The organism is Legionella sp. 39-23 (genome assembly GCF_001897665.1).
GTDB lineage: Bacteria > Pseudomonadota > Gammaproteobacteria > Legionellales > Legionellaceae > Legionella > Legionella steelei.
The window spans coordinates 1-47,994 of record NZ_MKTO01000039.1 but is presented as its reverse complement, the minus strand read 5'-3'; the positions used below and the strand labels follow the sequence as shown (position 1 = coordinate 47,994).

The window sequence follows — 47,994 nt, the reverse complement described above, 5'->3', positions numbered from 1 at the left end:
ATTACAAAAATGTTGATATCCCACATGACTACCCCCCATAAGCCAAAGAGTAGAATGTATAAAGCTAAGAAAATGATTAATCCTAACGATTGAAATTTAATAAACAGCAATTTCTCCAGTGCATCGTTATCAGAGATAGTGCCGTATTTTTCTATAAGTGATGAAGGATTGCATTCCGCACAAATTTCAAACCCACCCATAAATAGGTTTAATGTTCCCTTATATATCGGACTATGTGGATCAGCAGGTAAGTCTGCCTTTTGATGGTGTAATCTATGGATGGCAACCCATTCAGCTCTGTTTAGGCCCGTGGCAAACCAGAGCCAAAAACGACTAAAATATCTTATTGCAGGGACAAGCTCAATTGACCGATGTGTTTCGCTTCGATGTAAATAAATACTGAACACAACAATGGTGATATGGTAAATAATAATACAAAATATTACTTTTCCTTCCCAACCTATATTCAATATCCCATGAAGAAGAATTTGATTGTTGAAAATCAGGCCAAAAAGCCAGTAAATAAAAAGAAAAGACACCACTAATAAAACGTCTTTAGATAAAATTCTATGATTTCGAATCATCATTATACCTCTTCTATAAACTCATTCTTATACGTTTACATTGAACAAGTTCTATTTAGCATTTATCTTATTAAAGCGATTTCCGCTCAAAGAGTTCGTTCCACCATTGTTTTTTCTTAACTCCTGTGGAACTCGATTAAGATCATGAACAACTTTAATTTTCTCTAAAAAACATAATAAATAATAAGTAATGTCTATTTGCCACCAACGAAATCCCTGGCTTGTTGACCTTTGATAATAATGATGATTATTGTGCCATCCTTCACCCATGGTAATTAAAGCCAGGAGAAAATTGTTACGACTTTCATCTCCTGTCTCAAATGTTTTTTTGCCCCATACATGGCAAAGTGAATTGATAGAAAAAGTAGCATGGAAAAGAACCGTGGTTGAAATAACCCCCCAAATAACTAACTGCATGCCGGTAGTATGTAATTTAGGATAATAATTTGCTAAAAAACTTCCTGCCAAATAAAGCATGAAAAAAACACCAATAGGTACCACCGTATCAAAACGATTCAACAAGCGTAATTCCGGATATTTTGCAAAATCCTGTATTGCGTTGTAGTCTGTTTTAAAATTGTTTGAATAAAAAATCCAGCCGACATGACTCCACAATAGACCATGTCGAACGGGAGAATGAGGATCTTCTGATTGCTCTGTATATCGATGATGAATACGGTGATGACTTGCCCACCAAAGTGGCCCTCTTTGTAAGGCAGAATTACCCAATGCAGCAAAAACAAATTGCCAAAACCGATTTGTTTTAAAAGTCTTATGTGAAAAATAACGATGATAAAAACCAGTTATAGCAAACATTCTCACGAAATAAAGTAAAAGAGCAGTAAAAACTGCGGTAATACTCCATCCAACCCAGATCACGCCCAAACAAGATAAATGAAATAATATAAAAATAACAAGGCGAGTCCAATGTATCGTGTCTTGTTTTAAATTACGCTCTTTTAATCCAGTATCAAACCATCCATGCATGAGGGACATTAGCGATTTGAATTTCATTTTTTTACCATCACAAATGAAAATGAAATCAGTGAGAGTTTTGATATCTTCGCTGAAAATCAAGCATACACATCAGCTTGTTGCTCGGAACATCATATGAAAATACAACTCATACACCACCATAAACTCAGCGTCCTGTCTGCATTACAGCCAGAATACTATAATTTTTTAAGTGTAGCAGATACTAGAAATTTAGTGGCAAATATTTGTCAATATGACAAAAAATTACCAAAACTTAACTAATTTTTTTATGCTGCATGATTATTTATAAGACAAAAACTAAGGATTGGGCTTGTCTTCTGTTCCAGCAATTACCTCACCAATTGACTTTTCATTGAATACTATATTAAAAAAGCCAACCCCCACTCCCGCAACCCAACGCCAGGTAGTTTCCAGATTTGACGGTGGAGAAATATTATCCAAGCGTTCGATTTCTTCTTGGCTAGGGTGCAATTCACGCAAAGAGTTCACGTAAGTAGCCATTGTTTCGGCGACTTTAGGCGTCATTTCAGTTTGTTCATATAAATAACTGAGAAATCGTTTTGCCATACTTAAGCGTGTGGCATAGAGCTCATCATCTTTTATCTTGATACGCTCTAAATGTAAAATATAATCATCAAGGAGATATCTAGGCCCAGTAACCACATTGATTTTGTTTAAAACCTCAAGCACTTCTTTTTTATCAGTACGGTCTACACTCTTATAAAACTTTGCTTGCATCTCATCTAATCGCTCTTTATAAGTAAACAAATTGAGCTTAGCAAGACGTTCTTGCATTAACTTCTCAACTGTAGCTTGCTTTATTTTTTCTTGTGGGGGCATTTTCATATCCAAGCCAGACGCATGAAAAACCATACAGATAAACAACGCATGGGTAATTGCTTTAAGCGCATAATCTAAATTTCCTTGTAAGGGCCTGGACTCCCCCTCAGATACAGCCTGTAAGATGGCTATTTTTTTTGCGTCTTCGTCTGAATAATCATTATTTAACCATTCAAAAATCAAAAAATTTATGGTGTCCTCTGCCCCCACCAGCGCATATTTCTGGGTAACAAAATCGATCCACTCCAAAAAAAGGAGATATTTTCCCTCGCGCAGAGCTTTAATGTATTCAGAACTTGATGCAAGCATGACGATCCTTGACTGCTTTTTTTGAATATTATCCTATACTTAAAAAACATAAACATGCAAATGGTGCACGCTATGAAAAAGAAGTGGTATGTAACTATTGCAGTATCTCTTTTACCCTTTAATTTAGCTCTCGCAAACTCTTCAAATTGCGATTTAACGCAATTTCGTTGGGAATGTGATTTGCCGGTGCAAGTTACTCCCAAGCCCGGAGCTACTTCACTCGTGTATTGTGGTGACTCTTATGGCTACATCACCAAACAGGAGTATGACATACTCGCTCGCTATCAACGCGCCAATGTGAATATGGTTTTAGATATTAATGGTGAGTACATAGACAGTCCTTGTATCGGCGCCCAAAGATAGTACAATAGCCTACAATTATGTCTCTCTTGTGGGACATATCGTAGTCTGGGTGTGCAGTAGAGCCTGGGCTTTCTGATTTTTTAGCATTCCCAGGGTTCGCAACGCCGCACCCAGGCTACAAGTAGATTAATGAGATGATCATTGAACTCGATGGTATTCCTATAGAAATATCAAGAAAAAAAATTAAAAACATGAACTTACGCATTTATCCACCAGATGGTGCTGTTAAGGTAAGTGTCCCTTTGCGTTTTAGTGAGCAACTTATAAGACAAAGTCTTGCATCTAAAAGTGCATGGATTCATCAACAAAGAGAGCGCATCCGTAGTCGCTCTGTTGCCGAAGAATGTACATTTGCCACCGGAACCACTGTACCATTCCAGGGGAAGAAATACTTATTAATCATTGAAGAGCATCATGGCCCAGCACAAATTAAACTCCATGATGAGCTGATGTACTGTTATACCCAACCGCACAGTTCTCCTGCGCAAATACAAACCATTATTGAGCGCTGGTATAAGCAACAAATGCAAATATTATTACCCAATCTCATTCAGCATTGGGAAACTATTATTGGCGTCAAAGTCGCCGACTGGGGAATAAGAAAAATGAAAACGCGCTGGGGTTCATGCAATACGAAAGCAGCACGTATTTGGTTAAATCTCAACCTCGCAAAAAAAACACCCATTTGTTTGGAGTATGTTCTTGTTCATGAATTGATTCATCTGCTAGAAGCAAGTCATAATAAACGCTTTTATGAACTAATGAGCAAATTCATGCCACAATGGCGTGAATATGAGTATCAACTTGAAGGTCGGATGCTTTGATTGATTCAGAACAACTTATTCATAACCTTTGTACCCAAGGGTTTTATATTATTGACGGCTTTCTTGAGCCAAGCCAATGCCAATCATTGCGTGCCACTGCCCAAGAGTTGTATGAATTAGGACTGTTTCGAGGGGCTAAAATCGGCCTTAAATTGGATTCACATAAAAATGATATCATCCGCGCTGATGAAATTCTTTGGCTGGATGAACATGAGACGAATCCATCGATACAAGTCTTTTTAAAACAAATGCAACATTTAGCACATCTCTTCAATCAGTCACTCTTTTTAGGTCTATATGAATTTGAAACCCATTTTGCAGCATATCAGCCGGGCACTTATTATAAAAAGCACGTAGATCAATTTGCAGCACAAAAGACACGAAAAATTTCATGCGTATATTATTTAAACAAAAACTGGAAGGCTGAATATGGTGGTGAGTTAAAGCTCTACACTACGGATGGTCAATTGATTGAGAATGTTTTGCCCCTCGAGAATCGGTTCATCTGTTTTAATAGTGAATTACCACATGAGGTTTGTGTAACTCATCAACCGCGATACAGTATTACTGGTTGGATGAAAACTCGTTCTCACTTTTTAGTGAACAAGCATGAGTTCTCCAATTCATAAATAGATTAGTAATTAAACAATCGTATCCCTGCTCGCGAAACAACCTGATTATTGTGTATAATGGCATTTTTATTTTCACTTAACCTCTATGCATGCCTTAGACATTAAACAGTTATATAAAACCTATGCGAATGGTGTACAAGCATTAAAGGGTATTGATTTAACTATAAACACAGGCGATTTTTTTGCTTTATTGGGCGCGAACGGCGCGGGAAAATCAACTACCATTGGTTTAATTACTACACTACTTAATAAGACATCCGGCAGTATTAGTATCCATGGATATGATTTAGAAAAAGAACCAGAGAAAGCCAAATCGTGTTTAGGACTTGTGCCCCAAGAAATAAATCTTAATATTTTTGAAACTTGTACACAAACTCTTCTAAATCAAGCGGGTTACTATGGGATTTCAAGAAAAAGTGCGCTGCCACGCGTTGAATCCCTCCTACAGCAGCTAGGCCTGTGGGAGAAAAGAAATTCTATAGCACGCCATTTATCTGGTGGGATGAAACGTCGATTGATGATCGCCAGAGCTTTAGTTCATCAACCTAAGGTATTGATTCTTGATGAGCCTACAGCTGGTGTCGACATAGAAATCCGACACAGTATGTGGGAGTTTCTTACCCGAACTAATGCGGAAGGAACGACCATTATTCTCACGACGCATTATCTGGAAGAAGCAGAACAGCTGTGTAAAAGCATCGCCATCATTGATAAAGGGGAAATTATAAAAAACACGTCCATGAAAGCCTTGCTACAAACACTGCATCATCAAACTTTTATTTTCAACACAGAAAACCGCATCGATACTTTACCCGATTTATACCCCTTTAAACCCTCTCTGGTTGATAGCAATACAATCGAACTCCGGGTAGATAACAATCTGAACTTAAACGATGCATTTGCGCTGCTCACCAAAAATGGAATAAAAATTCATAGCATGCGCAATAAAACCAATCGCTTGGAAGAACTCTTTTTGGATCTGATAAAAAATGGCCATTAAACAACAGATTATCGCACTATATACTTTAGTACGTCGCGAATTAGTGCGTATGTTTCGCATTGCGACTCAAGTTTTTTTACCGCCAGTAATTACAACGACCCTCTATTTTCTCATTTTCGGCAGTTTAATTGGCCCTCGTATCGGCTCAATTCAAGGAGTCAGCTATCCAACGTTCATTGCACCTGGATTGATTATGATGTCTGTCATCGTGAACTCCTATGGCAATGTCTCCTCCTCGCTTTATAGTGTTCGTTTTCAAAAAAGTATTGATGAAATGCTCGTCAGTCCAATGCATAACAGTCTCCTGCTTCTTGGTTACGTTTTAGGAGGCGTGTTTAGAGGGTTAATCGTTGCTGCATTAGTCTATATTATTGCTAGTTTTTTCTTAACTATTGAGTTAGGCCATTTGCCGATGACATTATTGGTTGTATTACTGGTATCCGCAGTGTTTTCTCTGGCAGGTTTTACCAATGCGATGGTTGCCAGAAACTTTGATGATATTATGATTATTCCAACCTTCATACTCACACCACTTACCTATTTAGGGGGAGTATTTTACAGTATCAATATGCTTCCTGAATTCTGGCAAAAGGTATCTTGGCTCAATCCCATTTTATACATGGTTAATGCGCTTAGAAGTGCCATGATTGGTCAAAGTGAGGTTAATACAACTTTAGCGATGGGAATTATCGTATTAATGCTGGCATTACTTACCTTCCTCAATATGATTTTATTAAAAAAAGGGGTAGGGTTTCGCGAATAACCACGTTTAAGACGCGCTGATACTTCATCGATAGTGTGACCTATGTGGCCCGTACTAGCGCAGCATAACGGGAATTTTGTCTTAATCCCGGATTACGACTGTGTCGAATCCGGGCTACACTTCTTAATCTGCATTGTCAAAAACGCTTAGACTGTCCCTGGAATCTGACAAATTATGGAAATATCGGCAATTGTAGCAGCTTGAGCCGCCTGTGTTGCCGTAGTGGTTGAGGTTCCGGTTACTTGAGCTGTAGCCACATAGGATACACTGTCAGCCCCGCCCCCAGCATCATTGGTAACCGTCTTCCCTGCTCCAGTTGTGACTGTTGTTACATCAACAACCGTTTTGACTTCTCCTTCTTTAGGGAATGGAGCGTTATCAATCCGATCTGCAGTAACACGAACACTTGCACCTGGTCGAAGATATTCATTTTTTGCTAAAACCAGACCATCAAGAACCTGAATATAGGTCATTTTAGGAGAGGCGACATAGACACGTACATCCGTTCCCAGTATCGCCAGTGATAAAATTGGCGTTTTAAGCGACTCTTTAATCTTTTCCGGAGTTTTGATTTCTACCTTACCTTTACTCAATTCTGCCTTAATTTGTACAGACTCCTTAGGAGCATAAGCCAGAATTTTATAGTTTGAATTTGAGCCTATATTAACGAGCGCACCATTGGAATATTGAAGGTTCGCTCCAGCATCATCACCAGTAATCACCTCATCACCAGGCTCCAAAGCAGAGCCTCGAGTAAGTGTACGCTCAGCCCCATTATGATGTGCTACCACCTTTTTTTGGGTGGATAAAACAGTAGCGGCAGATTGAGCGAATACCTGACCGGCTAACATAAGTAACCCTGTAACTATTATTTTTTTCATATATATTCCCGTACACTTTTTTCATTAAAAATAATTATGAGCACCTTGCATGTCATTTATGCTGGTGCATATAAACTCCATCCCAATGTTCAGGAGGAGGAGTTTCCATGAATGCTTTAATGCGTTCATGGTACATCTGATATAAATAAACATTAGGAAATTTGGTTTTTAGCGCAGTAAATTTTTTTTCTGCTGACGACCAATTCTGTGCAGAGTACTCATCCAAAGCCCTATGGTATTCTTCCAACTCAGTTAAAACCTCTTCCGAAACCTCACCAACCGCACCCAAAGGTTGGTAGATAATCAAACCGCTTTTTCTTCCTTTCACTGTAATTTTATCAATCACTCTCCAGACAAAGTGGTCTTGTCCTGCACGTGTTCCATCACTCACTAAAATAGTTACCTGATAAAATTTGGTTAAATCTTGCAATCGAGAAGCAAGATTCACTGTATCGCCAATAACAGTATACGCACGTCGAAACTCTGAGCCCATGTCGCCAACATTCATCATTCCTGTTGCTAACCCAATGCCAATATTCACTTTGGGTAAGTCTTTTTCCTGCATTGTTACATTAATTTCCGGTAATTGCTTTGCTATCGTTAATGCACAAACAATAGCATGAGATGCATGCTCTTCATCATGTATAGGTGCTCCCCAAAATGCAACAATCATATCGCCTACATATTTATCAATAGTTCCTCTAAAACTAAAAATGATTTCTGTAATCGGCGTAAAAAAGGTATTCAATAAACGTTTCACTGCGGATGCATCCAAAGTCTCGCTGACTCCGGTGAAATTACGTATGTCACTAAATAGAACCGTCATATTACGTTCTTGCCCTTCCATACTGTATTGATCAGGAGACTCAATGAGCTCTTTTACATAGTCCTCGGGAACGTATTGGCCAAACAACTGATTTATTTTCCTTTTTTGTCTTCTTTCAATAATAAATAAATAAGCATAATTCGTTATGGTGATGAGCACGATTAAGGTGAGCATTAATGCGATAGGAATATATACACTTTTTGCCACAAATAGATATATCGATAAAACTCGAATGGCGATGATACACATTACTGCAAAGATCAACATTCTGGAAACACTCAAGAAGGAGATTAAAAAAGTAAAAACCAATCCAAGCAGTACTAAATACACTCGTCCTGTATTAGTATTCCAATCAAATTCTGATACTAATTGCTGCCCAACAATGCCTTGAACCATATTCCCTACCATCTCCACGCCAGGAAACAATTGTGCAACAGGAGATTGGTGCAGGTCAGCTAAAAGAATGATTGTTGAACCAATAATAGCAATTGCGCCCTGTAATTCGTCCGCATTAATTTTGCCGCGTATAATATCCGTTGCAGAATAATAATTTTGTGCACCAATTTGTCCCCAAAATGGAATCAAAATTTGCCCATGCGAATTGGTAGGGATAAAGACATTCCCCATTTGAATGCCATACAATTGCTGTCCATGAGTTTTCAGTGAAATATGCTGCGCCATCAAATAATTCATGGCCGTTGCAAAGGCTAATGTTGGATATAACTTGTTATCGTAACTGGCTAACATAAGTCCATGTCGTATCGTTCCATCCAGATCGGGAACATTTGTCACGGCCCCTGCTTGGGTTGATGCATTCAAAAATAAGGGTAAACAGCCGTTGTATCCAGAAAATTGATAGAGAGGGAGATGGGCTCTGCATAACTGCTTGCCTTCAGGATTAGTTAGAGGCAAAGGTAACACTCCTTTCCTGATTTGCTTGTCATTATGAAACAAAAAACCTAACACCACATTATGATCCATCAATGCTTGAGCCAAAATACGATCATTATCCACTTTAGGAGCAATTTGCTCGAGTAGATTAGGTAACTGTTTTTGCTCCGGAGACAATTGCAAGATGAGTTTATTCAATTCATTTTTTAGGCCTATCGCGTAATTTACCTCTGCTTCAGCCATCACAATATCTGTTGCAATCGTAACAACTCCGTTTTGCTTTAGTTTATTAATTAAATCAGCCATCTTATCCCTGGGCCAAGGCCAGCGCCCTTCTTGTTGCACTGATTTATCATCAATATCAATAATAACAACTCGAGGAATTGTTTGATGAGGACGCCAATTTAATTGAACAACTTGATCATATGTTCGATAGTCCAATTGAGTAATAAATGAACTGAGAAGAGGAATTTGAATTACATCTGCCAAAAAAATAAGAGACACCCAGAAAAAACCTAAAAGGATTTGTGTCCATTTAGATTTCATTGCTTTCGGTGAAAAGTAATGTTCCTTCTTCACTAGATATCGTCCTTAAATACACTTAGCAACAACTCTGGATTAGCTCCTAGCTAAATTGATATTCTAACGCGGCCAAAGTTTGATAACTCTGGAAAACTCCACCAGCATTATAATATTTTTCTTCAATACGAATGGTTGCATTTTTATAGGTTAATGCGATACCTCCACCTACACGGAAACCACTTTTATCCATATTCAATTGAGGAAGAGAACCATTAATGTCACTTGCAGGATTTACAAGTGGTCGACTATTTGAAAACTGGGCTACCTGAATTAATCCGCCACTAAGAAAAGGCATCACCGTGGGCTTAATATAATAACCTAATTCAATATTTTCCAAAATTAAAGTTGCTTTATTCGTTAGTGGGTCAATCACTTGAAATGTATCAGAAGCTGGGAAAAAATAATTATATCGTCCTGTATCAATTTGGCTGTACAACACGCCAGCATTAGCTCGCATCTGCCACTGTTTCCAGGTTTTTCTATAAATCGCATTAAAGCTGACAAACCAGTTGTCATTATTATTCGTTGCTTGAGCAATTAATGGCGCAGGCTCTGTCGCAATTTCGGTTAAGGTAATAAACTTATTAAATCCATAGCCCGCGGACAAATCAGCATAAATCTCTGGGGTAAAAATTTTAAATAAATGACCAAAAATCGTATTGTTATGTATGGTCTGCTCTGAAGTCGTTACAACGCCTGGATTCAGTAAAAACTGGGAGTTAAGTTCGGTATCAATTCCAAAATAATAAATCCCTGCCATCATTGTCTGGCCTAAGGAAATATGATCTGCTCCTGCAGAATATAGATTTGAGTGTCCACGATATCGGTTAAAATTTGTACCTGAAGTCGAATCAAAATTAAAATCAGTATATCCATAAAGAAATTCTGGCGTTATTTTTCTAAGAAACTCTGAGCTATTTGCATGATTGATTGCGCCATCTTTTGATAAAGCATTTGCACTGAAACTGGATCCACTACATAGCAACAAAACCGATAACATTAAAGACTGAATTTTCATCACATCTAAATTCCTTTTTAGAGAAGGTATTAACTTTGGGGTTATAATCATAAACTTAAAACATAAAGTGACACAAGTACAGAGATATAGAGATATAAAGAGAAAAAAACATTATCTCTTTATTAGAAAAACCGTTATGGCTTACGATTAAATCCTAAAGCGCGTAAACGATCATCAATTGAAGGGTGTGTTCCAAAAGCACTGCTTAAAGACTTCACTGGATCAATGTCGGAAGGATCAAAAAGATAAGATGCCTGCCTTACTTGTTCATGAGGGGTATTACCGTATTCTTGCGTGTAATGTTCCGCATTTTGATTATGATCCGCACTAATTTTGAGTAGCGCCCGCGCTAAAGGCTCATTGTCACGCATTAACTCCACACAGCCAGCATCAGCCATATATTCACGTGTTCGGCTTAAGAATAAAGTTAACAGAACAGTAACTAAAGGCAAGACATAGCGAAGAACGACAATAACCATTAACAAACGGTTATCTTCACGTCTGTCATTTCGTTTAAATAGTGCAGAATAGAACAGAATATCCACTACAATCAAAAGAATATTACTTAAAACCGCCACCATTAATGTTAATTTAATATCATAATGACGGATGTGGCTTAATTCATGAGCCATCACAGCTTGCAATTCTGCCCTGTCTAGCTTTTCCATTAAACCTCGAGTAATTGCGACCATTGCTGATTTTTCGCTGTACCCACTTGCAAAAGCATTCATATAATCTGCTTCGATAATAAAAACTTTGGGCATATACTGCAAACCCGAGGCGACCTTCATTTCCTCTACTACGTTATATAATTGTTGCTCTTGTAAATTCTGGGCTGTTTTGGGGGTAATCTCATGATATTCCGTGCCTAATAACATAATTCGATCGTACAATGCATACGTTATCAATAACGACACCACCGCAAAGCCAATCATAAGAATGGTCGCATAAGGAACAACTTTCAGCTGAATCAAAGCGAGGAAGCATTGCCCAAGTGTAATTTGCGGATAAGTCGCATGCAAAATAAATACATCGGCAACGAGGCCTACAGCAAAATAAATCGCAATAAAGAAAGCAATGACTGCTTGCGTCTTGCGTTTATTTAGCTGTATTTGCTCGCGCCAATTACCGACGCTGCCGTGATACGCATCAAGCCCCATATTCTAAACTCAAAATTTTACGGTATAATCTTCTTTTGCTTGAATTTGCTCTTCAGGAAGTCCCCAATAAACAAAATCTTTATCTAAAGCCGAAGCAAATAAAGATACCACCATAGATTCAAAGAACGATTTCTTTTTGGCATTATAACGCTCGATACCATCGTTATAAGCTTGCTTAGAATACGCTAATTTATTTTCGGTATTGACAATTTCTTCCTGCAATTGCATCACATTTTGACTTGCTTTCAAATCAGGGTATCGTTCAAACACCACATTAAGTCCAGATGCAATCTGAGAAATTTGATTCTCTGCAGCAATACGCGCTTCTTCATTTCCCGCAGCTTTAGCTGCTTGAGCCTGGTTACGTAACGCGACTACATCTTTTAATGTAGTTTGCTCGTAATCCATATATTTTTTTACAGCTTCAATCAACGATTCAAATACTTTAAAACGACGATCCAATTGAATATCGATTTGTTTTTTGTCGTTATTAATCGCTTCAATTAAATGAATTAAGGTATTGTAAATACCAATAGCCCATAAAAATACAAGGACTACTATAATGAGAAGAACAATAAAAAAAGTACCCATTTTTTTTCCTATGCAAAATTTCCTACAATTTAGTTATAGATCGAAAATAGTAAAAAGAACAGTGGGACTGCTTAGGATTTTTTTTGTGAACAGGTTTAAAGGTATAACTGATGAATAAAAGTAATGTTGGATGGTGTATCCATTTTGCAGCTTATTATTTGTGTTGGATAGTCTGTTTCTATTTCGCCGCACAAAATAATGTATATCTTGGGCCAATCATTGGTCTTCTGATCATTGCTGTACAAATCTTCTGGCAATCAATTAATCGATTACCCTATTTAAATGCGCTATTGTTTGCACTTCTTATTGGATTTATTGGTGCGGTTACGGATACGATTTGGTTGCATCAAAATTATATTTATTTTAAAGCAAATCCCTTTAGTTCCTATTTTACAGCACCATGGATGATTTGTATTTGGTTAAGTTTTGGACTAAACCTAATTATTCTTAATGAGAAATTCACTCGTTACTATTTCATTTGGTTTTTACTGATCCTTTTTTTGATGCCTTTTGCTTATAAAATTGGCGCTGCGTGCAATATCGTGGTGATTGAACAAAGTTATCCGTTTTATCTTGCTGTGGGCATTACCTGGGCATTACTCTTACCAATCAGCTTGTATGCATATAATTATTTAATCAAAATTAATCGTGTTGATGTGGGTTCTGTTACAAAACCCACATCATCCCGAGCGTAACGAGGGAGTGCCACTTTTTTTTGCACAGCGCATAAATTGCCCCCAACCTGCGCCTGCTAAATTGTAGCCTGCCCTGCATCTACCAAGTTCATGCGTACGCTCCAAAAATTCCATTATGAAGCCCAATTAATATGCATCTTATCTAGGGTATTTCTACTTCAGCGCAGTGTTACACGCTGGGCTTTCAGTCTAGCCTACGCTTATTTGCTTTTTTGACAACGATTATCTAACACATACAGGGATGACATGAGGTAATAAAAATCATCAGGCATTTAAAATAGGCTTCAAAAATTGTCCTGTATAAGAGTGCTCACATTCAGCAACCTGCTCTGGCGTACCAGTTGCCACAATACGCCCGCCTTTACTGCCACCCTCTGGCCCCAAATCAATAATCCAATCTGCTGTTTTAATCACATCCAAATTATGTTCAATAATCACAATGGTATTGCCTTGTTCTCGTAAACGAAATAATACAGCCAATAACTGTTTGGTATCATGAAAATGTAGTCCCGTTGTTGGCTCATCGAGAATATATAAAGTGCGCCCTGTATCTCGTTTTGACAGTTCGCGAGATAATTTGATTCTCTGCGCCTCTCCACCAGAAAGGGTAGTCGCACTTTGTCCTAATTTGATATAAGACAAACCAACATCCATCAATGTTTGACATTTTCTAGCCAATGCCGGAATCGCCGCAAAAAAATGACTCGCATCTTCAACTGTCATTTCTAAAACTTCGTGAATATTTTTACCTTTGTATTGAATATCAAGAGTTTCTCGATTGTAGCGCTTGCCTTTACATACATCACAGGACACATAAATATCAGGCAAGAAGTGCATTTCAACTTTAATCAGTCCATCACCCTGGCACGCTTCACAACGTCCCCCACGCACATTAAAGCTGAAACGCCCAGGCTGATAACCTCGTGCTCGCGACTCAGGAGTTGCTGCAAATAACTCGCGAATATGAGTAAATATGCCAGTATATGTCGCTGGATTAGAACGCGGAGTCCTCCCAATCGGACTCTGATCAATATCAATCACCTTATCGCATAAATCTAAACCGGCTATCTCTTTAACCGAACCCGGAGTAAATAAGCTTGCTCTATTTAACAGATTTGCGGCACTCGGATATAAAGTGTCATTAATCAAACTTGATTTACCCGACCCCGAAACCCCAGTAATGCAAGTAAGTAACCCTAAAGGAATACTGACATCGACATCACATAAATTGTTGCAAACAACCCCTTTTAAATGAATCATTTTTTCAGGGTTAGCCGCCAAGCGAAGCTCAGGAATAGCGATGGATTGTTTTCCGGATAGGTATTGGCCAGTCAATGATGCAGGCGATTGCATAATTTCTTGGGGTGTCCCGCGAGCAACAATTTGCCCACCATGCACTCCAGCACCAGGGCCAATGTCCAAAACAAAATCCGCACTGCGAATTGCATCTTCATCATGCTCCACCACGATAACCGTATTTCCTAGATTTCTTAAGTGCATCAAGGTTTTTAATAAGCGATCATTATCCCTTTGATGTAACCCAATGGAGGGTTCATCTAAAATATACATTACTCCCACCAATCCTGAACCAATTTGACTGGCTAAACGAATACGTTGGGCTTCCCCACCAGATAACGTTTCAGCGCTGCGCGTTAATGAAAGATAATCCAGACCTACATTAACCAAAAACCCCAGCCGCTCCACAATTTCTTTATTAATTTTTGCTGCAATCTCGCCTTTATAACCTGTCAAACGCAAATTTTTAAAAAACACATAGGCTTTTTCAATCGAATAGGCGGTCACTTCAGGTAAATTTTTATCATCAACAAACACATGCCGTGCTTCTTCACGTAACCTCGCACCCTGGCAACTCTGACATGGACGAGAGGATAAATATTTAGCAAGCTCCTCGCGTATCATTCCGGAATCGGATTCACGATAACGTCTTTGCATGTTTGGAATAATTCCTTCAAACGCATGCCGTTTAACCATATACCCACCATTAGGTCTATGATAATGAAAATCGATCACGTCACGCCCGCCATATAAAACAATTTCCCGTACTTCTGCAGGCAAATCACAAAATGCCGTTTGGGTATCAAAACCATAGTGTTGTGCAAGTGACTCAAGCATTGAGAAATAATAAGTCGTTTTTTTATCCCAACCGCGAATGGCGCCTTCAGCCAAACTGGCTGTTTGGTCATGAACAACACGTTCCGGATCAAAAAACTGATCCACCCCCAGCCCATCGCAGGAGGGACAAGCACCAACTGGATTATTAAATGAAAAAAGCCTGGGTTCTAATTCACTAAGACTGTATCCACATTCAGGGCATGCAAATTTGGAGGAAAAAACCAGCTCAGCAAACTGATTATCCATAGAAGCTACTATTGCGAGGCCCTCTGCCAAATTCAAAGCATTTTCAAATGACTCGCTTAAGCGTTGCGCAATATCAGGCCTGACTTTAAAGCGGTCTACTACGACTTCAATCGTATGCTTTGTACGTAGACCCAGTTTAGGCGGGGAGTCCAACTCATATAACTCTCCATCAATACGAGCACGCACATAACCTTGAGCTTGTAATTGTTGTAAAAGCTGGACCTGCTCTCCTTTACGCTCACGCACAACCGGAGCCAAAATCATGACTTTACTGTCCGTAGGTAAAGCCAATACTTGATCCACCATTTGGCTAATCGTTTGCGCATGCAAATTGACATGATGCGTAGGACAACGAGGCTCCCCCACACGTGCGTAGAGTAGTCGCAAATAATCATAAATTTCAGTAATAGTCCCCACTGTGGAGCGAGGATTATGTGACGTTGCCTTCTGCTCAATAGAAATTGCCGGCGATAAACCTTCTATCGAATCAACATCAGGCTTTTCCATCATTGATAAAAATTGTCGTGCATAAGCAGATAGCGATTCAACATAACGACGCTGCCCCTCCGCATACAACGTATCAAAAGCCAAGGAGGATTTTCCAGAACCGGATAAGCCCGTAATTACAATTAATTGATCGCGCGGTAAATCCAGGTCAAGATTTTTAAGATTGTGGGTTCTTGCACCACGTATGGTGATAGTATGCATAAAAATTCGATAGTTTGGTTTAAGACAGATTAGTTATGGTTCGCTAAATTGCGGCTACAGAACCTATGATTATACGCAAAAAAAATAGAGCGTATAGATCAAACAAGTACTCTTAGGGTCTGTGGACAACTCTGCTAGTGCTCTAAAATCACACCATTTTGGCGCAGTCTTGCAAATTGTCAACAACCCTTAATAATCGCTCAAAGTAATTTTTTATTTTAGCACATTTTTTGCACTGAAAACCAAAATTATTAGATACAGTTCCTAAATTACAGATTATACTTAAACGAAAAATTTAAGTGCTTCTTTTTAAATAAAAAGGATTTTATTATGAAGTCTCTTTGCCAAAAGACTTTGATATGGTTCATATTATTTCTCTGCCCATTGAGTCTTTATGCACAAGATGATGCAGAAGTTTGTCAATGGGTAAAAAAAATTCTCTTAAATACTTTGTCTATAGATTACAACTATAAGGCCGATGATGATTCAGAGTTGCGTAAAAATTACACTAAAGATGGCTGGAATGCTCTGTCTGATTTTCTAGGCAATTATATTAATGTTGTCAGGGAACAACAGCTTACACTTCATCCTGTATTTACTATAGAACCATTTGTTACTGCAAAAGGGATTGCTTTAAAAGAAATCCATTATTGGCGCGTTAATGAAGTGGTTTCAATTCCCGAATTAAAGCTTACAATTGCTTTTTCCCTGCTCGTTATTGAAGCGAATCCAACACCCAATGGACATTTCCTTATTCAAAGCATGGATATGATTAAGAAGGATAATTCATGAATATCTTGACCCGCTTTAAATTCTTTCTCTGGAAATTTGGTCATTTCAATGTGCCGTTGATTGGTCATTTAAAACCCCGACTAATCAAACTTACTGATACGGAAATCATTGTTTGTCTGCCTTTAAGGCGACGCAGTCGCAATCATTTAAATTCTATGTATTTTGGTGCACTGAGTGTTGGTGCTGATTTAGCGGGAGGTCTACATAGTTTTTATCATGCCAACCAAAAACAAGTGGACGCCTCTATTGTTTTTAAAGCCTTTCATGCACAATTCTTACGTCGCCCGGAGTCTGATGTCTATTTTGTTTGTCTTGACGGAGCCAAAGTCGAAGCGATGTTAGATGAGTCTCAAAAAACCGGCGAACGTGTGACTCAACCTATCGAGATCAAAGCCTATACAGATTATCCTGCCCTCACTGAATTGGTTGCAGAGTTTATTTTGGAATTATCAGTAAAAATACGCACTTAATCCTACTGTAAGTATGATGTTTACAAAAGTTATCACTATTTTATCGATAAATACAGTCGAAAATATTGTCAAATTGAGGTATTATTAGTACCGACTAAGTAGTGCCAATAAAACCTCATGAATTCATTAGGCTACTGTAAATGATATTTGAAGAATATATAAAATTATTAGAGTCATTTAAGCACAACCAGATCTCAAAAATACTGGAGCAAATTGACACTAAGGTTTTTGACCTTCTCTACAGCAAGCATGTTAGCCCGCAAATAATTCCTTATTTCCCTCATTACGAACTGTGTTTGATGTCGGACGCAACCAAATTGGAAGCCGGCAAATTATACATAAGAGAAAAAAATGGAAAAATAGCCTATTCAGTGATTACCCCCAAGAATGAAGAGGTCAAGGATGTTATTTTAGAAGATCTCGATGCACCAATCCCCTTCACATACAGCATTGGCTTAATACCCGACGACATACCCCCAGAAAAAGGCTCATTTTATGCGCGTATAACGGATGTGGGTCTTGAATACACTGTTCTTGATCCCAAAGGAAAATTGATAAAGGCAGTAATAAAAAAAGAAGAATTAAACATTAATTTACGCCCAGATTTTGCGCCTAAAGACCTTGAACCCTTTATGCCTGAAATTCTTAGTATTACTTCAAAAAGGCATCATACCTTTCCTTTTTCATCCAAGACATTACTATTTCCTTTTAAATACAAAATTGGCTTAATGCCCGACAAAATCATCCCCCCCAAAGGTTCATTTTATGCCCGTATAACGAGTGAAGGTCTCGAGTATACTGCGCTTGATCCCAAAGGAGTAGTGGTAACAGATGTAATAAAAAAAGAAGAATTATCTCTTAATTTACAGCCAGGCTTTGCTCCTAAAGACCTTGAACCTTTTATGCCCCAAATTCTTAGCATTACGTCAAAAAGGAATCATACTCTTCCTTTTACACTCGATGCGTTTAGAGCGCGGGTATTGTCAGCGGCGTCAAGAAAAGGTGATGCTAAGTGGGCCCCTTTTACCAATTATGAGCTTGATCCAGATAATATTTCCCAAATCAAAAAACTAATCAATGCACTTTATTATGCACGCCTTACTTTTTTAGATTTAGAGCATATCGATGTCAGAAACGCCAAACGAAGTTATTCTGATCTGCAATCGCTCTACAGCAAAACAATAAATCTGGCTTACGAAGCAAGCTATCTGCTGACACATCTAGACGTTGATTTAAGAGACATGTTTAATGAAGAACTGGCTCTTATTTTACCTGTATTAAATCAAGTCCAGACTTTTGCAGCAAACCACGACAAAGAACAACAGGCGATAGTAAAAGCACTCGAACCCATGCCACTGGCTTTCCAAGTAGGGGAAATAGCAGGAATCGCTGCCGATCAAATGCGGCCTATTAGTGGTGATATAGATTATAATTTTCTTACCCAGTTTAGTATGGTTTTACCAAGTTATATTGGTAAATTAACTAAATACATAGAACAATTTTCTTCAGACATTAAAAAATCAGAACCCAAGCTTAACCAAAAAAAGCTAGCCGAGCTCCAAAAAGCAGCACTAAGCCTATTGAATGAGATAGAAAATTTAAAAGGAAACCGTGTTATGGTTTCGCTTAAATTTTTAAATTATATCCATATAATTAGTAACATCATTACCTTATCCATGAGTACTTTAGAACAAATTGGAGAGCTTAGTGAATCATCTCAAGATCTAATCCGCAATAAATTAGAACAACTCAAGTATGAGGTTTTACCTACTTTATTTGGTTTGGCCGATAAAATTGAAGATAACGCCATGCTTAAGCCTGGCACGTTGTCTGTTCCTTTAATGGAAAAAATCAAAACCTTGTACAAAGCAATACTTTATCTACCTAAAAAAGTAATTGATTTTAAAACGAAAGGAGCAGATCTACTCGAGATAGAAGATCCGCACTTTATCGAATTAAGATTGGAAATGACTTATAAAAGGATCGATAAGAACAATAAAGAATTATATAAAATTGAAAAAGCAAAAGACGCATGCAAACAATTTTTTGCAATATTAAAGAGTGAGCGTTATAAAAACCTGCGTCTGTATCAACTTCCTCCAACAGTAAAAAAAGCGCTTATAACCCGCTATAAGCTTATTAAGCCTTATATGGCTCAGCTTGACATTGATTTCAATGAATTGGTGATCTCGGGATTGACTGGGCCTGCAAAAGAGGGCTGGTATTCTTTTATGGGAAAGCCCATACGCTGGATAAAAAAACAGCTGCCCGCAGACCATATCAGTTTTGTTTTAGCAAAAGAAGAAGCCTTAAATAATTTAATTACTAAAAATGAGAACAGCAAACTTTTTCATATTAAATTAAATAAAGACATTATTGATTCAGTGTACAAAAAAGCAAATTTGGTTTTATTCCCCTATAGTGAAAAAACGAATGTATATTCTGTTGATGAATCAATACCACTACAAATTGAGCAAGAGAAAGATAAAAAAGCCAGACTCACAAAATCAGCATTCCAAGAAATCCAAAATGCTTATTTGAATTTTGTCCAAATAATAAAAGAACAGATAGAAGCAAAACCCGAGCTCTATGCAAAAAATTTGGATCTAAGCGCGCTTGAAGCCCCAGCAAAAGAAAAGTGCCGTCTGTTATTTAATGTATTTCAACCTTATTTAGGTTCTATTACACCTACTGAATTTAAAGATTCTGCAAAAAGTTTTGAACTCTATTTATCGAACTTTTTTGCCAACAAACCGACCACAAATATCCCAGCTAAAGAGCTTTTTTTAGATCTAGATAAAAATGTCCAAAACTTTTTTGATCAACTCAATTTTGAGTGGTTCGATAAAAATGAGTTTCAGAAAGTTCTGACTGCATATACTCGCTTTTCTGAAATCGTAAAAAAACAGATTGAAACAAAGCCACAGCTTTATGGTAGTAACTTGTTGTTAACTGGTTTTGATGAGGATGCAAAAAAACAATGCCGCGAGTTATTTCCAGTTTTTCAACCTTATTTTAAATTTGCAATACCTCCTGAGCTTAAAGATTCCGCGCAAAATTTCGAAAAATATTTGACTGCATTCCTTGCAAATAAGCCAATAGAAATATTAGAAGCCCCACCAGTATCTTTGTTTTTAAAACTGGACAAACATACTCAGGAGTTCTTTGCCAAATGGAAAGATAAAAGCCTAACTTATTATGATTTTGCACATGCTAGATTTCTTGATGAAAAAGAGTCAGAAGCTCTAAAAATCAAACGTAAAGAAGATGCAACACTGCATTTTAGGACGATAGACGGCGATAAATTGCTGCTCAATCATGGACAATTAACAGCAGATCAAGCTCTTGAACTCCGCGAGTGGTATAAAAATAAGCGGAATAAGTTCCTAGTTGTAAAAAATGCATATTCTCAATTTCTCAAATTGCTCTATGAAGAAATAAAAAAGAACCCTAAAATTCAAGGAAATATATCGCACTTAAGTTATTTGAGCCCAGAAGTTAAAGCTCAGTTTCGTAATTTATATAGTATTTTCCAACCCTACTTAATTGGTTCCATACCTCCGGAACAGAAAGCAAAGGCTCTGCATTTTGATAAATATTTGGTTGCCAGCTTATCAAACGAAACTCTATTTAGAAAGAAAGCCCCGCCAATTCAAACGCTCATGCGTTTTAGAGGCTGCTTTCGGGATACTTTTATTCGCGTCTCAACTGAATGGAATCGAAGAACCGAGCGATTTTCTAACTTAACCAAGAAAAAATTTACTCGTGAAAATAATAAAACCGTGCTCAAACCCACTCCCAAAACAGGCCGAGAGCACTACGTTATCCCTAATACCGATTTTTCCAAATACATCCATGACTTCAAACAATCCTTATTTGAAGTCACCAAGCTATTTAATCATGCAATGCAAGATGCATTAACTCCTAATGCATTAAGAAAGCCTAAAATGATGGACCTATCACCCACAGCAATGTTGAGTGATGGTGTGCAAATTATATTCCCTCCATCGGCAGTACCATTTCCCGAAATGGAGGATAATAATCAGAGATTAGCTCAAAGCAAACAAGTCTGTGCATTAAAGGATATCTTTAACAGTTTGTTCCATTTGGAAGGGATTGTTCTTAAGTTAGAGGATTTAAATAATCAAAGCATTAAAAGTAGATATGTATACCATTTACTGCAAGCTTATGGACATCTTAATGAAATCATCAAGGCTGCACAGCGTTTGGCTGCTGATCCACATTTAGGATTTATAGCTCGTGATTTACTTAATAAAGCACAAAATCTTTACGCCACCCTCCAGGAACATTCTGATGCATATCAAGTTTCCCCCGAACAAGTTCCTTACGGACCAGATAAAGTACAATTCAACTCACTTTGGTATGTCCTTAATACCTTTTATATTAGCCCTAAGCATATTAGAGCCTTAAAAAATACGAACTACATGACAACCGAAGAGCTAAATGAATTGCATCTTCGCGCCAAAAAAGCAACTTTAATTATAGAAAATTTGATTAACAGTTCTGACTCTTATTTTAAATTGTTCCTGCAAACACCCAATATGATTTACCTTTACCAGGAACTCACTGCAAAACTCACTGAATTTACCAGTACGTCTCATGATGCGATACTGGACAATCTCGGGAAGATGCAATCGACAGTATTTACCCCGATGCTTCTAGAGGCAGATCGCTGGGAAAACAGGTTAGGACTCGCCCCAGGCATTTTATCCGGCCCATTACGACAAATAACGAATGAATTTTTTAAAGGGCTATTGCATCCTCTGGATTTGAAGTCGAAAACACGCATAGGATTAATTTGCGACAAGGAACCATTAGAAAAAAGAATTGCGCTGACTAAAAAACAAATCAGCAGAGCCCAAAAATATGCCAAAAAAATAGATAAAGACCACGAAGATATTGAAAATCTATATCAATGGTATCTCGAAATGACAACACCTATAGACCTTCTTGATATCACTGCTCCGCAAAAACCCAAAGTCCCATTAAATATAGCAAAAGAACAATTATGCGCTGCTTATAAAAAAGCACTTCCCAAGTTAGCAAAACTAAAAAAAGATAAAAAAGTAGAAATTGCCAGCAGTCAATACCCTGAAGATCATAAGCTGGATCAGCTATGTAATTCTGGACTTAAAGCTTATGACCCTCATTTTACTGAAATCGAGGCGTTAATCGTTGCAAGCCATCATTATTACCTGGGTTTAAAAGCAACACAGCAAATGCGGTTAAATACTGCAGAAGAACGCTTAGTTTATCTCATGAACTTAGCGCCAATCCAAAAAGAAGAGAAAACAGCTTTTGTCGAGCAGTATACAACCGAATCATTCGACAAACATTGTGCAGTCATGTGCAATCGCCATATAGGTTTAGAATATATTGATGAGGAATATAGGGGTGCGCTTAAAGCGTATTTACTCACTCTTAGAAATAACATAATTGCTAAAGCAAAAACATCTAAGGATATTGATCGAAGTATCAAAAAATTGTTGGAAATAGAAATCAGTAAATTTGAGAAAAAATTCTACGTTCAATATTATCAGCTTGATGCAATACGGGATGCTTTGACGCAATTTAAAATTTATTTCAGCTATTCTAGAACGGCTATCGCCAATCAAAGTTCAATATCTGAAAATAATAATACTTTAAATCCAAAATCAGATCTTATTGTTTTATTAGAAAAAATTGCTAAAAATCCAGCCTTGGAAATTTCAGAGCGTTTGGCAGAAATAAAAAAGAAAGTCGATGAACCTCTAACTAATTTCTCAGGAATTATTCTAGCAACACATCCGCAAGTAGAGACCTTTAGTTTTGCTTACTTAAAAATGTGTTTTTTATCATTGCTTGAGGCATTGAATTTGTATACTCCTACTCGACAAAAGCTTCATGATAATCTTAATGACGCCGTTCACAACCCGCCTGAAATCAGTGTACTCACGAAGCGCTTTGGCCTATTTGCTGCAACAAAAACAGCTAAAGATGCAGAACCCAAACGATATGATGCCCCAGCTATGCCAGCCATCAGCTCTACTGCTCCATAATTATCTCAATTCAAAAGCCACCACCAGATTAGCCCAAAGACTCCTCTTCATCTAGATGCTCAGCAGCAGCTATTTTCGTATGATCTGCAGCTAACAACAAATACATTGATGGAACAACAAAAAGAGTAAATAAGGTCCCAATAGAAATCCCCATTGCAATGACTAAACCAATATTATAACGACTCTCCGCTCCCGCTCCTGTAGCAACAATTAAGGGTATAACCCCTAAAACCATAGCCGCAGTAGTCATCAAAATAGGACGCAAGCGAATTGCAGCAGCTGCTTTTATGGCATCTAATTTCTTTTGCCCCTCTGCCTGCAAATCATTAGCAAATTGCACAATCAAAATACCATGTTTGCTAATAAGGCCAATCAATGTAACCAAACCAACCTCGCTATAGATATTTAGCGTCGCGCCGCCAATGCCTAAACTGATAAAAATCATAGCCCCACAAATCGACATGGGGACACTAATCAAAACAATAAGCGGGTCGCGGAAGCTTTCAAACAAAGCGGCCAATGACAAAAAGATAATAATTAAAGCAAAGAAAAAAGTAACGATAAGGTTAGCACCTTCCTGGATATATTGACGTGATTGGGCAGCATAATCGATGTAATAACCTTGAGGCAGAACCTGCTTGGCAATCTTAGCAAAAGTATCCAAGGCTTTTCCCATAGATATGCCCGGATAGGCAACGGCAGAAATTGTAGCGGAATTAAGCTGTTGAAAATGGTTTAATGATTCAGGCACAATCTGTCTTTGTAAACTAGCAACTGTGGAAAGGGGTATTGAAGCGCCAGAAGATGTCTTGATGTAATAATTCAATATTTGATCCGTGTTTAAACGTGTTTCCCTTTTTACTTGTGGAATAACCTGATAAGAACGACCAACAAAATTAAAATAGTTGATATAACCCTCACTTAAAGCAGAGCCAAACACATTCCCAAGATCTTGCATGGTCAAACCAAACTGAGATATTTTATCGCGATCTAAATTAACTCTTGTCTGCAATTGGTCGATTTTGAGGTCGGGATTAATATAAGCATAAATACCTGACTCATAAGCCTTGTCCAAAATTCGCTGTAGCACGATGTTTAATTTGTCGAACGTTTCTGTCGTAGTAATAACAAATTGAATGGGCAATCCACTTCCCCCTCCAGGCAATGAAGGTAACTGAAACGCTGCCACTTTCGCTCCGGCAATCTTATCAAGTTCATTTTGCACTAAGGGTTGTAAATCATTCGATGTACGTTTGCGTTCATCCCAGGGTTTTAAGACCATACCAATAATCGATGTATTCAGGCCTTGATAACCATCAACTTGGAAAATGTGATCCGTTTCCGGGAATTTTTTAAAAATGTCATTCACTGCATTTGCATAAAGTTGAGTTTGAGCTAGGGAAGCGTTCGCTGGTGCAGTCACCTGAGCAATGACAATCCCCAAATCTTCTTGAGGAGCTAACTCGTTCTCCGAAGTAATAAAAAGAAAATAATTACTGCACAAAATAATGATTGCAAAGAAAATGACGACTGACAGATGATTAAATGTTGCAGACAAAACTCGTGCATAAGATTTCTCGAGCTTTGCAAACAAATTATCAACATAAGTCATAAAACGCCCTTTAACGCCCCCATCCCCCATTTTTAGGAATTTCGAACACATCATAGGAGATAAAGTTAATGCAATTACCGCCGAAACAGTAACAGCACCTGCGAGTGAAAAAGCAAACTCGGTAAATAATGCTCCAGTTAACCCCCCCATAAATCCAATAGGTAAATAAACCGCAATTAAAACTACCGTAATTGCAATAATGGGATTTGCTAGTTCACGCGCTCCTAATAAAGCAGCTTTCAAGCGTGTTTGCCCTTCCTCTATATGGCGTTGTATGTTCTCAACAACAATAATGGCATCATCGACTACCAGTCCAATAGCAAGTACCAAAGCCAACAAGGTAAGCAAGTTAATTGAATACCCCAAAATAAGCATAATCCAAAATGCCCCGATCAAGGATAAGGGAATAGCAACAAGTGGAATAACAACGGAGCGAATTGATCCAAGGAAAATAAAAATAACACCGGTTACAATTAAAAATGCTTCTAATAAAGAAAAAATCACTTCATATATAGAAGAGTGAACGAATAAACTGGCATCATATACAATGTTTCCTGATAGTCCTTGAGGGAATTGTTCCTGGATGCTTGGAAATATTTTTCTAATCTCATTAATTACCGTCAACAGGTTTGCCGAAGGCGCAACAACAATTCCTATATAAACTGCTGTTCGTCCATCAAAACTCACCGATGAATTATAATTTTGCGCACCTAAATCTACAGTGGCCACGTCTTCTAAACGAATAATCGCTCCATTTTGAGCTTTAATAACCATTTTCCTGAATTGGTTGACATTAGTTAGATCCGTACCGGCAGTAAGATTTTGAATAAACATTTGTCCATCAGTACGACCTACTGCGGAAATAAAATTATTATTCGCAAGAGCAGTTCCTACCTCTGCTGCCGTAATTCCATATCCAGCCAGTTTCACCGGATCCAACCAGGCACGTAAGGCAAATGTTTGATTTCCTAGAATTTGGGCATTCTGCACCCCATTAACAGCCTGTAACTTGGGCTGCACTACCCGAATTAAATAATCTGTAATTTTGTTAATCGGCAATTCATCGCTATAAAAACCAATGTACATGGAGTCAATTGTTTGTCCAACCGAAACCGTGATGACTGGTTGCAGCGCGTCTTTGGGAAGTTGATTCAATACCGCGTTTACTTTAGTAGTAATATCGGACAATGCTTTCAATGGATCATAATTTAAAAGAAGATTTACAGTAATCGTACTGGTGCTAGGCGCACTGACAGAGGTCATATAATCAATCCCATTAGCTTGGGCAATGGAATTCTCTAATGGCGTAGTAATAAAACCAGCAATAACATCAGGGTCTGCCCCCGTATAAGTGGTCGTTACAGTGACAATGGCATTTTCTGTAAATGGATATTGCATTACCGGTAAAGAACCAATAGAACGTAGGCCCATTGCTAAAAGCAACAAGCTAATCACTGTAGCAAGCACAGGTCTTTTAATAAAAATATCGGTAAACCGCATTTATCTAATCCTTAGATTATTCTTTATCTAACTACTCACTTCATAATGCATCTGAGTCTGGGCTACTATCTCCCGACTATTTTTGGCGATGCGTCATTACTTGGCTGTATTTTATTATTAATAAGAACATGGCTACCATTCTTAAGTTTCAATTGACCACTGGTTACTACAATATCCCCCTCATGCAAGCCTTGTAGGATAGCAATTTGATCGCCCCGGGTCTCTCCAACCTTAACAAAAATCTGTTTGACCACAAGAACTGGCTTATTATCTTTATCTTTTTGGCCACTGTCTTTAACTAAAAAGACAATATCGCCATAGGGGTTAAAACTAATGGCTGATTGCGGTAAAGTCAGAAAACTTTGCTTCGCCCCGGTTTCAACTTCAACTTGAGTAAACATACCTGGTTTCAATTGATAATCAGGGTTAGGGATAGTAGCCTCTACCTGCACATTACGAGTAGCACTATCGACAATAGGTTCTATGGTAGTAATTTTTCCCAAAAATACTTTCTTGGGGAAAGTATTGGTAACAACCTTCACCGTTTGCCCGAGCTCTAACTGAGCCAAATCTTGCTGCGGCAAATAAAAATCAGCATAAAGAGGATCCAATGCCTGTAAGGTCGAGACCGTGTCTGCTACATTAAGATATTGCCCTGGGTTGGTATTGTTAATACCCAATTGCCCATCAAAAGGCGCGCGAATTGTCTTTTTTTCAACAGTTGCGGCTTGCTGTGCCACTTGAGCCTGTAAATTTTTGAGATTCCACTCATCGGTATCGACTACTTGCCTACTCACTGCACGCACAGCATATTGCGCCTTGTCACGATTATAAGTAATTTTTGCTAATTCAACCTGTGCTTGTAATGAATGTAATTGTCCCAGCTCCGCATCTGCATTTAATTGCACCAAAACAGTGCCTTTTTTAACAATAGATCCTGGAGTAAAATAGATTGTTTGTACCATGCCTGCCAGTTCTGTTGTGACATTCACACCAAGACGTGCACGCATGCTGCCTACCGCTTTAAGCGTAGGTTGCCACAAGGAACTCTCAACTTTCATCGTAGACACCGTTACTGCAGGCGACTTATTCTGAAGAAAATATTGTTGCATCATGTAGTTACCAAAGGCCTTCCAACCAAAAATCAGACCAAACAAAAGGCCAACCGCAACCAACATAATAATCATCTGTTTTTTCAAAAATATCTCTTTCATCATAGACACTCTTTGACACACCAAGGTTTATGCCACCAGCCCCCACCTAACGCTTGGAATAATGCGGCTGTATCACTGTAACGCGTAGCTTGTGCCTGAATACGGCTAATTCGAGCCTGTTGGTACTGCTGTTGCGCGTTTAATAAATTTATATAATTCACGCCCCCCAAATGATACTGCTTTAGCGTGAGATTTAAAGAAGCGCGAGCCGCGCTTTCAGCATTTATTTGCGCTTGCAGGGTGCGGGCATCGACTTCCAAGCCCCTTAAAACATCTGCTACGTTCTGAAAAGCTTGCAATACAGTTTGCCTGTACTGAGCCGCAGATTGCTGATATGCCGCAATTGCAGCGCGTCGTTGCGCCAGTAAAGCGCCCCCACGAAATAAGGGTTGTAATACCTGGTTACTTACGGACCATACATTATTTTTTGCGATATAGAGTCCCGAATAGGTGGTACCAAGCCATCCTTCATTAGCACTGAGCGTAAATTGCGGAAATAAATTGGCGGTTGCTACTCCAACTTGAGCACAAGCCTGATGAAGCGATGCTTCAGATGCGCGCACATCCGGACGTTGGCGAACAAGATTCGAGGGCAAACTCACAGGTATCTCAATGGGTAGTTTTAAGCGGTCTAAATCAATCACCGGTAAAGGTGCATCTGGAAAAGTACCTACAAGTGCAGATAACGAATGTCTCGCTTGTGATAAACTTTTCTGTAATGGGGGTAATGTTGCTTTAGTTTGCTCAAGCAGGGTTTGTTGCGTCAGTATATTTTCTTTTGAAACAGCCCCCAAACGAAATTGTTTATTTAAAATATCGAGCACCCCTTGCTCTGTCTTAATCAGATCAAGCGTTGCATTAATTTGTGCTTGGTATGACGCCACAGCCACTGAAGTGGTAACAATATTAGCAGTCAGGGTCAGATAAGCTGCAATGACTTGAAATTGTTGATAATCAACCTGAGCACGTAATGCTTCGATTTGACGGCGTGCACCGCCAAAAACATCCAAGGTATAGGATAAATTAAATGAGGTATAATAGATGGTAAATGTGGCACTTTCATTTGGGATCCCTATTTGTGCACCTGAATAACGTTGCGTTTGCATCGAATCAGTCACATCGATTGAAGGCCACATCGAATTGCCAATTTGTTCCTTTAAGTTTTCCTGAGCTTGACGTAAAGCAGCAGATGCTGCAGCTAAATTGGGACTATTGGCTAAGCCCGTACGAATTAACTGATTAATTTCAGGAGATTGATAGAGCTCCCACCACAATATAGGAATGTCCTTATTCGTGATATAAGTTTGTGCTTGCCCACCTGCGCCGGAAGTACTTACAGTTTTTTTAGGTAATGGTTTTTCGGTATATCTTTCAACATTGGGTGGAGTAGGTGAATGAAAATTAGGGCCAACCTTACAAGAGGTTTGCAGAACGGTGCTCAGCAAAACGAAGCTCAATACTCTTAGATGTTGTTTCAGCTCACACACTAACTACAATCCTTTGCAAATCATTTAATGAATTGGGTTAATTTATCATGGATTGCTAAGGGTTGACAGTTTTAGTCGTTGTTAGATGCTTTGCAAATGCATTCTATTTGAATAATAAATGTCCATATAATATAATGATTGTCGATTATTTTCCATCCAGCAAACTTCGAGTAGTTAATTGAAGTACTGAAGGAATTAAATATGCTCGCGGTAAAAATTACAGGAATGGGGAGTTATTTACCCAGAAATAAAGTTTTGTCTTCAGAACTAGACATACAACTTAACTTGCCCCAAGGAAGTGTACAAAAAAAATCCGGCTTGATTTCACGTCACTTTGCCTCGCCTGCTGAAACAACTTCCTATATGGGCGCACAAGCTGCATTGATTGCAGTACAGCAGGCTGATATTCAATTAACAGAGATCGATGCCATCATCAGTGCTTGTGGGGTGAGTGAACAAGCAATTCCTTGTACCGCTGCGTTAATTCAAAAACAATTAGGACTAGAGCAATCAGGAACCTCTTGTTTTGACATAAACAGTACATGCCTTAGCTTCATTAATGCCTTAGATGTTGCCTCATATCTCATTGAAGGCGGCCGATTTAAACGCATTCTTATTGTATCCAGTGACATCGCCTCCGCAGGATTAAATTGGCGTGATATGGAAACATGCACCATTTTTGGTGATGGCGCTGCAGCATGTATTCTTGAAAAAAGTGATGGAACAAATCGAATTTTATCAGCACATCATGAAACACACAGCATTGGCTCCACTTTTTGCCAAATTGAAGCAGGTGGTACACGTCTACCTCCGAAGAATCCTCTAAAGAATTTAGAGCAAGGCCTATTTTATATGGACGGTAAAAAAGTATTTAAATTAGCCTCTAAATTAGTAGACAATCTTATGGAAAATCTTTTACGCAAAGCCAATCTTACTCTGGATGATATTGATTGGTTTGTCCCTCATCAGGCAAGTTTGCTGGCGATGCACCATGTGCAAAAACGATTGAACATTCCCACTGAAAAATTCATTACAATTTATCCAAACCATGGAAATCAAATTGCGGCATCGATTCCCACTGCATTATGTTCTTTAGTTGACAGCCAGCAATTACGCCGTGGACAATTAGTATTATTACTAGGTACAGGTGCAGGTTTGGCTACTGGTGGCATAATTATGGAGTATTAATGATGGTGTCTGTTGTTACTGGGGCAACGGGGTGTCTGGGGCTGAGCTTAACGCAGCGGTTAGTCGCAAATGGCCATGAAGTCATCGCGTTGGGGCGTAATGAACAGCTTGGCAAAATGATTACCCAAGCCGGCGCACGATTTATAGCAGTTGATTTACACGAGAAAGAACGATTAAAAAAAATAGCACGCGATGCCCAAACCATTTTTCATTGCGCAGCGCTTTCAAGTCCTTGGGGACGATATAAAGATTTTTATAATGCCAATGTACTTGGTACACAACATATCATTGAGGCAACACCGCCAAATACACGCTTAATTCATGTTTCATCACCAAGTATTTATTTTAATTTCACCGAACAACATAATATTAAGGAAGATGCGGTATTACCTATAAAACCTGCTAATTATTATGTAAAAACCAAATTGCTCGCTGAATCCCTGATTGATAAAGCCCATCATGAACGCGGCCTTAATGTGATCACTATACGTCCACGCGCTATCTTTGGTCCTCATGATCGCGCTATTTTACCGCGGATACTCCAGAATGAAAAAAACGGCGTTCTAGCTATTATTGGTACTGGGCAAAATATAATCGACATTACTTATGTCGAAAATGTAGTAGAAAGCTTGCTTCTCGCAGCCCAAGCTGATCAACAGTTTTGTGGTAAGAAATACAACATAACCAATGCTGAGCCCAAAGCATTAATCACGATTCTTTCTGAACTCTTTAGAACATTACAAAAGCCTTTTAAACCCAAATTTATCCCCTACTCACTTGCAAAAATGTATGCTGCGTCTCTGGAAAAACTTTATAGCCTTTCATTGACTGACAAAGAACCGCGTTTGACTCGCTACAGTGCAGCAGTTTTATGCATGGGACAAACTTTAAATATTGAAGCAGCGCAAAAAGATTTGTGTTATCAACCCAAAATCAGTATTAATCAAGGTATAGAGCGTTTTGCGATGTGGTATCAAAGAACATGATAGAGTATCAATTATTCGAAGCTGGTCATTGTAAACACTGTGAACGCATGACCCTAAAAAAAGGGCGTTGGCGGCAATGCGAATACCCAGCACTTTGTGCTTTAATCAAACACCCAACCCAAGGATATATTCTCTTTGATACAGGTTATAGCAGTCGCTTCTACACTTTAACGCAAAAATTTCCTTACTCCATCTATAGACGCTTAACTCCTGTGACGTTAAAAAAATCGCTTAAAGAACAATTAACAGAAAAAAACATTCGAGCCTCTGAGATCAAGAGTATTGTGATTTCTCATTTCCATGCTGATCACATTGGTGGTTTAAACGATTTTCCTAATGCACAATTCTTCTGTCACGCCGAAGCAATAAACGACATCCGTGATAAAACAGGAATCAAAGCATTGATACAGGGTTTTTTACCCGGACTACTCCCCAAAGATTTTTATGAACGCTTGGTTGTGTTAAAAAATGAAGTAGTCCTGGGACCTAACCTATTTCCATTTACAACTGGATTTGATCTTTTTAATGACGAACAACTTATTGCTATTCCTTTACCAGGACACGCGAAGGGACAAATCGGTCTGTATTTTAAAACATCCCAGGAAACCTTCTTAGTTGCAGACAGTTGTTGGCATCAAGAAACCTTTAAGGAATCCATTTTACCAAGTGAGTTCACCTACTTAATTCATGATAATAAAGAGGCGTACCAGCAAACCATCAACAATCTACACCAGCTTTTTAAAAACAATAAAGAGATCGATATTATTCCCTCACATTGTCAACACATCCGTGCTCGTCTTGTGGAGGGGCAACGATGATACTGAGGTTGCTTTATTATTATTTTAAAACACATTTGCTTCATAAACGCTTCAAAACCCGTGAGCAATTATCCGCATACCAAGAAAAAAGATTTAAAAAGTTAGCCAAAACAACCTTGTCCAAATCGCCTTTTTATCAACCTTATTTAGATAAACCCCTAAATGAATGGCCAATTATCAACAAAAAAATCATGATGCAGCATTTTGATGATATCAATACGGCAAATATAAAAAAGGATCATGCATTGAAATTGGCATTAACAGCAGAAAACACGCGCGATTTTTCTGCTTTAATTAATGACATCGCGGTTGGGTTGTCTTCCGGAACGTCAGGAAATCGCGGTTTATTTCTAGCCAATGCAAAAGAACGCGATGCCTGGGCGGGTATTTTATTGGCTAAAGCATTACCCCATGGATTAAAGCGAAATGAGCGTATTGCATTTTTCCTCAGAGCAAATAGTAGACTCTATACAACCCTAAGTAAAAGTAAAAAAATTCAATTCCATTTTTTTGATTTACTGGAGCATTTCGAAACCCATATAAGCCGTTTGAATACCATGCAGCCTACTATTTTATCTGCACCAACCTCTGTGTTGCTGGCTTTGGCTAAAGAAAAACATCGCTTATCAATTATGCCTAAAAAAATATTTGCGGTTGCGGAAGTTATAGAACAACGTGATGAGGCGATTATAAGCAAAGCTTTTAATTGTCAGGTGGCACAAGTTTATCAATGCACTGAAGGCTTTTTAGCAATTAGCGATAAAGAAAATAACCGTTTGTTAATGAATGAAGAGTATTTAATTATTGAAAAAGAATGGCTGGATGAAAAACGATTTGTTCCGATTATTACCGACCTGTTGCGCGCAACGCAACCAATAATCCGCTATCGTTTAGATGATGTCTTAATTGAAGAACCATCATCTGGGGTGTTTACACAATTGGCGGGAATTGAGGGGCGCATAGGTGATATTTGTTATGCAACCCAAAACAATGAAGTGTTTCCCATTTTTGCTGACTTAATTCGCCAAAAAATGGCATCATTCCCTTTTGAGTTTGATGACTATACCATACAACAACACGCTTTAAATCAGTTTACCATTCAAATCACTCCCGATTTACCAGAAAAAGAAGCCTTAATTTCTCATTTAAATGAGTTATTTCACGCCCAAAATTTCGATATCCCTTTATGGCAATGGCAACCGTACATTAAAAAGGAAATAGGAACAAAAAACCGCAGAATCCAAGCATTGCCGGGAATCTCATCATAAAAATCAGGCATTCACTAGAAATGGAAGAAATAAAATGAACGATTCAAACTCTTCGTCGAACATCGTCATGCCGTTTGGCAAATTGAGCAAATACTCCCCATAGCATTTGCTATAGGGAGCATAGAGCAAATTATCTTGATGCTCTTTGAATGTCTTTACCAACTGTAGAGACATCTTTTCCAAAACCATGGACTGTCCCACAGGAACTTAATATTGCCAGTGTTGTGAAACAAATACTAACCATAAGTACTTTTTTTAGAATATTCATAACTACCCCTCTCTTTTTATTTTTAAAATTGCTCTTTACATAGATTATTCTAGACCAAATTCTTGTAAAGTTAGAAATATTAGGATGCAGTATCTTAATGTATTTTCTAAAAAAAATTGATACAGTACTCAATTCACGCATAAAAAGGATATAAATTTTGCGCTCGTTCTTTGTAATTTGTGTTTTAATGACGCCAGCATTAACGGGCTGCTCCCTTTTCGGGGAAGTCCATACGAATACAGAACCACTTAATGCGGCCGATTTAGCAGCAAAACACATTTACAAGCTTCCTAAAAAAAACAATGCAGCGCAGCATTTTAAACGGTTTAACGATCCGCAATTAAATCAACTCGTTTCTGTTGCTCTCGTAGATGCACCTAATATGCATAGCGCTAAAGCACGAGTTAAACGCGCTCAGCATCTTGCCAAAATTGCCTCTTCATCACTTTGGCCATTTTTAGACTCCAGCGGTTATTTAGAAAAAGCATACTTTCCAATACGTGGTACAGTACCTCCCCCGTTCAATTCAATCAAAATTGATCAGGCGAAGATTGCCGATATTGGCTTAAAGTTTAATTATGAGCTGGATTTTTGGGGCAAAAACAGAGAAAACTTAGCAAGCAAAGTAAGTGAAACCTTTGCTGCACAGATGGATTTGGCAGAAACACAACTCGTTTTGAGTGCTGCAGTGGCTACAACTTATTTCGATATTCAAAATAATATGATCCAACAACGTTTAGCCAAAGAAAATGTGCGCTTACTTAAACAGCTTGCGGATATTATCATTGCCCGAGAAAAGCAAGGCATCGAATCCAATATTCCAGTAAAAACAGCATTAGCTAATTCCCAAGCAGCCATATTATCCATAGAGGATTACAAACGTGCAGAACTGCAGTCACGGCATCAATTGGCTGTATTAATGGGCAAAAACCCTCTGAACACACAAATTGATACAGCGACTTTTGTTTATAACAAGAGACAGCTTATGTTACCTGCAGTAATCCCTGCAAATATACTCGCGCAAAGACCTGATATTGCCTCTGCCCGTGCTCTAGCTGAAGCAGCAGCACATCAAGTGAAGGTTGCTAAAACAGCTTTTTTTCCCAATATTAATCTAAAAGGTTTGCTAAGCTTGCAAAGCTTTTACTTTACTAAAGCTTTTAATATATGGCTGCAAAACGATAACGCTTCGGCAGCGTTTGATTTACCTATTTTTGATGCGGGCGCACGCAGAGCAAACCTAGGGGTAAATTACACGCAATATGAACTTTCAGTGAACCAATATAATCAAACTATTTTAAATTCATTGCAGCAAGTCAGTGATCAATTATCGGCGTTAAAAACACTTGATGCTCAAATTAATGCGCAAAACCAAGCATTAAATAATACAGCATCCAATTACAAACTATTTCAATCACGGTATACTCAAGGGATTATTGACTACACCCAACTTATTGAAATAAAACAATTATTAATCCAACAAAAAGCTGCTTTGTACAACTTACAAACGCGTCAAAAACAAGCTTTTGTGGCCTTATTAGCAGCCTTAGGTGGAGAGCTTTAAACGATGACAGAAAAAAACGAAACTGAAGCCAAGTCTCAAAAAAATGGTGGTCCCTCACCTGAAACCTTGCATAAACGTAAAACCGCGATGCTCATTCTTGGTGGTATTTTTTTATTTGTCGCCGTGTTGTGGTTTCTCTATTGGCTGATTTGGGGACGATTCGAACGCTACACTGACGATGCCTATGTCAGCGGGAATATGGTACAGCTTATGCCGCAAATCCCCGGGACTGTAATTGAAATCAAAACCGATGACACTCAATTAGTAAAAGAAGGGCAAGTCATCATTAAATTGGACCCTACTGATTATGCGGTGGCGCTCCAACGAGCAAAAGCAGATCTAGCGCAAACGGTACGCCAGGTACGCCAATACTTTGAAAATGCGGCTGAGTCCAAACAAAATGTGATTGTAAATAAAGCAAATCTAGTTAAGGCACAACTCGATTTTAAACGACGTGAAGGACTATCTGGCAACCGTGCGGTATCCCGTGAGGAGATGCAACATTATAAAACAGCGCTTGAAGCTGCACAGGCAACTTATGATTTATCATTACACCAACTGGATGCAGCCTTGGCAATAGTTGAAAACTCACATCTCTATACACACCCACTTGTTGAGGCTGCAAAAGCAAATTTGAAAACAGCTTATCTGAATTTCCAAAGAACAACCATTGCAGCACCAGTCACTGGCTTTATAGCCAAAAGGAATGTACACCCAGGCCAGCAAGTGTCCATGAGTTCGGCCATGTTAGCGATTGTTCCATTAGATGATACTTGGGTTGATGCAAATTACAAAGAATCGGAATTAGATGATATCCGCATTGGCCAACCAGTTACACTCTCTGCTGATGCTTATCCAGGAATGGCCTATCACGGTAAAGTTGTGGGTTTAAATGCCGGAACAGGTGCGGCGTTTTCCTTGCTGCCGCCCCAAAATGCAACTGGGAACTGGATTAAAATCGTACAAAGACTTCCTGTACGCATTAGTCTCAATCCCGATGAGTTAGAAAAAATTCCGTTACAACTTGGATTGTCCATGCGTGTAACCATTGATGTGAGTAATTTAGATGGGTATCGGATGCCCCAAACGGCAGAGCCTAAATTTAATTATCAAACAAGGATTTTTGAACAACAACTTGCAGAGGTAGAATCGCTTATTAATGAAATTTTACATGCGAACTCATCTGATATGTACTTGCCAAGGACAAAAGCATAATGGCTGAGCTCGCCCCACTCACTGGCAGTAGATTGGCATTAATGACGATTTCTTTGTCATTGGCGATTTTTATGAATGTTCTTGATGTATCCATTGCGAACGTGGCCATTCCAACCATTGCTGGCGATTTGGGGGTTAGTCCTGATAATGGAACTTGGGTTATTACCTCTTTTGCAGTAAGTCAGGCGATTATGCTCCCCCTGACAGGATGGCTGGCCAAACGCTTTGGTGAGGTTCGTTTATTCCTGTTCTCTACCACCTTATTTACCATAACCTCCGTGCTATGCGGATTGTCGGCAAATTTAGAGATGCTGATTTTTTTCCGTGTGCTTCAAGGGGCTGTTTCTGGGCCGATGATTCCTTTATCACAAAGTATTCTTCTCGCCAACTACCCTCCTGAGAAAAGAGGGCTGGCAACTGGAATATGGGCCATGACTGCCGTTGTAGGTCCCATATTTGGTCCAATTATGGGTGGTATAATTACTGATAACTATACCTGGCCTTGGATTTTTTATATTAACGTTCCTGTAGGTATTTTCTCTGTAATATTCACAATGATCACCTTGAGTGGTCGAGAAACACCCATCACCAAATTGCCTATTGATGTTATTGGCTTAGCATTGTTATCAATAGGAATTGGCTGCTTGCAGGTTTTATTAGATAAAGGGAATGATTTAGACTGGTTCAACTCGAATTTCATTGTTACGTTAACAATCATCTCAACAGTCACGCTAAGCTTTTTAATCATTTGGCTTTTAACACAAAGTCATCCAATTATTGATTTATATTTATTTGCTGACCGCAATTTTACTATTGGGACAATCAGTCTGACTTTTGGCTATTTGGTATATTTTGCCACTGTAGTTATTTTTCCTTTATGGCTGCAGACACAAATGGGTTATACCCCAACTTGGGCAGGGCTGGCCGTTGCTCCAGTAGGAATCCTACCTTTCTTCTTAACCCCTATTGTGGGCAACTATATGGGCAAATTTGATTTGCGCATCATTATCAGTCTTGGATTTATTGTCTTTGTAGTGACGTCCTTATGGCAATCTAATTTTTACACTGACGTGGGTTTTATCCAACTGCTTGAGCCTCGATTAGTTCAAGGAATTGGCATTGCTTTTTTCTTTACCCCATTAATCGCCTTAATACTCGCAGATCTCCCCGCGGAACGCTTGGCAAGCGCCTTAGGTCTTGCTAATTTCTTTAGAATTTTGGGCGGAAGTTTTGGAACATCGATCAGTGTTACTTTATGGAATCACAGGGAATCATTTCACCAAAGTCGCCTAGTAGAACAAATAACTGCATACAATCCTTTAGTTCAACAATCATTAGATAAACTCCATTCATTAGGAATATCTGGCCTAAAAGGTTTTGGTGTCATCTACGCCACTGTAATTAATCAGGCATTTATGCTCGCTACTAACGATATATTCAAACTTGCCGCATGGATCTTTATGATCTTACTTGCCATAATTTGGCTTGCAAAACCAACCTATGCTCGCGCGTCTGGAGGTATTGCAGCAGAGTGATTGTTTTATACCCAATACTTCCCTATAATCCGCAGCGGATCTAATAATAATAAAAGGTACGCTGAAATGAAAAAATGGATGATACTGGCAACAACCAGCTTGATGATGATGAATGCGCACGCAGATAATAAATCTTGGTGCGGTTATAAAGATTACTTCCGACTAAGTGATACTTCTCACCCTGGAATCTACGTAGTGAGCGGATTTAACGATGCAGACGTGCTTCTCCACATCGTTGGCCCACGTAGTTTTGAGCTCTTAGACTCATTCCAATGCCGTAGCGGTTATGCCCATGTCACTGTTGCTTATGATTCAGAGAATTGGTGTGTTCTTGATATTAAAGATGGCCCATTAATGAATCATCCATCAGTGAGTGCTTCTTGCAACGGAATTCGTTATATTGATACCGTGTATGATGGCATAGGCACCTACTCTTATACTATTAATCTCGATTAATGTGTAGGCTGGGCTGTTAAGCCCAGCGCTTGCTGAGCTAATTCTTATTATTCAAAATGTCCATTATGAAAAACCATCATGGTAATCTCAACTAACTGGCTTAGCAGTCCAGCCTACGTTTATTGAGATAATAAAATAGGTGCAAAATCAGGAGATCCTTGGCTTCTTCTTCCCCATATCTAAAGACCACCCCCCTCCTAAAGCCTTAATTAACTGAATACTGGCAATTTGACGACGAGTGCGGATATTCACTAAAGCAAGTTCTGACTGTAATGCAATATTTTCAACAACCACCACCTGCAGAAAAGTAACAAGCCCGCCTTTATATCGATACAACTCCTGCTCCCATGCACGCTTTGCCGCGCGCGCCGCAGCCTTTTGACTTTGATACTCCTTATCAAGCTGGCGAATCGCCACCAAATTATCCTCCACTTCCTGAAAGGCGGTTAGCACGGTTTGTCTATAAGTAGCTACCGTTTCAAAATATTGAGCTTTGGCCTGATTTAATAACCCTCGCAGTCGCCCTCCATCAAAAATAGTTACTTCTGCTATGGGTTGCGCTAAGGTTAATAAACTCAGAGGGCCAAGCGACCAAAAAAGACTGGGTTTGGAAATAAGATTTGCTAAGCTCCTGCTTTGAAAACCTCCACTTCCAGTTAAATCAATCACGGGGAAAAATGCAGCGCGCGCTACACCAATATTTGCATTTGCAGCCAGAACCTGAGATTCAGCGGCAACTATATCAGGTCGTCTATCTAAAATAGTTGAAGGAAGATTAGGAGCTATTGCCAGAAAAATCTTAGGTGATTTTGCAGGAGCCAATGAAAAATTACTAGGTATTTCTCCAACTAATACGGCAATCGCATGTTCTAGCTGCGCTCGTTGTAATCGCATGTCAGCGGCCATCGTTTTGGCATTTTCAAGCTGAGTTTCAGCTTCGTCCACATCAGAGATGGGGGCTGCGCCGCCTTGATAACGTTTTTTCGTTAAATAAAGTGCTTTTTGATAAGCCACAACAGTTATGTCTAAAATGCGTTGTGCCTCATCACTTCCCCTTAAGGCAAAATAATTATTCGCAAGTGATGCTTGTAAACTCAAGCGAATTGATGCCATATCGGCAACGCTTGCCTTGGCTTTGCTTTCACTGACAATGACGGAATTACGAATACTTCCCCAAGCGTCAAGCTCGTAAGAAAGAAAACCACCCAACAAAAATTGGTTATAGACTGGGGTCGTTGGCGGGTTTGCAACAGTTTGTGAGTTTTGTTGTCTATCCGCGTTGAATAATCCCTGAGCGGTAGGGAAAAAATACGAACGCGCGACTTGCACCAATGAAATCGACTCCTGAAAATGGGCATAAGCTAATTTCAAGTCTTGGTTGGCAACACTCAACTGTTTTTCCAAATCATTTAACACGGGATCATGAAAAGCCAACCACCAAGCATCTGGAGCAATGACTTTTGGTGTTGATTTAATTTTTACCCATTGTCCTGGTTCCTTAAAATGCTCAGGAATTGGCATGGCAGGACGATGATAGTGTGGTGCCAAAGAACAACCCACCAAAGCAAAAACAAGTATTCCGACAGCAAACAACTTATTCATGAAACAACTCGCACGGTTTCGCCGCTCATAATAGAATCAGGAGGATTAATCACGATTCGCTCGCCCGGTGATACCCCTGTAGCAAGTTCAACTTTTGAACCAAAATCACGCTGCACAGTAACCGATTTCAAGACAATCTTATTGTCTTTGCCAAGCACTGCTACTTGCAATCCTTGAGCACGAAAAAGCAGGGTATTAACAGGTAAAATTACAGTCTTGGGAGGGATAGGTAAAGTAAACCAAACTTCGGTATAACCACCAGGTAATAGCTCTCCATTTTTATTCTTAGAAACAAATTGGGCGAGCAAAGTCCGCGTCTTAGGATCAATAGCATGTGCGGTTTCAAATAATTTTGCAGGAAAAACTTGTTTAGGATGTTCAGCAAAATGAAGTTTGACTGACATATTGGGTTTAATCCGTGCAGAATAATACTGAGGGATTTTGACGTAAATGCGCAAAGGACTGGTTTGAGCAATACGAAATAAAGGTCGTGCTGTTGAACTGCTTCCTGCGTCAATTAAATCACCGATGTCTGTAGCACGAGCAGTGATAACGCCATCAAAAGGTGCGATAACCTGTTCAAAACCTACTAACTCTTGTAATCGTTGTAAATTAGCTTTCGCTGAAAACATAGCCGCCTCAAGAGCTGCGGCTGAGCTCACTTTTTCATCCGTTTCCTGTTGGGAGACAGATTCCGTTTTTAATAAATTAAGCCATCGTTTTGCGGTAATTTGAGCCAGTTGATTATTGGCAATTGCGGTATTCAAATCAGCCTTAGCCTGACGCTCTTGCGCATCAAGTTCTGGGGTTTCAATGACGGCAAGTAGATCCCCTTTTTTAACACGACTACCAATATCGACATACCATTTTTTTACATAGCCGTTAGTACGGGCAAAAATAGGTGATTCGTGCCAGGCCTGAACATTGCCCGGCAAAATAATTTTATCTACCCCTGCTTCTTGTTTTGCTTCCATGACGCGCACTATAGGAACGGCATCTGCCAGTGTCTCATTCCGTAAGTTTATTGCCGCATAAACGCGAAAAAAAATGATGACTAAAAGAATGAATAAAAAAACAGCAATCGCAATAATAAGTCGTCGATGCGGGTGGTTCTGTAAATGCGACTGAATCGTTTTACGCATGGTCCTTCCTTTGCTTCTTCTTCAATTTGCGTTCATGAATCACATAAAAAACAGAAGGGACAAAAAAGAGTGTGGCTATTGTTGCAAAAGACAACCCTCCAATTACCGCCCGTCCTAAAGGAGCATTCTGTTCACCGCCATCCCCTAGCCCTAATGCCATAGGAAACATACCAATTATCATGGCTAATGCCGTCATCATTACGGGTCTTAAACGTGTATTTCCCGCTTCAAGAGCTGCCTGCATTGGATCATTTTCAATTGCCAGGTGATCTCGAGCAAAACTAATAATAAGAATACTATTCGCCGTTGCAACCCCCATACACATAATTGCTCCCGTTAAAGCAGGAACACTTAATGCAGTATGAGTAAGAAATAACATCCAGGCAATTCCAGCAATAGCTGCGGGCAATGCAGTAATAATAATAAAAGGATCAGTCCAAGATTGAAAGTTAATAACAATTAATAAATAAACTAATAAAATTGAGAATGCTAATCCCCAATACAATCCATGAAATGCATGCTCTTTAGTTTCAATTTGCCCACGAATCACTACAGATGAGCCTTTAGGCACATCTTTTTTTGTGTCGTGAATAATTTGCTTGATATCATTTGCCACTGATCCTAAATCCCTATCTTGTATCGAAGCAAAAATATCAAACACTGGCTGCACATTATAATGTGACTCAACCACAGAGGTCCAAGTACGTCTCAATTTTGCAAAAGAACCTAAAATCTGTGCTTGGCTAGGCGTTGTTAAACTTCCAATGGGAACATTAAGCAAATCGTTTAATGAGGTCATCACATATTGAGGAGCTTGCGTCACAATGGGGTAAGAAACTCCGCTTTTAGGATCCAACCAAAATGTGGGTGTCGTTTGAAAGCTTCCAGACAGTGTAATTAATAAATCCGACGCGACATTAAGTTGTGTAAATCCAAGTTCACTTGCCAAACTACGATCTACATCGACAAAAAACTCAGGATAGTTATTGGCTTGTCTTATGCGTACATCAGTAAGACCAGGAACCCGTTTTAGCTGGCTCATCAACTTATTCGCATAACGCGCATTTTCTTCTTTTTTTAAGCCAATCACCTGGATATTAATGGGCGATGGCAAACCAAAGTTAATAATTTGGTTGACGATATCCGCTGGTAAAAATGCGAACGTTACTTGTGGAAAACGCTCTCTTAACGTAGATCGCAATTGATGCTCATAACCAGAACTTGGACGATGTCCATCGTTTAGAGAAATTAAGATATCGGCATCTTCCGGACCATTTGTTGCTGAATTACTGTACGATAAATTAATTCCACTCACAGGTAGGCCAATATTATCCACAATACTTCCTAGCTCCTTAGGAGGTATCACCTGTCGAATCATTGTATCAATATTATCAACGAGCCGAGCCGTTTCCTCTACTCGTGTCCCTGTTGGCGCACTAATGTGTAGTTTAATTTGCCCTGCATCTACATTAGGAAAAAAATTCGAACCAAGCCATGGCCAAAGCAATAATATTGAGACACCAACAAAAACTAAGAAGCAAGGAATAAAAACTTTAGCATTGTGTAATACCCATGCTAATGCTTCAGAATAACGAGAACGTAATCGTGAAAATTTTTCTTCGAACATCTGATGAAAACGAGCGAATCGGCCTTTATTTTTCTCCTCGGACATCAACTCATGTTTGTGCAGCCAATATTTTGCCAGAGTAGCAACCAGCGTGCGTGACAAAATATACGACATGAGCATAGCAAAAACGACAGCTTCAGCTAAAGGAACAAATAAATATTGAGCAACGCCTCCCAAAAAAAACATCGGTACAAACACAATACAAATGCATAAGGTCGATACAAGTGCTGGTATTGCGATTTGTTTGGCACCATCGAGAATAGCCTGCTCTACTTCTTTGCCTTGCTCCAAATTCCAATTAATGTTCTCTATGGCAACCGTAGCATCATCAACCAAAATACCCACCGCAAGAGCCAAACCACCTAAAGTCATAATATTAATTGTCTCGCCTAAAGCAGAAAGAATAGTAATCGAGGCAATAATCGATAAAGGAATAGACAACGTAATAATCAAGGTGCTCCGCAAACTTCCCAAAAAAAGTAAGATCATCAGCCCTGTTAATGCTGCAGCAATGACTCCCTCAACAATAACCCCATGAATCGCTGCGGTGACAAAAATCGATTGATCCCCAAAATAAGATAAATTAAGTCCTGCAGGAAGCATCTCCTTAACTTTGGGTAATAAAGCCTTAACCCGATGCACAATATCTAAAGTTGATGCATTCCCAGTTTTTTGTATCGACATCATGACCGCACGCTTACCATCTACCCGCACTATGTTCGTTTGCGGTGCGAAACCATCGCGCACATGCGCGACATCGCGAATATATAGGACACGACCAGGGGTTGATTTAACAGGCACATCATTTAATTCAACGGGTGAAAGCGGGCTGCCATTTAATTTCACAATATACTCATACTCACCTATTTTTTGTGTACCTGAGGGTATAATCAGGTTTTGAGCAAGAATTGCCGTATTAATGTCTTGTGCAGATACCCCATAGGTTTGCATTGCTTGTAAATCCAAATCGACCTGTATTTGACGTACTTTCCCCCCATAAGGATAAGGAAGTGCCGCTCCTTGTACGGTTGCAAGTTGCGTACGTAGAAAGTTATTGCCCAAATCATTTAACCTTTGCTCAGGAATGGTCGCACTCGATAGCACAAGTTGTAATACGGGAACAGTTGATGCTTTATAACTTAAAATTAATGGAGGTAAAGTCCCTGGCGGTAAATTGCGTAGCATGGTTTGTGAGATTGCGGTGACCTGGCTTAGAGCCATATCAACATTCACACCAGGTTGAAAGAATAATTTAACCACACTGACACTAATCAGAGACTCTGATTCAATATGTTCAATATCATTCACTGTGGTGGTTACCGCGCGTTCAAACACACTCGTAATGCGGTTTCCCATTTCATCTGGGGGTAAGCCAGTATAATTCCATACAACACTCACAACAGGAATATTGATGTCAGGAAAAATATCTGTAGGAGTGCGCATAATTGCCAAAGGCCCGATAATAAGAAGCATTAGAGCCATTACAATAAATGTGTAAGGTCGCGAAAGTGCAATCCATACAATCCACATAAATATCCATATCGCAGTTTGAAAAGTAGACCATTATATCAATGAACTACATGAAACTTTAAGAATAAACCTGAGTTTTTCTTATTTTAATTTCTGAGGTAATTATTTGCATTTTTAATTGAGATCAAACTCTTGTCCACAACGAACAAAACCAGCAAAACCATGAGATTTTGCATCAGGCAAGTCCCCATCATTGTAATGATATAGCCAAAGCTTTGCTTTTATTTTGGGATCTAATGTATCTAACTGATTAAAATGGGTATGCACTCCACTGGGCACATCCAATGTTTCGCAATCATGAAAAATTAATGTTGCAGCACGATAATAAGGTTTAAAACGATCGAGGGTAAATTGTGTATCGGTGGTAATAAGAAAAGTTTTTCCCTTATAGCCAATATTCAAACCATAGCTTGGCATCAATTTTTTATTTGAATAAATATGTACTGTTTGCACTAAATCTAATGTTAAACCTTCCCAATTAAAAATTTCGCCATCATTGACTACGTGCACCACAAAATAATCACTTAACGTTGCTTCTCTATCATCAAGTGTTTTCAAACCGCCGCTTAAGCTATGCTCCCACAACGGATGCACCAGGCGTTCATGAGCTATTAACTGGGGAGCGCCATTCTGCGAAGCAAATTTACGTTGGAAAGCGAACCATTCGATACCTCCTATATGATCAGCATGCAAATGGCTAAGATAGACCGCATCTATCTCTTCGGGAACATAACCCGCTTTAGTTAATGAAAAACGAATGTCCGTGCCACAATCTATCAATAGCTTCTTGCCACTATCAGTTAGAAGTAACATATTTGATTGGAAATTTCCAAAATCCGTCCCTAAGCCACTACCCGCGCCTAAAAATAACAATTTCATTAATTAATCCCTGAACTTAGTTAAGGCTTATCCTAAAAAAATTCCTTAATAAAACAACCATCTTCTTCATTAAAGAATAGCATTTAAAATTGGTTATTAGAAATAGCTCAACGATTATAAATGAGCTATCCTTCAAAATAAGTTGGCAAAGAACGTGAGACAAACGTGCTAAAAAAGTTCCATCTTAAAAATACTCGCCTTTTAAAACTTTTTTTCTTTTTTCTCGCGATTACACTTACAAGCCTAATCGTTTGTTTATTTGCATTAAAACACATTGCGGTACAAGAAGTTATTGATAGCAATGAGCGTTATCAATTGTATGTGTTAGCCAATAAACTTCGTCAGAGCTCCGATGATTTAACTGAGTTATCTCGTCTTTATGTGATAACCGGCGAGAAAAAATACCGTAACTACTATAATGAAACTTTGGCTATACGTGAGGGCACCTCGCCTCGTCCTGTAAATTATGATGAATTGTATTGGGATTTGATTATTGGTAATAATCTTCCCCAATCCTATGGTCCAGCAAAATCGTTAGCAGCAATGATGTTAGAACATCATTTTACTCTCAAAGAGTTTTCCTTATTGACTGAAGCAGAAAATCAAAGCAATAAACTTGCAGAAACTGAAATTAAAGCGATGAATTTGATTGAAGGAAAATATCAAGATAAATTAGGAAATTATACTATTATCGAGAAGCCTAATCCCGAATTAGCCAGAAAAATGCTTTTTGATACTGATTATATGAAGGCAAAATTACAGGTGATGGAGCCCTTACAGGAATTTTTTACCCTCGTAAATGATCGAACATTCCTAACAAATGAAAAAATTGATACCAAAATGTCAAAGATTATCGCCTTAGCCCTCGCACTCTCATTTCTATCAACAATACTGATGCTCTTTTTTATAATTCATGCATTAAAAACATTATCCAGGGTCAATGAGGAAAATGATTTATTACTTTTGAATATCCTGCCTGAATCAATTGCCTCACGCTTGAAAATGGGAGAGGAAAGTATCGCTGATGAATTCCCCCAAGCCAGTGTGATGTTTGCGGATATTATTAATTTTACGCAGCTAACCGAACAATTGGGCGCAAAAAAAACCGTAAATGTTTTAAATCTATTGTTTGCTGAGCTCGATCAGCTCACTGAAAAATATTACGTAGAAAAAGTTAAAACCATTGGTGACAACTATATGGCTGTATCAGGTGTTCCCGAGCAAACAACACGACATGCAATCAATATTGCCAATTATGCTTTGGCCATCATAGACAAGCTGCTGTCTTTTAATCAAGATAATAAGATGCAACTCCAATTACGCATTGGTATTACTTATGGACCTGTAGTCGCAGGGATAATTGGTCATAAAAAATTTGTTTATGATGTATGGGGTAACGTGGTCAACTTAGCCAGCCGCTTAGAAGAAACCTCTCTCCCTAATAAAATCCATATTTCAGAAAAAATGGCTTTTATGCTGCAAGATGAATTTATTGTTGAACCACGTGGAACTGTAGAAATGAAAGGAATTGGTTCTATAAGAACCTATTTTCTTCTGGGCAAGAAAGAAAAATAAACTAAAATTATCTTATCGTAGCGTGTGCACACAGGCAGCTCATCCACCTTTATGACAGCGTGGACATATTCCATAAATATTTAAGGCATGATCAGTCATGTGAAAATTGGCACGTTCGGCTATTGTTTTTTGCCTCTGCTCGATGATTTCATCAACAAATTCCTCAACACAGCCACATTTGATGCAGACTAGATGATCATGATGAGCCCCCTGACTTAATTCAAATACTGAATGCCCCCCTTCAAAATTATGGCGATTAACTAATCCTGCAGCCTCAAATTGTGTTAACACGCGATAGACCGTGGCAAGCCCCACATCTTCTCCGGTCTCCAATAAAGCCTTATAAACACCTTCCGCGCTTAAATGATGATTAGGGGATTGCTCCAATATTTGCAATACTTTTAAACGTGGTAAAGTAATTTTTAATCCAGCATTCTTCAGCTGTTTACTTTCTTCCATCAATGCTCCCCTCGCCGTAATGAATTTGCCTTTCCAGGTTAGGTGTCTTTCAGTAAATGACGTGTTATTATGGCGAAATTTTTCACGATAGGCAAAAAAATGAGAATAATAATTTTTCTACTTGGAATTATACTTTCCTTAACCCTGACTCAATGCAAATCCTATGATCTGTCTCGACGAGTAGTCCAGCAGGGAAACTTATTACCAAAATCGAGGATTGACCGACTTAAAGTAGGAATGAGCAAGAATGATGTTGCCATCTTAATGGGTACCAGTCTATTAAGCCCTACATTTAATAATGACCGCTGGGACTATGGATACACATGGCGTAGAGGCCATGGCGCGATAACAATGTCCTCACTAAGCTTATATTTCCGCAATAATACTCTAATACGTATAGAGCATGACAAATTTAAACCAGGACCTGGATTCAATCACCCTGATATTAATCAGGAATAATTAAGACACCTCCGTCATCTCTATATATGTTATGACAAAAAAAACTAAATAACCGTAGGCTGGGCTGCTAAGCCCAGCATGTAACAATGCGCTGAAGTAGTTCTTTCTTAGAAAACCATAGATTAAGATACGTATCAATTGGGCTTCATAATGGAATTTTGGAGAGGACGAATGAACTCAGCAGATGCTGGGCTTAACAGTGTATAGACCGGGGACATCCCTGACATATGTTCGGGGACATAGTTGA

37 protein-coding genes and 1 pseudogene are annotated in these 47,994 nt (G+C 38.8%); 19 read left to right on the top strand and 19 right to left on the bottom strand.

Annotated features, from left to right (window positions below; all coding sequences use genetic code 11):
- From BGO44_RS15260 to BGO44_RS15250, 3 genes and pseudogenes are all read right to left on the bottom strand, one after another.
- Positions 1-587, bottom strand: a pseudogene (locus BGO44_RS15260) (acyl-CoA desaturase); the annotation flags it as partial.
- Between the two features lie 48 nt (positions 588-635).
- Positions 636-1,598 carry an acyl-CoA desaturase gene (locus BGO44_RS15255; RefSeq protein WP_083503905.1) on the bottom strand — a complete coding sequence of 321 codons (963 nt, stop codon included), beginning with the start codon at positions 1,596-1,598 and terminating at the stop codon, positions 636-638.
- 279 nt (positions 1,599-1,877) lie between these two features.
- On the bottom strand, positions 1,878-2,729 hold the full coding sequence (locus tag BGO44_RS15250) for a helical bundle domain-containing protein (RefSeq protein WP_286823185.1): 852 nt from the start codon (positions 2,727-2,729) through the stop codon (positions 1,878-1,880).
- A 72-nt stretch (positions 2,730-2,801) separates the two neighbouring features.
- Between BGO44_RS15250 and BGO44_RS15245 the strand changes: the two genes are divergently transcribed.
- From BGO44_RS15245 to BGO44_RS15225, 5 genes are all read left to right on the top strand, one after another.
- Complete coding sequence (locus BGO44_RS15245; protein WP_273201188.1) at positions 2,802-3,092, top strand: hypothetical protein; 291 nt, start codon at positions 2,802-2,804, stop codon at positions 3,090-3,092.
- Positions 3,093-3,226: 134 nt separating this feature from the next.
- The gene (locus BGO44_RS15240; RefSeq protein ID WP_273201185.1) at positions 3,227-3,916 is read left to right on the top strand and encodes a M48 family metallopeptidase; all 690 of its coding nucleotides are present in this window, start codon (positions 3,227-3,229) and stop codon (positions 3,914-3,916) included.
- Positions 3,913-4,545 (top strand): 2OG-Fe(II) oxygenase, encoded by a 633-nt coding sequence (locus tag BGO44_RS15235; RefSeq protein WP_273201183.1) that lies wholly within the window; start codon positions 3,913-3,915, stop codon positions 4,543-4,545. Before BGO44_RS15240 ends, BGO44_RS15235 begins: the two co-directional genes overlap by 4 nt.
- Positions 4,546-4,633: 88 nt before the next feature.
- A complete protein-coding gene (locus tag BGO44_RS15230; protein WP_058509754.1) occupies positions 4,634-5,548 on the top strand; it encodes an ABC transporter ATP-binding protein in 915 nt (304 codons plus the stop codon).
- A complete protein-coding gene (locus BGO44_RS15225; RefSeq protein WP_058509755.1) occupies positions 5,538-6,311 on the top strand; it encodes an ABC transporter permease in 774 nt (257 codons plus the stop codon). The genes BGO44_RS15230 and BGO44_RS15225 overlap by 11 nt, the downstream gene beginning before the upstream one ends.
- 146 nt (positions 6,312-6,457) lie before the next feature.
- Here the strand turns inward: BGO44_RS15225 and BGO44_RS15220 are convergent, their stop codons facing one another.
- The 5 genes from BGO44_RS15220 to BGO44_RS15200 form a co-directional block, all read right to left on the bottom strand.
- Entirely contained in the window at positions 6,458-7,192 is a 735-nt protein-coding gene (locus BGO44_RS15220; RefSeq protein ID WP_273201179.1) for a FecR family protein, read from the bottom strand.
- A gap of 52 nt (positions 7,193-7,244) precedes the next feature.
- Complete coding sequence (locus BGO44_RS15215) at positions 7,245-9,455, bottom strand: CHASE2 domain-containing protein (RefSeq protein WP_416338578.1); 2,211 nt, start codon at positions 9,453-9,455, stop codon at positions 7,245-7,247.
- Between the two features lie 79 nt (positions 9,456-9,534).
- Positions 9,535-10,509, bottom strand: a complete 975-nt coding sequence (locus tag BGO44_RS15210) for an autotransporter outer membrane beta-barrel domain-containing protein (protein WP_273201200.1) — start codon at positions 10,507-10,509, stop codon at positions 9,535-9,537.
- A 134-nt stretch (positions 10,510-10,643) separates the two neighbouring features.
- The gene (gene htpX / locus BGO44_RS15205) at positions 10,644-11,669 is read right to left on the bottom strand and encodes a zinc metalloprotease HtpX (protein WP_273201174.1); all 1,026 of its coding nucleotides are present in this window, start codon (positions 11,667-11,669) and stop codon (positions 10,644-10,646) included.
- Positions 11,670-11,678: 9 nt separating this feature from the next.
- Complete coding sequence (locus tag BGO44_RS15200) at positions 11,679-12,260, bottom strand: LemA family protein (protein WP_058509760.1); 582 nt, start codon at positions 12,258-12,260, stop codon at positions 11,679-11,681.
- Between the two features lie 110 nt (positions 12,261-12,370).
- Between BGO44_RS15200 and BGO44_RS15195 the strand changes: the two genes are divergently transcribed.
- Positions 12,371-12,955 (top strand): DUF2878 domain-containing protein, encoded by a 585-nt coding sequence (locus BGO44_RS15195; RefSeq protein ID WP_273201170.1) that lies wholly within the window; start codon positions 12,371-12,373, stop codon positions 12,953-12,955.
- A gap of 264 nt (positions 12,956-13,219) precedes the next feature.
- On the opposite strand, the gene uvrA is transcribed toward BGO44_RS15195, so the two are convergent.
- Positions 13,220-16,042 (bottom strand): excinuclease ABC subunit UvrA, encoded by a 2,823-nt coding sequence (gene uvrA, locus BGO44_RS15190; protein WP_273201168.1) that lies wholly within the window; start codon positions 16,040-16,042, stop codon positions 13,220-13,222.
- Positions 16,043-16,372: 330 nt separating this feature from the next.
- On the opposite strand from uvrA, the gene BGO44_RS15185 reads away from it, so the two are divergent.
- From BGO44_RS15185 to BGO44_RS15175, 3 genes are all read left to right on the top strand, one after another.
- Positions 16,373-16,834, top strand: a complete 462-nt coding sequence (locus BGO44_RS15185) for a hypothetical protein (RefSeq protein WP_273201166.1) — start codon at positions 16,373-16,375, stop codon at positions 16,832-16,834.
- Entirely contained in the window at positions 16,831-17,304 is a 474-nt protein-coding gene (locus tag BGO44_RS15180; protein ID WP_273201163.1) for a PaaI family thioesterase, read from the top strand. The genes BGO44_RS15185 and BGO44_RS15180 overlap by 4 nt, the downstream gene beginning before the upstream one ends.
- A gap of 140 nt (positions 17,305-17,444) precedes the next feature.
- Positions 17,445-23,363 carry an SdhA gene (locus BGO44_RS15175; RefSeq protein ID WP_273201161.1) on the top strand — a complete coding sequence of 1,973 codons (5,919 nt, stop codon included), beginning with the start codon at positions 17,445-17,447 and terminating at the stop codon, positions 23,361-23,363.
- A 28-nt stretch (positions 23,364-23,391) separates the two neighbouring features.
- Here BGO44_RS15175 and BGO44_RS15170 read toward each other — a convergent pair whose 3' ends face one another.
- The 3 genes from BGO44_RS15170 to BGO44_RS15160 form a co-directional block, all read right to left on the bottom strand.
- On the bottom strand, positions 23,392-26,475 hold the full coding sequence (locus tag BGO44_RS15170) for an efflux RND transporter permease subunit (RefSeq protein WP_273201158.1): 3,084 nt from the start codon (positions 26,473-26,475) through the stop codon (positions 23,392-23,394).
- Positions 26,476-26,540: 65 nt separating this feature from the next.
- A complete protein-coding gene (locus BGO44_RS15165) occupies positions 26,541-27,689 on the bottom strand; it encodes an efflux RND transporter periplasmic adaptor subunit (protein ID WP_058509827.1) in 1,149 nt (382 codons plus the stop codon).
- Entirely contained in the window at positions 27,689-29,176 is a 1,488-nt protein-coding gene (locus tag BGO44_RS15160; RefSeq protein ID WP_058509767.1) for an efflux transporter outer membrane subunit, read from the bottom strand. Before BGO44_RS15160 ends, BGO44_RS15165 begins: the two co-directional genes overlap by 1 nt.
- A gap of 201 nt (positions 29,177-29,377) precedes the next feature.
- Between BGO44_RS15160 and BGO44_RS15155 the strand changes: the two genes are divergently transcribed.
- Genes BGO44_RS15155 through BGO44_RS15140 form a run of 4 tightly spaced genes read left to right on the top strand, consistent with a single transcriptional unit; the run spans position 29,378 to position 33,436 of the window.
- A complete protein-coding gene (locus tag BGO44_RS15155; RefSeq protein WP_273201156.1) occupies positions 29,378-30,364 on the top strand; it encodes a beta-ketoacyl-ACP synthase III in 987 nt (328 codons plus the stop codon).
- A gap of 2 nt (positions 30,365-30,366) precedes the next feature.
- Positions 30,367-31,350, top strand: coding sequence for an NAD-dependent epimerase/dehydratase family protein (locus tag BGO44_RS15150; protein ID WP_273201197.1), 984 nt, complete (start codon positions 30,367-30,369; stop codon positions 31,348-31,350).
- On the top strand, positions 31,347-32,168 hold the full coding sequence (locus BGO44_RS15145; protein ID WP_273201154.1) for an MBL fold metallo-hydrolase: 822 nt from the start codon (positions 31,347-31,349) through the stop codon (positions 32,166-32,168). The genes BGO44_RS15150 and BGO44_RS15145 overlap by 4 nt, the downstream gene beginning before the upstream one ends.
- On the top strand, positions 32,165-33,436 hold the full coding sequence (locus BGO44_RS15140) for a F390 synthetase-related protein (protein ID WP_273201152.1): 1,272 nt from the start codon (positions 32,165-32,167) through the stop codon (positions 33,434-33,436). Before BGO44_RS15145 ends, BGO44_RS15140 begins: the two co-directional genes overlap by 4 nt.
- 3 nt (positions 33,437-33,439) lie before the next feature.
- Here the strand turns inward: BGO44_RS15140 and BGO44_RS18625 are convergent, their stop codons facing one another.
- Together BGO44_RS18625 and BGO44_RS15135 are read right to left on the bottom strand one after the other, a co-directional pair.
- Positions 33,440-33,625: a hypothetical protein gene (locus tag BGO44_RS18625; RefSeq protein WP_333664013.1), complete on the bottom strand. Its 186-nt coding sequence runs from the start codon at positions 33,623-33,625 to the stop codon at positions 33,440-33,442.
- The gene (locus tag BGO44_RS15135) at positions 33,567-33,704 is read right to left on the bottom strand and encodes an entericidin A/B family lipoprotein (RefSeq protein WP_083503906.1); all 138 of its coding nucleotides are present in this window, start codon (positions 33,702-33,704) and stop codon (positions 33,567-33,569) included. The genes BGO44_RS18625 and BGO44_RS15135 overlap by 59 nt, the downstream gene beginning before the upstream one ends.
- Before the next feature lie 157 nt (positions 33,705-33,861).
- Here BGO44_RS15135 and BGO44_RS15130 point away from each other — a divergent pair, with 157 nt between their 5' ends.
- The 4 genes from BGO44_RS15130 to BGO44_RS15115 all read left to right on the top strand — a co-directional run bounded on the left by BGO44_RS15130 (position 33,862) and on the right by BGO44_RS15115 (position 38,474).
- On the top strand, positions 33,862-35,268 hold the full coding sequence (locus BGO44_RS15130) for an efflux transporter outer membrane subunit (RefSeq protein ID WP_058509772.1): 1,407 nt from the start codon (positions 33,862-33,864) through the stop codon (positions 35,266-35,268).
- Between the two features lie 3 nt (positions 35,269-35,271).
- Positions 35,272-36,483, top strand: a complete 1,212-nt coding sequence (locus tag BGO44_RS15125; protein ID WP_273201150.1) for an HlyD family secretion protein — start codon at positions 35,272-35,274, stop codon at positions 36,481-36,483.
- Positions 36,483-38,018 carry a DHA2 family efflux MFS transporter permease subunit gene (locus BGO44_RS15120; protein WP_058509774.1) on the top strand — a complete coding sequence of 512 codons (1,536 nt, stop codon included), beginning with the start codon at positions 36,483-36,485 and terminating at the stop codon, positions 38,016-38,018. Before BGO44_RS15125 ends, BGO44_RS15120 begins: the two co-directional genes overlap by 1 nt.
- 66 nt (positions 38,019-38,084) lie before the next feature.
- Positions 38,085-38,474 carry a hypothetical protein gene (locus BGO44_RS15115; protein WP_058509775.1) on the top strand — a complete coding sequence of 130 codons (390 nt, stop codon included), beginning with the start codon at positions 38,085-38,087 and terminating at the stop codon, positions 38,472-38,474.
- 147 nt (positions 38,475-38,621) lie between these two features.
- Here BGO44_RS15115 and BGO44_RS15110 read toward each other — a convergent pair whose 3' ends face one another.
- The 4 genes from BGO44_RS15110 to BGO44_RS15095 all read right to left on the bottom strand — a co-directional run bounded on the left by BGO44_RS15110 (position 38,622) and on the right by BGO44_RS15095 (position 45,254).
- Positions 38,622-40,076 carry an efflux transporter outer membrane subunit gene (locus BGO44_RS15110; protein WP_058509776.1) on the bottom strand — a complete coding sequence of 485 codons (1,455 nt, stop codon included), beginning with the start codon at positions 40,074-40,076 and terminating at the stop codon, positions 38,622-38,624.
- Positions 40,073-41,218, bottom strand: coding sequence for an efflux RND transporter periplasmic adaptor subunit (locus BGO44_RS15105; protein ID WP_273201146.1), 1,146 nt, complete (start codon positions 41,216-41,218; stop codon positions 40,073-40,075). The genes BGO44_RS15110 and BGO44_RS15105 overlap by 4 nt, the downstream gene beginning before the upstream one ends.
- The gene (locus BGO44_RS15100; RefSeq protein ID WP_273201144.1) at positions 41,211-44,375 is read right to left on the bottom strand and encodes an efflux RND transporter permease subunit; all 3,165 of its coding nucleotides are present in this window, start codon (positions 44,373-44,375) and stop codon (positions 41,211-41,213) included. Before BGO44_RS15100 ends, BGO44_RS15105 begins: the two co-directional genes overlap by 8 nt.
- A gap of 114 nt (positions 44,376-44,489) precedes the next feature.
- On the bottom strand, positions 44,490-45,254 hold the full coding sequence (locus tag BGO44_RS15095; protein ID WP_273201142.1) for an MBL fold metallo-hydrolase: 765 nt from the start codon (positions 45,252-45,254) through the stop codon (positions 44,490-44,492).
- A 165-nt stretch (positions 45,255-45,419) separates the two neighbouring features.
- Here BGO44_RS15095 and BGO44_RS15090 point away from each other — a divergent pair, with 165 nt between their 5' ends.
- Positions 45,420-46,829, top strand: a complete 1,410-nt coding sequence (locus BGO44_RS15090; protein ID WP_273201140.1) for an adenylate/guanylate cyclase domain-containing protein — start codon at positions 45,420-45,422, stop codon at positions 46,827-46,829.
- Between the two features lie 39 nt (positions 46,830-46,868).
- Here the strand turns inward: BGO44_RS15090 and fur are convergent, their stop codons facing one another.
- A complete protein-coding gene (gene fur / locus BGO44_RS15085; RefSeq protein ID WP_058509781.1) occupies positions 46,869-47,288 on the bottom strand; it encodes a ferric iron uptake transcriptional regulator in 420 nt (139 codons plus the stop codon).
- 69 nt (positions 47,289-47,357) lie between these two features.
- On the opposite strand from fur, the gene BGO44_RS15080 reads away from it, so the two are divergent.
- On the top strand, positions 47,358-47,747 hold the full coding sequence (locus BGO44_RS15080) for an outer membrane protein assembly factor BamE (RefSeq protein ID WP_273201138.1): 390 nt from the start codon (positions 47,358-47,360) through the stop codon (positions 47,745-47,747).
- The last annotated feature ends 247 nt before the right edge of the window (positions 47,748-47,994 follow it).

Bases quoted from the DNA above. Each gene is read 5' to 3' on its own strand.
- BGO44_RS15220 (WP_273201179.1), bottom strand. From the start codon at position 7,192: ATGAAAAAAATAATAGTTACAGGGTTACTTATGTTAGCCGGTCAGGTA.
- BGO44_RS15140 (WP_273201152.1), top strand. From the start codon at position 32,165: ATGATACTGAGGTTGCTTTATTATTATTTTAAAACACATTTGCTTCAT.
- BGO44_RS15210 (WP_273201200.1), bottom strand. From the start codon at position 10,509: ATGAAAATTCAGTCTTTAATGTTATCGGTTTTGTTGCTATGTAGTGGA.
- uvrA (WP_273201168.1), bottom strand. From the start codon at position 16,042: ATGCATACTATCACCATACGTGGTGCAAGAACCCACAATCTTAAAAAT.
- BGO44_RS15185 (WP_273201166.1), top strand. From the start codon at position 16,373: ATGAAGTCTCTTTGCCAAAAGACTTTGATATGGTTCATATTATTTCTC.
- htpX (WP_273201174.1), bottom strand. From the start codon at position 11,669: ATGGGGCTTGATGCGTATCACGGCAGCGTCGGTAATTGGCGCGAGCAA.
- BGO44_RS15125 (WP_273201150.1), top strand. From the start codon at position 35,272: ATGACAGAAAAAAACGAAACTGAAGCCAAGTCTCAAAAAAATGGTGGT.
- BGO44_RS15155 (WP_273201156.1), top strand. From the start codon at position 29,378: ATGCTCGCGGTAAAAATTACAGGAATGGGGAGTTATTTACCCAGAAAT.
- BGO44_RS15180 (WP_273201163.1), top strand. From the start codon at position 16,831: ATGAATATCTTGACCCGCTTTAAATTCTTTCTCTGGAAATTTGGTCAT.
- fur (WP_058509781.1), bottom strand. From the start codon at position 47,288: ATGGAAGAAAGTAAACAGCTGAAGAATGCTGGATTAAAAATTACTTTA.
- BGO44_RS15225 (WP_058509755.1), top strand. From the start codon at position 5,538: ATGGCCATTAAACAACAGATTATCGCACTATATACTTTAGTACGTCGC.
- BGO44_RS15095 (WP_273201142.1), bottom strand. From the start codon at position 45,254: ATGAAATTGTTATTTTTAGGCGCGGGTAGTGGCTTAGGGACGGATTTT.
- BGO44_RS15150 (WP_273201197.1), top strand. From the start codon at position 30,367: ATGGTGTCTGTTGTTACTGGGGCAACGGGGTGTCTGGGGCTGAGCTTA.
- BGO44_RS15120 (WP_058509774.1), top strand. From the start codon at position 36,483: ATGGCTGAGCTCGCCCCACTCACTGGCAGTAGATTGGCATTAATGACG.
- BGO44_RS15165 (WP_058509827.1), bottom strand. From the start codon at position 27,689: ATGAAAGAGATATTTTTGAAAAAACAGATGATTATTATGTTGGTTGCG.
- BGO44_RS15080 (WP_273201138.1), top strand. From the start codon at position 47,358: ATGGCGAAATTTTTCACGATAGGCAAAAAAATGAGAATAATAATTTTT.
- BGO44_RS15245 (WP_273201188.1), top strand. From the start codon at position 2,802: ATGAAAAAGAAGTGGTATGTAACTATTGCAGTATCTCTTTTACCCTTT.
- BGO44_RS15100 (WP_273201144.1), bottom strand. From the start codon at position 44,375: ATGTGGATTGTATGGATTGCACTTTCGCGACCTTACACATTTATTGTA.
- BGO44_RS15170 (WP_273201158.1), bottom strand. From the start codon at position 26,475: ATGCGGTTTACCGATATTTTTATTAAAAGACCTGTGCTTGCTACAGTG.
- BGO44_RS15230 (WP_058509754.1), top strand. From the start codon at position 4,634: ATGCATGCCTTAGACATTAAACAGTTATATAAAACCTATGCGAATGGT.
- BGO44_RS15105 (WP_273201146.1), bottom strand. From the start codon at position 41,218: ATGCGTAAAACGATTCAGTCGCATTTACAGAACCACCCGCATCGACGA.
- BGO44_RS15215 (WP_416338578.1), bottom strand. From the start codon at position 9,455: ATGAAATCTAAATGGACACAAATCCTTTTAGGTTTTTTCTGGGTGTCT.
- BGO44_RS15200 (WP_058509760.1), bottom strand. From the start codon at position 12,260: ATGGGTACTTTTTTTATTGTTCTTCTCATTATAGTAGTCCTTGTATTT.
- BGO44_RS15175 (WP_273201161.1), top strand. From the start codon at position 17,445: ATGATATTTGAAGAATATATAAAATTATTAGAGTCATTTAAGCACAAC.
- BGO44_RS18625 (WP_333664013.1), bottom strand. From the start codon at position 33,625: ATGGTTTTGGAAAAGATGTCTCTACAGTTGGTAAAGACATTCAAAGAG.
- BGO44_RS15135 (WP_083503906.1), bottom strand. From the start codon at position 33,704: ATGAATATTCTAAAAAAAGTACTTATGGTTAGTATTTGTTTCACAACA.
- BGO44_RS15110 (WP_058509776.1), bottom strand. From the start codon at position 40,076: ATGAATAAGTTGTTTGCTGTCGGAATACTTGTTTTTGCTTTGGTGGGT.
- BGO44_RS15255 (WP_083503905.1), bottom strand. From the start codon at position 1,598: ATGAAATTCAAATCGCTAATGTCCCTCATGCATGGATGGTTTGATACT.
- BGO44_RS15115 (WP_058509775.1), top strand. From the start codon at position 38,085: ATGAAAAAATGGATGATACTGGCAACAACCAGCTTGATGATGATGAAT.
- BGO44_RS15250 (WP_286823185.1), bottom strand. From the start codon at position 2,729: ATGCTTGCATCAAGTTCTGAATACATTAAAGCTCTGCGCGAGGGAAAA.
- BGO44_RS15145 (WP_273201154.1), top strand. From the start codon at position 31,347: ATGATAGAGTATCAATTATTCGAAGCTGGTCATTGTAAACACTGTGAA.
- BGO44_RS15195 (WP_273201170.1), top strand. From the start codon at position 12,371: ATGAATAAAAGTAATGTTGGATGGTGTATCCATTTTGCAGCTTATTAT.
- BGO44_RS15240 (WP_273201185.1), top strand. From the start codon at position 3,227: ATGATCATTGAACTCGATGGTATTCCTATAGAAATATCAAGAAAAAAA.